48 protein-coding genes (1 of these 48 only partly in view) are annotated in these 51,029 nt (G+C 63.6%); 17 read left to right on the top strand and 31 right to left on the bottom strand.

Translation table 11 applies throughout. The annotated features are described in order from the left end of the window. From bamA to rpsB, 9 genes are all read right to left on the bottom strand, one after another. Nucleotides 1–897, bottom strand: partial view of an outer membrane protein assembly factor BamA gene (gene bamA / locus C7451_RS15425; RefSeq protein ID WP_110299854.1) — the beginning only. Its footprint begins 1,785 nt before the window's first position; the window shows 897 of its 2,682 coding nt (coding positions 1–897); its start codon is at nucleotides 895–897; its stop codon lies beyond the left edge, outside the window. Between the two features lie 116 nt (nucleotides 898–1,013). Next, nucleotides 1,014–2,126, bottom strand: a complete 1,113-nt coding sequence (gene rseP, locus C7451_RS15430) for an RIP metalloprotease RseP (RefSeq protein ID WP_110299855.1) — start codon at nucleotides 2,124–2,126, stop codon at nucleotides 1,014–1,016. A gap of 3 nt (nucleotides 2,127–2,129) precedes the next feature. Then, nucleotides 2,130–3,341 (bottom strand): 1-deoxy-D-xylulose-5-phosphate reductoisomerase, encoded by a 1,212-nt coding sequence (dxr, locus tag C7451_RS15435; RefSeq protein WP_110299856.1) that lies wholly within the window; start codon nucleotides 3,339–3,341, stop codon nucleotides 2,130–2,132. Nucleotides 3,342–3,348: 7 nt separating this feature from the next. Beyond that, entirely contained in the window at nucleotides 3,349–4,155 is an 807-nt protein-coding gene (locus C7451_RS15440; RefSeq protein WP_110299902.1) for a phosphatidate cytidylyltransferase, read from the bottom strand. Further along, entirely contained in the window at nucleotides 4,142–4,810 is a 669-nt protein-coding gene (gene uppS, locus C7451_RS15445; RefSeq protein WP_244181956.1) for a polyprenyl diphosphate synthase, read from the bottom strand. Before uppS ends, C7451_RS15440 begins: the two co-directional genes overlap by 14 nt. A gap of 104 nt (nucleotides 4,811–4,914) precedes the next feature. Continuing rightward, a complete protein-coding gene (frr, locus tag C7451_RS15450) occupies nucleotides 4,915–5,472 on the bottom strand; it encodes a ribosome recycling factor (RefSeq protein ID WP_110299858.1) in 558 nt (185 codons plus the stop codon). A 4-nt stretch (nucleotides 5,473–5,476) separates the two neighbouring features. Beyond that, nucleotides 5,477–6,199 carry a UMP kinase gene (gene pyrH, locus C7451_RS15455; RefSeq protein WP_110299859.1) on the bottom strand — a complete coding sequence of 241 codons (723 nt, stop codon included), beginning with the start codon at nucleotides 6,197–6,199 and terminating at the stop codon, nucleotides 5,477–5,479. Nucleotides 6,200–6,405: 206 nt separating this feature from the next. Then, a complete protein-coding gene (gene tsf / locus C7451_RS15460) occupies nucleotides 6,406–7,329 on the bottom strand; it encodes a translation elongation factor Ts (protein ID WP_110299860.1) in 924 nt (307 codons plus the stop codon). 123 nt (nucleotides 7,330–7,452) lie between these two features. Then, nucleotides 7,453–8,235, bottom strand: a complete 783-nt coding sequence (gene rpsB / locus C7451_RS15465; protein WP_110299861.1) for a 30S ribosomal protein S2 — start codon at nucleotides 8,233–8,235, stop codon at nucleotides 7,453–7,455. A gap of 347 nt (nucleotides 8,236–8,582) precedes the next feature. On the opposite strand from rpsB, the gene C7451_RS15470 reads away from it, so the two are divergent. After that, a complete protein-coding gene (locus C7451_RS15470) occupies nucleotides 8,583–8,858 on the top strand; it encodes a hypothetical protein (protein ID WP_110299862.1) in 276 nt (91 codons plus the stop codon). Here C7451_RS15470 and C7451_RS15475 read toward each other — a convergent pair. Both C7451_RS15475 and C7451_RS15480 read right to left on the bottom strand, forming a co-directional pair. Next, complete coding sequence (locus C7451_RS15475) at nucleotides 8,827–9,648, bottom strand: CDP-alcohol phosphatidyltransferase family protein (protein WP_110299863.1); 822 nt, start codon at nucleotides 9,646–9,648, stop codon at nucleotides 8,827–8,829. The two genes, C7451_RS15470 and C7451_RS15475, sit on opposite strands and share 32 nt — an antisense overlap. Before the next feature lie 49 nt (nucleotides 9,649–9,697). Beyond that, entirely contained in the window at nucleotides 9,698–10,432 is a 735-nt protein-coding gene (locus C7451_RS15480; RefSeq protein ID WP_110299864.1) for a phosphatidylserine decarboxylase, read from the bottom strand. 198 nt (nucleotides 10,433–10,630) lie between these two features. Between C7451_RS15480 and C7451_RS15485 the strand changes: the two genes are divergently transcribed. The 3 genes from C7451_RS15485 (at nucleotide 10,631) to C7451_RS15495 (ending at nucleotide 15,324) form a co-directional block, all read left to right on the top strand. Then, on the top strand, nucleotides 10,631–11,851 hold the full coding sequence (locus tag C7451_RS15485; protein ID WP_110299865.1) for an NADP-dependent isocitrate dehydrogenase: 1,221 nt from the start codon (nucleotides 10,631–10,633) through the stop codon (nucleotides 11,849–11,851). A gap of 7 nt (nucleotides 11,852–11,858) precedes the next feature. Then, entirely contained in the window at nucleotides 11,859–13,490 is a 1,632-nt protein-coding gene (locus C7451_RS15490) for a carbon-nitrogen hydrolase family protein (protein ID WP_110299866.1), read from the top strand. 61 nt (nucleotides 13,491–13,551) lie between these two features. Continuing rightward, entirely contained in the window at nucleotides 13,552–15,324 is a 1,773-nt protein-coding gene (locus C7451_RS15495; RefSeq protein ID WP_110299867.1) for a cation:proton antiporter domain-containing protein, read from the top strand. 50 nt (nucleotides 15,325–15,374) lie between these two features. Here C7451_RS15495 and rlmN read toward each other — a convergent pair whose 3' ends face one another. Beyond that, entirely contained in the window at nucleotides 15,375–16,628 is a 1,254-nt protein-coding gene (gene rlmN, locus C7451_RS15500; protein ID WP_482758281.1) for a 23S rRNA (adenine(2503)-C(2))-methyltransferase RlmN, read from the bottom strand. A gap of 80 nt (nucleotides 16,629–16,708) precedes the next feature. Between rlmN and C7451_RS15505 the strand changes: the two genes are divergently transcribed. Next, on the top strand, nucleotides 16,709–17,119 hold the full coding sequence (locus tag C7451_RS15505; protein ID WP_110299869.1) for a low affinity iron permease family protein: 411 nt from the start codon (nucleotides 16,709–16,711) through the stop codon (nucleotides 17,117–17,119). Here C7451_RS15505 and C7451_RS15510 read toward each other — a convergent pair. After that, the gene (locus C7451_RS15510; RefSeq protein WP_110299870.1) at nucleotides 17,116–17,607 is read right to left on the bottom strand and encodes a hypothetical protein; all 492 of its coding nucleotides are present in this window, start codon (nucleotides 17,605–17,607) and stop codon (nucleotides 17,116–17,118) included. The two genes, C7451_RS15505 and C7451_RS15510, sit on opposite strands and share 4 nt — an antisense overlap. Further along, entirely contained in the window at nucleotides 17,604–18,260 is a 657-nt protein-coding gene (locus tag C7451_RS15515) for a histidine phosphatase family protein (protein ID WP_110299871.1), read from the bottom strand. The genes C7451_RS15510 and C7451_RS15515 overlap by 4 nt, the downstream gene beginning before the upstream one ends. Before the next feature lie 188 nt (nucleotides 18,261–18,448). On the opposite strand from C7451_RS15515, the gene dnaN reads away from it, so the two are divergent. After that, nucleotides 18,449–19,567 (top strand): DNA polymerase III subunit beta, encoded by a 1,119-nt coding sequence (gene dnaN, locus C7451_RS15520; protein ID WP_110299872.1) that lies wholly within the window; start codon nucleotides 18,449–18,451, stop codon nucleotides 19,565–19,567. A gap of 298 nt (nucleotides 19,568–19,865) precedes the next feature. Here dnaN and C7451_RS15525 read toward each other — a convergent pair whose 3' ends face one another. Together C7451_RS15525 and gltX are read right to left on the bottom strand one after the other, a co-directional pair. After that, a complete protein-coding gene (locus C7451_RS15525) occupies nucleotides 19,866–21,149 on the bottom strand; it encodes a citrate synthase (RefSeq protein ID WP_110299873.1) in 1,284 nt (427 codons plus the stop codon). A gap of 72 nt (nucleotides 21,150–21,221) precedes the next feature. Further along, complete coding sequence (gltX, locus tag C7451_RS15530; RefSeq protein ID WP_244181953.1) at nucleotides 21,222–22,682, bottom strand: glutamate--tRNA ligase; 1,461 nt, start codon at nucleotides 22,680–22,682, stop codon at nucleotides 21,222–21,224. A 73-nt stretch (nucleotides 22,683–22,755) separates the two neighbouring features. Here gltX and C7451_RS15535 point away from each other — a divergent pair, with 73 nt between their 5' ends. Continuing rightward, nucleotides 22,756–24,921 (top strand): ComEC/Rec2 family competence protein, encoded by a 2,166-nt coding sequence (locus C7451_RS15535; protein WP_110299874.1) that lies wholly within the window; start codon nucleotides 22,756–22,758, stop codon nucleotides 24,919–24,921. On the opposite strand, the gene C7451_RS15540 is transcribed toward C7451_RS15535, so the two are convergent. After that, nucleotides 24,902–26,284: an L-serine ammonia-lyase gene (locus C7451_RS15540; protein WP_110299875.1), complete on the bottom strand. Its 1,383-nt coding sequence runs from the start codon at nucleotides 26,282–26,284 to the stop codon at nucleotides 24,902–24,904. The two genes, C7451_RS15535 and C7451_RS15540, sit on opposite strands and share 20 nt — an antisense overlap. 27 nt (nucleotides 26,285–26,311) lie before the next feature. Then, on the bottom strand, nucleotides 26,312–28,285 hold the full coding sequence (locus C7451_RS15545; protein WP_110299904.1) for a S9 family peptidase: 1,974 nt from the start codon (nucleotides 28,283–28,285) through the stop codon (nucleotides 26,312–26,314). Between the two features lie 119 nt (nucleotides 28,286–28,404). Here C7451_RS15545 and pabB point away from each other — a divergent pair, with 119 nt between their 5' ends. The 5 genes from pabB to dxs all read left to right on the top strand — a co-directional run bounded on the left by pabB (nucleotide 28,405) and on the right by dxs (nucleotide 33,869). Further along, the gene (gene pabB / locus C7451_RS15550) at nucleotides 28,405–30,237 is read left to right on the top strand and encodes an aminodeoxychorismate synthase component I (protein ID WP_110299876.1); all 1,833 of its coding nucleotides are present in this window, start codon (nucleotides 28,405–28,407) and stop codon (nucleotides 30,235–30,237) included. A gap of 217 nt (nucleotides 30,238–30,454) precedes the next feature. Further along, the gene (locus C7451_RS20020) at nucleotides 30,455–30,598 is read left to right on the top strand and encodes a hypothetical protein (protein ID WP_167398572.1); all 144 of its coding nucleotides are present in this window, start codon (nucleotides 30,455–30,457) and stop codon (nucleotides 30,596–30,598) included. Beyond that, nucleotides 30,595–31,296, top strand: coding sequence for a peptide-methionine (S)-S-oxide reductase MsrA (gene msrA, locus C7451_RS15555; protein WP_110299877.1), 702 nt, complete (start codon nucleotides 30,595–30,597; stop codon nucleotides 31,294–31,296). Before C7451_RS20020 ends, msrA begins: the two co-directional genes overlap by 4 nt. A 50-nt stretch (nucleotides 31,297–31,346) precedes the next feature. Then, nucleotides 31,347–31,820 (top strand): Fur family transcriptional regulator, encoded by a 474-nt coding sequence (locus tag C7451_RS15560; protein WP_110299878.1) that lies wholly within the window; start codon nucleotides 31,347–31,349, stop codon nucleotides 31,818–31,820. A gap of 114 nt (nucleotides 31,821–31,934) precedes the next feature. Continuing rightward, nucleotides 31,935–33,869 (top strand): 1-deoxy-D-xylulose-5-phosphate synthase, encoded by a 1,935-nt coding sequence (dxs, locus tag C7451_RS15565; protein ID WP_110299879.1) that lies wholly within the window; start codon nucleotides 31,935–31,937, stop codon nucleotides 33,867–33,869. A gap of 77 nt (nucleotides 33,870–33,946) precedes the next feature. On the opposite strand, the gene C7451_RS15570 is transcribed toward dxs, so the two are convergent. From C7451_RS15570 to purE, 8 genes are all read right to left on the bottom strand, one after another. After that, nucleotides 33,947–34,375, bottom strand: a complete 429-nt coding sequence (locus C7451_RS15570) for a DUF3035 domain-containing protein (protein WP_110299880.1) — start codon at nucleotides 34,373–34,375, stop codon at nucleotides 33,947–33,949. Nucleotide 34,376: 1 nt separating this feature from the next. After that, nucleotides 34,377–34,940 (bottom strand): signal peptidase II, encoded by a 564-nt coding sequence (gene lspA / locus C7451_RS15575; RefSeq protein WP_110299881.1) that lies wholly within the window; start codon nucleotides 34,938–34,940, stop codon nucleotides 34,377–34,379. Nucleotides 34,941–35,112: 172 nt separating this feature from the next. Further along, a complete protein-coding gene (gene ileS, locus C7451_RS15580; protein ID WP_110299882.1) occupies nucleotides 35,113–38,034 on the bottom strand; it encodes an isoleucine--tRNA ligase in 2,922 nt (973 codons plus the stop codon). A gap of 30 nt (nucleotides 38,035–38,064) precedes the next feature. Further along, nucleotides 38,065–38,988 (bottom strand): bifunctional riboflavin kinase/FAD synthetase, encoded by a 924-nt coding sequence (locus C7451_RS15585; protein WP_110299883.1) that lies wholly within the window; start codon nucleotides 38,986–38,988, stop codon nucleotides 38,065–38,067. A gap of 7 nt (nucleotides 38,989–38,995) precedes the next feature. After that, entirely contained in the window at nucleotides 38,996–40,180 is a 1,185-nt protein-coding gene (locus tag C7451_RS15590) for a dipeptidase (protein ID WP_110299884.1), read from the bottom strand. After that, entirely contained in the window at nucleotides 40,177–40,674 is a 498-nt protein-coding gene (locus C7451_RS15595; protein ID WP_110299885.1) for a dihydrofolate reductase, read from the bottom strand. Before C7451_RS15595 ends, C7451_RS15590 begins: the two co-directional genes overlap by 4 nt. After that, a complete protein-coding gene (locus tag C7451_RS15600; protein WP_110299905.1) occupies nucleotides 40,671–41,756 on the bottom strand; it encodes a 5-(carboxyamino)imidazole ribonucleotide synthase in 1,086 nt (361 codons plus the stop codon). Before C7451_RS15600 ends, C7451_RS15595 begins: the two co-directional genes overlap by 4 nt. 5 nt (nucleotides 41,757–41,761) lie before the next feature. Next, on the bottom strand, nucleotides 41,762–42,217 hold the full coding sequence (gene purE, locus C7451_RS15605; RefSeq protein ID WP_110299906.1) for a 5-(carboxyamino)imidazole ribonucleotide mutase: 456 nt from the start codon (nucleotides 42,215–42,217) through the stop codon (nucleotides 41,762–41,764). Between the two features lie 289 nt (nucleotides 42,218–42,506). Here purE and C7451_RS15610 point away from each other — a divergent pair, with 289 nt between their 5' ends. From C7451_RS15610 to C7451_RS15625, 4 genes are all read left to right on the top strand, one after another. Further along, nucleotides 42,507–43,133 (top strand): GGDEF domain-containing protein, encoded by a 627-nt coding sequence (locus C7451_RS15610; protein WP_110299886.1) that lies wholly within the window; start codon nucleotides 42,507–42,509, stop codon nucleotides 43,131–43,133. Nucleotides 43,134–43,200: 67 nt separating this feature from the next. Next, nucleotides 43,201–43,917 carry a GGDEF domain-containing protein gene (locus C7451_RS15615; protein ID WP_110299887.1) on the top strand — a complete coding sequence of 239 codons (717 nt, stop codon included), beginning with the start codon at nucleotides 43,201–43,203 and terminating at the stop codon, nucleotides 43,915–43,917. Nucleotides 43,918–44,028: 111 nt separating this feature from the next. After that, on the top strand, nucleotides 44,029–44,745 hold the full coding sequence (locus C7451_RS15620) for a GGDEF domain-containing protein (protein WP_110299888.1): 717 nt from the start codon (nucleotides 44,029–44,031) through the stop codon (nucleotides 44,743–44,745). A gap of 95 nt (nucleotides 44,746–44,840) precedes the next feature. Beyond that, nucleotides 44,841–45,950 carry an alpha/beta fold hydrolase gene (locus C7451_RS15625; RefSeq protein WP_110299889.1) on the top strand — a complete coding sequence of 370 codons (1,110 nt, stop codon included), beginning with the start codon at nucleotides 44,841–44,843 and terminating at the stop codon, nucleotides 45,948–45,950. 6 nt (nucleotides 45,951–45,956) lie between these two features. Here C7451_RS15625 and panB read toward each other — a convergent pair whose 3' ends face one another. Next, complete coding sequence (gene panB / locus C7451_RS15630; RefSeq protein WP_110299890.1) at nucleotides 45,957–46,829, bottom strand: 3-methyl-2-oxobutanoate hydroxymethyltransferase; 873 nt, start codon at nucleotides 46,827–46,829, stop codon at nucleotides 45,957–45,959. Between the two features lie 124 nt (nucleotides 46,830–46,953). Here panB and C7451_RS15635 point away from each other — a divergent pair, with 124 nt between their 5' ends. Continuing rightward, nucleotides 46,954–48,048 carry an endonuclease/exonuclease/phosphatase family protein gene (locus C7451_RS15635; RefSeq protein WP_110299891.1) on the top strand — a complete coding sequence of 365 codons (1,095 nt, stop codon included), beginning with the start codon at nucleotides 46,954–46,956 and terminating at the stop codon, nucleotides 48,046–48,048. Here C7451_RS15635 and C7451_RS15640 read toward each other — a convergent pair whose 3' ends face one another. The 4 genes from C7451_RS15640 to C7451_RS15655 all read right to left on the bottom strand — a co-directional run bounded on the left by C7451_RS15640 (nucleotide 48,049) and on the right by C7451_RS15655 (nucleotide 50,863). Continuing rightward, nucleotides 48,049–49,059 carry a glycerophosphodiester phosphodiesterase gene (locus C7451_RS15640; protein WP_110299892.1) on the bottom strand — a complete coding sequence of 337 codons (1,011 nt, stop codon included), beginning with the start codon at nucleotides 49,057–49,059 and terminating at the stop codon, nucleotides 48,049–48,051. Beyond that, nucleotides 49,056–49,340 carry a DUF427 domain-containing protein gene (locus tag C7451_RS15645; protein ID WP_110299893.1) on the bottom strand — a complete coding sequence of 95 codons (285 nt, stop codon included), beginning with the start codon at nucleotides 49,338–49,340 and terminating at the stop codon, nucleotides 49,056–49,058. The genes C7451_RS15640 and C7451_RS15645 overlap by 4 nt, the downstream gene beginning before the upstream one ends. Before the next feature lie 61 nt (nucleotides 49,341–49,401). Beyond that, the gene (locus tag C7451_RS15650) at nucleotides 49,402–49,752 is read right to left on the bottom strand and encodes an ArsC family reductase (RefSeq protein WP_110299894.1); all 351 of its coding nucleotides are present in this window, start codon (nucleotides 49,750–49,752) and stop codon (nucleotides 49,402–49,404) included. Between the two features lie 133 nt (nucleotides 49,753–49,885). Next, entirely contained in the window at nucleotides 49,886–50,863 is a 978-nt protein-coding gene (locus C7451_RS15655; RefSeq protein WP_110299895.1) for a hypothetical protein, read from the bottom strand. Nucleotides 50,864–51,029: the final 166 nt, after the last annotated feature.

Here is a 51,029-nt window from a genome sequence, read left to right on the forward strand (position 1 = left end):
GCCAAACTTGTAGCGCTCGCCTTCCTCGACGACATAGGTGATGATGAAGTCGCGCTTGTCGGGGGTGAGCTCGGCCACCGCAGAGATGACGCGGAAATCCGCATAGCCCTGGGTGAGGTAGAACTGGCGCAGCTTCTGCTGGTCATAGGCCAGCTTGTCGGGGTCGTACGCGTCACCCGAGCTGAAGAAGCGGTAGAAGCGCGACTGCTTGGTCGCCATTTCGCCGCGCAGCTGACCGTCCGAGAATTTCTCGTTGCCCAGGATGTTGATCTGACGGACCTTGGACTTGGGTCCCTCGTTGATCTCGAACACCACATCGACACGGTTCTGGTCCTGCTGGACCATCTTGGGTTCCACCGTGGCGGCGAAACGTCCCTGGCGCTTGTAGAGCTCGATGATGCGCGCAACGTCGGCACGCACCTTGGTGCGGGTAAAGATCTGACGTGGCGACAGGCGGATTTCAGGCAGGATCTTGTCGTTCTTGATCCGCTTGTTGCCCTCGAGGATCACGCGGTTGATAACCGGGTTCTCCTTGACGTCGATCACCACCGCACCGTCATTGTTGCGGATGGCGACGTCGGCGAACAGTTCGGTCTCGAACAGATCGCGAAGCGCCTGGTCGGCGGCGACCTGGGTGTAGATATCACCGACGCGCAGCTGGATGTACGAGCGGACCGTGTCCGCCTCGATCCGCTGCGAGCCGTTGACGGTGATCGAGCGGATCTGCTGGCCGGTGGGAACGGCGGGCGCAGGGGCTGCAGCCTGGGGCGCAGTCGGCGGGGCTGCCGGACCTGTGGCCTGTGCAAAGGCTGCGCTTGCCGTTCCCGCCAGAACGGTCGAACTCAGCAACAGGCCGAGGGCACGCGCGCCAATGGCGATTTTGTTTTCAGATTTCACGGAAAGAAGACCCACCCTAAGCCAAAAAACACCGAACGGTCCCTGCATAGCCGTTCGATAACCCGCCCCGGTGCGCAAACCCCTGCAACATCCGCCGCCATCAATCAACCCGTCTTTCAGCCGAGCAGGCCGAACGACGCCAGATCGTTGACGGTCACGAACACCATCAGGGCCAGCACTGCGGCAAGACCCGAACGGAATGCCCATTCCATGACCTTGGGATTGACCGGTTTGCGTCGGATTCCCTCGATCGCGTAGAACAGCAGATGGCCGCCATCGAGCATCGGAACTGGCAGCAGGTTGATGAACCCCAAATTAATTGAAATCAGCGCGATGAAGAAGATGAAGTCGTCGAGCCCGGCGGAGAGCTGCTCGCCCGATACCTGCGCGATCTTGAGTGGCCCTCCGAGTTCGGAAACCGAGCGGCGACCGGTGATGACCTGGCCAAGGGTTGCGACCATCAGCCGCACGATATCGCCGGTACGCTCGACCGCCACGACGGGCGCCTCGATCAGCGAGACGGGGCGAACCACCGGTTGCGCCGACATGATGCCGAGGCGTCCGATGCGATATTCGTTGCCGAACCGGTCCTTCTGGATATCGACGCCAATCCGGAAATCGAATTCGCGCGTTTCGCCGCCGCGTTCGGCGCGCAGCGTGATGCGCTCGTCAGGACGGTGGGCGATCCGGCGGCCCAGTTCGTCGAACCACTCGATCTTTTCGCCATCGACGGACACGATGCGGTCACCCGGCAACAGGCCAGCTTCGGCCGCAGCGGACCCCGGCAGCACACCCGCCACGACCGGGGGGGTAACGCTCTTGCCATAGGCGAAGGCGAAGCCAGCGAGGATCAGGATTGCAAACAGGAAGTTGATGGCAGGGCCTGCAAAGACGATCAGCGCCCGCTGCCACAGGCTCTTGGACTGGAAGGTGCGGTTGCGTTCCTCGGCGGGGAGCGCGACCCAGTTGGGATCGGCCCGGCTCGACGGATCCATGTCGCCCGCGAACTGGACATAGCCCCCCAGGGGCAGCATTCCAAGCTTCCAGCGGGTGCCGCGCTTGTCGGTCCAGCCGGCAATCTCCCGCCCGAAGCCGATGGAGAAGGACTCCGCCTTTACCCCGAACCAGCGTCCGACCAGATAATGACCCATCTCATGCACGAAGACCAGGGGGCCGAGCACCAGCAGAAAGGCGATGACGGTCAGCAGAAAGCCGGGATTTTCGTTCAAGTGTCAGTTCCTGGTTCGAACGGCGGCGGCAGCATGCACGCGCGCATCTTTGTCAATCGCCAGCACGTCCTGCAGGCATTGCGGTTCTGCCGGGGTATAGCCTGCCAGCACAGTGGATACAATCGCGGCGATGTCGAGGAATCCGATCTCCTCCCGGAGAAACGCGGCGACCGCAATCTCGTTTGCAGCATTGAGAATGGCTGGCGCTGCGCCGCCGGCTGCGATCGCCTGGCGGCAGATGCCGGGGCCGGGAAAGCGCTTATCGTCCAGGGGCTCAAAGGTCAGCTGACCGATCGTGGCCAGATCCAGCGGAGCGCAGTTGGTCGCGATCCGGTCTGGCCAGGCCAGGGCAGAGGCGATCGGGATACGCATGTCCGGCGCGCCCAACTGGGCCAGCGTGGAACGGTCGCGATATTCGACCATCGAATGGATCACCGATTGCGGGTGCACCAGAATGCGGATCGCATCGAGACCGACGGGAAACAGGTGATAGGCCTCGATCAGTTCGAGCCCCTTGTTGAACATGGTTGCGCTGTCGACCGAGATCTTGGCGCCCATCGACCAGTTGGGATGCGCGACCGCCTGGGCGGGCCCCGCAGCGCGCATCTGATCGAGCGTCCAGGTGCGGAACGGACCACCGCTGGCTGTCAGCGTGATGCTTTGCACCTGATCATAACTAGCGCCGGCAAGGCACTGGAATATAGCATTATGCTCGGAATCAACAGGCAGCAGCGTGGCGCCACTGCTGCGCGCAGCCTCGATCATCAGCGCGCCCGACGAGACCAGCGCCTCTTTGTTGGCGAGCGCGACGCTGCGTCCGCGCAACAGGCTGCGCATGATCGGAGCAAGCCCTGCGCATCCGACGATCGCGGCCATGGTCCAGTCGGCGTCGAGATCGGCCGCATCGAGCAGCGCCTGCGGGCCGGACCAGGCTTGCGTAGCGCAGCCTTCGAGCGCATCGGCAAGCGTCTGATGCTGGGCGGGGTCGCCAATCACTGCAACCTGAGCACCGAATTCACGCGCCAGCCTCGCGAGCCCGGCGGCATCGCTATGGGCTGTCAGCGCAACGATCCGATAATGCGAAGGGTTCAGCCGGATGAGATCGAGCGTGGAGGTGCCGACCGAACCGGTGGCACCGAAGATGCTGATCGTACGCGGGTGCGCGACCGGGGGCGGCACGATAAGGCCGGGAGAGAGCGTTTCTGCGCGCGACATCGAGTTCCTATCCTAGCGCCCAAAATGCATTGGCTGCAACCAGCGTTGCGACGACTGGCGCAACCGGCACCAGCCCGTCGACACGATCGAGTATGCCGCCATGGCCGGGAATGAGCGCTCCTGAATCCTTGACCCCCGCCTGGCGCTTCATCCAGCTCTCCAGAAAATCGCCGATCTGCGCCACGATTGCGAGCGGCGCGCTGGCCAGCACGAGAATATAGGGAAGATCGAGATATTCGCGTAGAGCGATCGCAAACACCAGCGCCGCCGTCATGCCGCCCGCCAGCCCGGCCCAGGTCTTGCTGGGGCTGATCGAGGGCGCGATCTTGGGGCCGCCAATGCCGCGCCCGGCGAAATAGGCACCGATGTCCGTGGCCCACACCGTCGCCATCGTCCAGAAGGCGAGCAGCAGTCCGTTGTCCTGCTGGCGCAGATAGAGCAGGGCCATGACCGGCACGGCGCAATAGAGCACGCCCCAGGCCAGGCGGAAGCTGCGATCCACGGTGGCGATGAAAAAGGCGCCGCCGATGATGAATCCGAGCGAGAGAAAGCCCGGGCCATCGGCAAGCGGGGAAAGCATCGACAAGGGCGCCATCAGCGCCAGCATCGACAGGCGGCGGCGTTCCATGCGGCCGACCAGCCCGGCCCATTCATGCTGCATCGCCAGCGCGCCGGCCATCAGCAGCAGCCAGAACGCGATCCCCCCCAGCCACAAGGCCGTGCCCGCAATGGCGACCAGCACCACGCCCGAGCCCGTGCGAACCGCCAGATCCTGGCCGAACAGCGAACGCCGGACGGGTTCAGCGGCCACCAAAGCGCCTTTCGCGCGCGGCATAGGCGGTAAACGCCTCTGCCAGGCTGTCGCCGTTGAAATCGGGCCAGAGCGTGTCGGTGAAGTACAGTTCGGCATAGGCCGCCTGCCACAGGAGGAAGTTGCTCAACCTCAGTTCTCCCGAGGTGCGGATTAGCAGGTCGAGCGGCGGCAGGTCACCGGTATCGAGCGCAGCTTCGATATGCGCATCCTCGATCGCATCGGGGTTGATCTCGCCGCGAGCCGCCGCATGTGCCAGCGCGCGGGCCACGCGGACCAGTTCGTCCTGCGCACCATAGTTGAGCGCGATGGCAAGCGTCGTCCCGCTGTTGTGCGCCGTGCGGTGAACGACGTCGTCGATCATGTCGACGAGATCGGGCGCGAGTGCGCGATAATTGCCGATGATCTTCAGCCGCACATTGTTGGCAATGAACTCGTCGACATCGGCGCGGATGAAATGGCGCAGCAGCCCCATCAGATCCGACACCTCATCCTCGGGCCGTTTCCAGTTTTCCGAGGAGAAGGCGTAGAGCGTCAGGGCCTCAAGCCCCATGTCGCGCGCGGCACGCACCGTGGTACGTACCGCCTCGACACCCTGTTTGTGTCCGACAAAGCGCGGCAGGTTCCGTCTGGCGGCCCAGCGCCCATTGCCATCCATGATGATGGCGGCATGACGGACGCCAACGGCTGTTGCCAGTCCCGCATGGGGCAGGGCAGCGCTGTGCGCCTCTGCCTTGGGCAATTTCGGGGCCGGACGGAAGATCACTGTCCGAGGATTTCTTTTTCTTTCTGCGTCGCCGCGGCATCCGCCTGCGCGATCATGTCGTCAGTCAGCTTCTGCACCTCGGTTTCGAAGCGCTTGCGCTCGTCCTCGCTGATCTCGCCCTTCTTCTCGTCGGTCTTCAGCGAATCCATGCCGTCACGCCGGACGTTGCGGATCGCGACGCGTGCCTTTTCTGCATATTGACCGGCCAGCTTGGCCAGTTCCTTGCGACGCTCCTCGGTGAGATCCGGGATCGGGAGGCGCAGCGTCTGGCCATCGACGATCGGGTTGAGGCCGAGTCCCGCCGAGCGGATCGCCTTGTCGGCGGGGCCGACATTCGACTTGTCCCACACCTGGACCGACAGCATGCGCGGCTCGGGTGCAGATACGGTCGCGATCTGCGTCAGCGGCATGTGTGCGCCATAGACTTCGACCGTCACCGGATCGAGCAGCGTGGTGTTGGCGCGTCCGGTGCGCAGGCCGGAAAGGTCGCTCTTGAGCGATTCGACCGCGCCATTCATCCGGCGTTCCAGATCCTTCTTGTCAAACTGTGCCACAGGTTCAGTCCTTCTGATGTACGGTTGTCGCAGTGCCTTCGCCGCTCAGAACGCGGGCGAGATTGCCCTGTTCGCGGATCGAGAACACCACGATGGGGATGGAGTTGTCGCGGCACAGCGCGACCGCGCTGGCGTCCATGACCTTGAGATTATCCTGCAAGACCCGGTCGTAACTCAATGTTTCATATCGCACGGCATTGGGGTCGAGCTTGGGATCGGCATTGTACACGCCATCGACGCTGGTGCCTTTCAGCAGCGCATCGCACTTCATCTCGGCAGCGCGCAGCGCCGCGCCGGAATCGGTGGTGAAATAGGGTGCGCCGACGCCAGCGGCGAAAATCACCACGCGACCCTTTTCGAGGTGGCGCTGGGCGCGCCTGCGGATCACCGGCTCGCACACCTTGTCCATCTCGATCGCGGACTGGACGCGGGTGGGAACGCCAAGCTGCTCCAGCGCGCTCTGCATCGCCAGCGCGTTCATGACGGTGGCGAGCATGCCCATATAGTCGGCCTGGGCGCGATCCATGCCCTTTGCAGCGCCAGCCATGCCGCGAAAGATATTGCCGCCGCCGATGACCAGGCAGATTTCAAGCCCGGTATCCTTGGCGGCCTTCACTTCTGCAGCCATGCGCGAAACGGTGGCCGGATCGATGCCGTATTGACCGTCGCCCATCAGGGCTTCCCCCGACAGCTTCAGGAGGATGCGGCGGTAGGAAGCGATGGTCATGAAATATCCGGTATCTGGGATGAGGTACGGCCCTGGGGCCGGGTGGCGGGCACCATAGTCAGTGCATCCGGCACTGCCAAGCACGTTCCTTCACATCTTTGCGGGAACTGGGCCGGCCGGTGAAGCCCTTGTGTCAGGACTGCCGACACAAAAGCGGCGGGCGGCCCGGAAGCCACCCGCCGTTTCGTGTGTGTCAGCGCTGGAGCTTAGAGACCAGCAGCTGCCGCGACTTCGGCCGCGAAGTCGGTTTCTTCCTTCTCGATGCCTTCGCCGAGCTGGAAGCGGACATAGTCCTTGAGAGTGATCTTGCCGCCCGCATCCTTGGCAGCCTTGGCCACCACGTCGGCGATCGGGGTCTTGTTGTCGATCACGAACAGCTGGCTGAGCAGCGCGTTTTCCTTGGCGAACTTGGCAATCGCACCGTCGACCATCTTGGCCTGCACTTCGGCGGGCTTGCCGCTTTCGGCAGCCTTTTCCTCGGCGATCTTGCGTTCGCGCGCGATCAGCTCGGCGTCGAGGCCATCAGCATTGAGTGCCAGCGGGAAGGCAGCGGCAATGTGCATGCCGATCTGCTTGCCCAGCGGCTCGAGCACGTCGGCAGCAACATCGCCTTCGAGCGCGACCAGCACGCCGATCTTGCCGAGGTTCGGTGCGACGGCATTGTGCATGTAAGAGACGACCACGCCCTGATCGACCGAGACGGTCTTGATGCGGCGGATCGACTGGTTCTCGCCGATGGTGGCGATCGAACTGGTCAGCTTGTCGCCGACGCTGCCGCCATCGGGATATTCAGCCGACTTGAGCGCTTCGACATCGTCACCCGTGGTCAGCGCGACCGAGGTCACCTTGCGGACGAAATCCTGGAACTGGTCGTTCTTGGCGACGAAGTCGGTTTCGCTGTTCACTTCAACGGCGACACCCTTGAGGCCAGCGACTTCGATGCCCACCAGACCTTCGGCAGCGGTGCGGCTCGACTTCTTCTGCGCGGTGGCGAGGCCCTTGGCGCGCAGTGCGTCGACAGCGGCTTCGATATCGCCATTGGCTTCGGTCAGCGCCTTCTTGGCGTCCATCATGCCGGCGCCGGTGCGCTCGCGCAGTTCCTTGACAGTAGCAGCGGTTACAACAGCCATGTTCGTGTTCCTTGTTTTGAATATGGACGCAGGGGCCACAGGTGCGGGCCATTGCCCGGCCCGTAGCCCCTGCATGTGTCAGTTTTGTGCCAGCGGGGCAGGGCGAAGCCCCGCCCGGCCAGATTATGCAGCGTCGCCGGTCTCGGCAGCGGCTTCTGCCAGCGCCGCTTCTGCCGGCGGCTCGGCCATTTCACCGACGTCCGCACCCGAGGCGACCGCAGCACCGGTGCGGCCCTTGGTGGCAGCAGCGGCAACCGCGTCGCAATAGAGGCGAACGGCGCGAGCGGCGTCGTCATTGGCGGGAACCGGGAAGGCGATGCCCTGCGGATCGACGTTCGAGTCGAGGATCGCGATCACCGGGATGCCCAGAACATTGGCTTCCTTGATGGCGAGGTCTTCCTTGTTCGCGTCGATCACGAACATCACGTCGGGAATGCCGCCCATGTCGCGAATGCCGCCGAGCGAAAGTTCCAGCTTGTCGCGCTCGCGGGTCAGCTGCAGAACTTCCTTCTTGGTGAAACCCGAGGTGTCGCCGGCGAGCTGCTCTTCGAGCATCTTCAGGCGCTTGATCGAACCCGAGATTGTCTTCCAGTTGGTAAGCATGCCGCCCAGCCAGCGGTGGTTGACGAAATGCTGGCCGCTGGCGCGGGCGGCCTCGGCGATCGGGGCCTGAGCCTGGCGCTTGGTGCCGACGAACAGAACCTTGCCGCCGGCCTGAACGGTGGCGGAGACGAACTCGAGGGCGCGCGCGAACAGCGGCACGGTCTGCGACAGGTCGAGGATGTGGATGCCGTTGCGGGCGCCGAAAATGTACGGCTTCATGCGCGGGTTCCAGCGGTGGGTCTGGTGGCCGAAATGCGCGCCGGCTTCGATCAATTGCTGCATGGTGACGACAGGTGCCGCCATAGGGATTTCCTTTCCGGTTGTGCCTCTGGAAGACGGGAACCTTGTGGGCCTGACCCTCAAAGGGTGGCCGGGGCACCGGTATGTGTGTCTTCCATGTGGATTGACCGTGACCCATTGCCACGGACGAGCGCGCCCTTACGGGCATTGCGCCCGGAAATCCAGCACGAAATGTTGTGCCTTGAACTTTTTGCGCTTGACGGAACGGAACAGGAGTGGAACAAAGGGTATACAGAACAGGTTAAGTGTTCAGGATCGTCCCGGATTGGAACCAATATCTGTCCACCGAGTTATCCACAATGCGTCGATGCGCTGTGTCGCACATCGGACGCGAGCCAGGATGTAGCGCCATGTTTGCTGTTGCCATTGCCCTTTTCTTCGCCGCTGCCGCTGTCGGAGCGGTGCTGGTGATTGCCCAGTCCTTTGCGGGATCTGCCGAGCGCTTCGACGCGCTGTTCACGGCCTATCGGCTGGCAGGGCAGGGGCGTGTGGCTGAGGGTCAGATGCGGCAGCCGGCGCGGTACGTCCCGGCCCAGGCCCCGGATTACGCCCCGCGGATCGTCGTGCAGATGCCCGTCCGCGCGCCTAGCCGCGTCAATTCGCTGGATTGGCGCGCTGCTGCCTGACCTTGGCATAGGATCGTATGCCGAACGGAATGAGCGTCAGATAGATCAGGCAGATCGCCGTCAGGGTAATGAATGGAACGGTCAGCAGCGACGCTGCGGTGATCGCAAAGACCGCCAGCGCCTCTAGCCGGATGTTCTTGCGGAGATTCAGCGATGACCAGCTGAACGTGGCAACGTTCGAAATCATCAGAAACGCAATCAGCAGGACCCATGGACCGATTACGCTATAGTGACGGAACATCTCCTCACCGGTCTCGATCCAGAGATAGAGGGGCAACATGGCCAGGCCGGCTCCGGCAGGTGCGGGAATGCCTGTGAGATATCCTGCGGACTTGTGCGGCTGATCTTCCAGATCAATTTGCGCATTGAACCTTGCCAGACGCAGCGCGCAGCAGACAGCGAGCGCAAGGGCGATCAGCCAGCCGAAGCGCGGCAGTTCGTTCAGCGACCACAAAAACAGCACCATTGCCGGGGAGACGCCGAAGGCGATCGAATCAGCGAGGGAGTCGAGCTCGGCGCCGAAGCGGCTCTGCGCCTTCAGCATCCGTGCGACGCGGCCGTCAATGCCATCGAGCACGCCCGCCAGCACGATCGCACCGGCGGCAAGCGGCCATTGTTCCTGCAAGGCGAAACGAATCCCTGTGAGACCGCAGCACATGGCGCTCGCCGTGATCGCGTTGGGCACCATGGCGCGCAGCGTAAGCCCTTCGCGCAGGCGAAAGCGCCGTCCCGCCAGATATCGTATGGGTCCGCGACGACCCCGTCGGTCCAGCGGGTCAGGTGCAGTCATGCAGGGATCCTCCAGGGCAGCAGGTCAAGCGGGAGGGCCGGGGCAAGCATCAGTGCGCAATGCCCTCGCGCATCGGTGCATCGTTGACGATGCCGAGCACGGTTTCCCCGGCAACAATGCGCTGGCCCTTGACCACGGCCGGCGCAGTTCCGCCGGGCAGATAGACGTCCACCCGGCTACCGAAGCGGATCAGCCCGACGCGCTGGCCCACCGCCACGAAATCGCCTTCCTTCACGAAGGGCACGATCCGCCGTGCGACGAGCCCGGCGATCTGGGTGAAGCCGATGCGCAGACCGTCACTGCGTTCGATCATGACATGCTGGCGCTCGTTCTCGTCGCTTGCCTTGTCGAGATCGGCATTGAGGAACTTGCCCGATATATAGACGATGCGGCGGATCGTGCCGCCAATCGGTGCCCGGTTGATATGGACATCGAAAACACTCATGAAAATCGATATGCGCCACAACGGTGCCGATCCCAGGCCCTCCGGATCGGAAAGCTCAGCAGGCGGTGCAACTTCCTGGATGAGGGTTACCAGCCCATCGGCAGGCGCAATGATGAAGCGTTCGTCCAGTGGTGTGACGCGGGCAGGGTCCCGGAAGAAGGCGAGCACCCACAGCGTTATTCCGCCCATCGGCCAGGCCAGCGTTTCCCATGCCATCAGCGCGAAGATGAGCGTGATGCCCGCTGCGATAACGGCGAATTTGCGACCTTCGGGATGGACCGGCGGCAGGCTCCAGTTTGCCAGGCCCTTGCCCCGGTTATCCAGTAATTCTTGCGACATGCAGGCCCTCTTAGGGACAGGATGCGGGTGTGACAACGCCCTAGCCCCAAGCCTGCGACGAAATGCTCCGCTGCGACATCGAGCTGCGATTGATCCGCACTAGCGACAACGGCGCGACAAGGTTGAAACCTCGCCCGACTTTGCTAAGAGCGACGCAGTTTTTCCGATTCCTCCCTAGCAAGAAGGCGCAAATCCCGCATGGCAAAGATCAAGGTGGCCAAGCCCGTCGTCGAAATCGACGGCGATGAAATGACCCGCATCATCTGGGAGTGGATCCGCGAACGCCTGATCCTGCCCTATCTGGACATCGACCTGAAATATTACGACCTGTCGATCCAGAAGCGCGACGAGACCAACGACAAGATCACCGTCGACGCGTCGAACGCGATCCGCGAGCATGGCGTCGGCGTCAAGTGCGCCACCATCACGCCCGACGAGGCGCGCGTCGAGGAATTCAACCTCAAGAAGATGTGGAAGTCGCCCAACGGCACCATCCGCAATATCCTGGGCGGCGTTGTATTCCGCGAGCCGATCGTGATCTCGAACATCCCGCGGCTGGTGCCCGGCTGGACCGACCCGATCGTGGTCGGCCGTCATGCGTTCGGTGACCAGTACAAGGCGACCGATTTCCGCGTGCCCGGTCCCGGCAAGCTGCGTCTGGTGTTCGAGGGCGAGGACGGCACCACGATCGACGAGGAAGTGTTCCAGTTCCCCTCGTCGGGCGTCGCCATGGCGATGTACAATCTCGATGATTCGATCGCCGACTTTGCGCGCGCGTCAATGAACTATGGTCTCGATCGCGGCTGGCCGACCTATCTATCGACCAAGAACACGATCCTCAAGGCCTATGACGGCCGCTTCAAGGACATCTTCGAAGAGGTGTACGAGAAGGAATTCAAGGCGCAGTTCGAAGCTGCGGGTATCACCTATCAGCACCGCCTGATCGACGACATGGTGGCCTCGGCGCTGAAATGGTCGGGCAAGTTCGTCTGGGCGTGCAAGAACTATGACGGCGACGTGCAGTCGGACACCGTGGCACAGGGCTTCGGTTCGCTCGGCCTGATGACGTCGGTGCTGATGACCCCCGATGGCAAGACGGTCGAGGCGGAAGCCGCGCACGGTACCGTCACCCGCCACTATCGCATGCATGAACAGGGCAAGGCGACCTCGACCAACCCGATCGCTTCGATCTTCGCCTGGACGCGCGGTCTGATCTATCGCGGCCGCTTCGACGAAACGCCCGAAGTGGTGCGCTTTGCCGAAACGCTCGAGCGTGTCTGCATCGAGACCGTCGAACAGGGTTCGATGACCAAGGATCTTGCGATCCTGATCGGCCCCGATCAGGCCTGGATGACCACCGAGCAGTTCTTCGAGGCAATCCGGGTTAACCTCGAAACCGAAATGGGTACCTGGGCGTAAAGCGTTGATGGCACAGCGCAGCAAGGCTCGACTTGAAGTAAGGCAGGCCCGAAGGGGCGACATTCCCGGGATATCCGCGCTCGTCGAGCGCGCTTATCCCGGTCTGCCCCCTTACAAGTTCGGCGAGTTGCGCGGCCAGCTCAACAATTTTCCGCAGGGCCAGTTCGTCGCCATTCTGGATGGCGAGATCGTAGGCTATTGCGCCTCTTCCCGGGTCACCGAAGCCATGGCCTTCGCCCCGCACGACTGGGAGGAGATCAGCGGCAACGGCTTCGGCACGCGCCATGTTCCGACCGGCGAATGGCTTTACGGTTATGAAATGTGCGTCGACCCCGCCCAGCGCGGGGTCCGCATCGGCAAGCGGCTATACGAGGCGCGGCGCGCGCTGGCCGAACAGCTCGATCTCAACGGCATCGTCTTTGCCGGACGGATTCCGGGATATGATCGTGCCAAGCGCACCAAAAAGGCTGAAAGTCCCGAAGATTATCTGGCCAAGGTCGTCGACGGCAAGCTGCGCGATCCTGTGATCGGGTTCCAGATTGCGAACGGCTTTGCGCCGGTCGGCATCCTCAAGCGCTATCTTCCCGAAGACAGGCAATCCCGAGGCCACGCTGTGCACATGGTGTGGCGCAACCCCTATGTGAATCCTGACGAGCCGCCCAAGCACCGCGTCCCGCGCGGCGTCGAAAGCGTGCGCCTCGCCACCGTCCAGTTCCAGGCGCGCGCGGTCGCGAATTTCGAGGAGTTCGTCCGCAACGTCGAGTATTTCGTCGATGTGGCAGCGGATTACCGGGCAGACTTCGTACTGTTTCCCGAGATGTTCACCATGTCGTTGCTCTCCTTCGCCAAGAAGAAGATGGGGCCGCAGGAGGCGATCGAGGCGCTCAGCGAATTCACCCCGCGCATCCGCGACGAACTCACGCGGATGGCCATGGAGTACAACATCAACATCATCGGGGGATCGCACCCCACCCGTGCCGATGATGGCGACATCCAGAATATCGCGCTGGTGGCTTTGCGCGATGGCTCGATCCATTCGCAGGAAAAGATCCATCCGACCCCCAACGAGCGCTACTGGTGGAAGATCAAGGGCGGCGACACGATCGATGCGATCCAGACCGATTGTGGTCCGATCGGCGTGCTCATCTGTTATGACAGCGAGTTTCCGGAGCTGGCACGCCGCCTGGCCGACGAGGGGGCGCGGATCATCTTCGTGCCCTTCTGCACCGACAGCCGCGAGGCCTATATGCGCGTCCGGTACTGCTGCCAGGCGCGAGCAATCGAGAACCAGTGCTATGTCGTCATGTCGGGCAATGTCGGCAATCTGCCCGATGTCGAGAACATGGACATCCAATATGCCCAAAGCTGCATCCTGACGCCCTGCGACCTGCCGTTCGCGCGTGATGGCATCGCGGCGGAAGCGAGCGAGAATGTCGAGACGCTGACGATCAGCGACGTGAATCTCGATGACCTGAGCTGGGCCCGGCACGAAGGCACTGTGCGCAATCTGGGTGATCGTCGATACGACCTGTACCATATCGAATGGGACCGCGCCGTCGGCCGCGGCCATGCCGCTGCCAAGCGCGATCGGGCCCGCCAGACCGCGCCAGCGGGGCCTCAGGGCGGAGGCGGAGGCTGATCGCTTCCATTTCCGAGATTTATGGCTGACATGCTGTCCCTTATCCGCCATGAATTGATTCATGCACAATCCACTCGACAATCCCGTTTTCAGTGACGCTCTCGTCATTCTCGGGGCAGCAGGGATCGTCATCCCGGCCTTTGCCCGGTTCCGGATCACGCCGATCATCGGGTTTCTGCTGATCGGTATCCTGGTTGGCCCGTCGGGGCTCGGTTCGCTGGTCGACGAATATCCCTGGCTCTACCACGTCACAATCACCGATGCGGAGTCGATCGAGCCCTATGCGGAGTTCGGCATCATCCTGTTGCTGTTCACCATCGGGCTTGAGCTTTCGTTCAAGCGGCTTTGGTCCTTGCGAAAGCTGGTCTTCGGAGTGGGCGCCGCCGAGTTGCTGCTGTCCGCGCTCATCATCGGCACGGCGCTGAATGCGGTCGGGCAGAACTGGGGCGGTGCCATCGGACTCGGGCTGGCGCTCGCACTTTCCTCGACCGCTCTGGTGCTTCCGATGGCTGGAACGACATCGCCGGTCGGCCGGGCAGCGCTTGCCATGCTTCTGTTCGAGGATGTCGCGATCGTTCCGATCATCTTCCTGCTCGGTGCGCTGGCCCCGACTGCGGGCATGACGGGCCCCAGCAACCTGGGCCTGACGCTGCTGCTTGGTGTAGCCACCGTGCTCGCGATGCTGGTCCTCGGTCGCATGATCCTGCCGCGCATGTTCGCCCAGGCCGCGCGGACGAAAAGCCCGGAACTGTTTCTTGCCGCCAGTCTTCTCGTCGTCATCACCGCCAGCCTGGCGACCGCTTCGGTCGGGCTGTCTCCGATTGTCGGGGCGTTGCTTGCGGGTCTGATCATCGCGGAGACCGAATATCACGGCGAGGTCGAGATCCTGATCGAGCCTTTCAAGGGACTGGCGCTGGGCGTGTTCCTGATCACGGTCGGCATGTCTATCGACCTAAGGGTGATCATGGCCAACTGGCAGGCACTTGCCGTTGCGGTGATCGGTGTCGTGGTGGTCAAGGCGGTGGTGACGGGACTGTTGCTCCGCGTCGCAGGGGCCCGGCGCGGGACGGCGGCCGAAGCCGGCGTGCTGATGGCCAGTCCATCCGAAACGACCCTGATCGTTCTGGCTGCTGCTGTGCAGGCGCAGTTGATCCAGTCCTCGACCGCGCAATTCTGGCAGATTGTCACTGCCATCGGCCTCACGATCACGCCGCTCCTCGCCAAGCTGGGGCACAGCATGGCGCGGCATCTGGAAATGCGCGCCAGCGATGCGGCGCCGATCGATCAATCAGACATTGCCAATGATCGCACGGTCATCTTCGGCTATGGCCGTGTCGGCGAGATCATCGCCGATATGCTCAAGGAGCATGGCCAGCCGTTCGTTGCCGTCGAGTCAAACGTCGATGTCGTGCTGGCCGCGCGGCGTGCCGGCGTTCCGATCGTCTTCGGCGATGTCGCCCGGCCCGAACTGCTCGACCGGTTGCGGCTCGGTCACGCCCGCGCGCTGATCCTGACCATGGACGACCCGGTACTGGCGGTGCAGATCGTTCGCCGGGTGCACGGCTGGGTACCCGATCTCACGATCATTGCCCGCGCGCGCGATACCGACCATGCGAGCGAACTCTACCGCGCCGGCGCAACCCTGGCAGTGCCCGAAGCGCTCGAAAGCTCGCTGCAGCTGTCCGAAGCGCTGCTGGTCGATCTGGGTATCGCCATGGGCCATGTCATCGCCTCGATCCACGGCAAGCGCGACGAACTGCGCCGCCGGATCATGGAGGAGGGCGGGTTGGACCAGAAACCTGCGCTGCGTTCGGGCGAGGCGCCTGCGGGATAGAGCTCCGCCAAAAATCCTCCCCCAGCAGGCTGTGGGAGGTTTGCTTCGCCCTAGCCCAAAGCCGCCTGCTTTTCTTCCGCGAGCCGGTCGAGCTCGGCGCGGCTCTTCTTTTCGGACGCCGATTTCAGCTGGCCGCACGCCGCCATGATGTCGCGGCCGCGCGGGGTGCGCACGGGGGCGCTGATGCCGCCTTCGAACACGATGTCCGAAAAGCGCTTGATGCGATCGGGATCCGAGCACTCGTACGCCGCGCCGGGCCAGGGGTTGAACGGGATCAGGTTCACCTTCGCGGGCAGGCCATAGCCCTTGAGCAGCCGCACCAGCTCGCGCGCATCGTCGTCGCTGTCGTTCTTGTCCTTGAGCATCACATATTCAAAGGTGATGCGCCGCGCATTGCTCGCGCCGGGATAGTCCGCGCAGGCCTGGAGCAGCTGTTCGAGCCCGTATTTGCGGTTCAGGGGCACGATCTCGTCGCGCACCTCCTTGGTTACCGCGTGCAGCGAGACCGCGAGATTGACGCCGATTTCCTCGCCGCAGCGCGCCATCATCGGCACGACGCCGCTGGTCGACAGCGTGATGCGCCGCTTGGATAGCGCCAGGCCGTCGCCGTGCATCACGACCTTCATCGCGTCGCGGACATGATCGAAATTGTACAAGGGCTCGCCCATGCCCATCAGCACGATATTGGTGAGCAGGCGCCCATCGGCAGTATAGGCGGCGGCGTCTTCGTCCTCGTCGAGCCGGTCCATCGCGCCCTTCGGCCATTCGCCCAGCGCATCGCGCGCCAGCATGACCTGGCCGACAATCTCCCCCGGCGTCAGGTTGCGCACCAGCCGCATCGTGCCGGTATGGCAGAAGCGGCAGTTGAGCGTGCAGCCGACCTGGCTTGAGATGCACAGCGTGCCGCGGTCCGCATCGGGGATGAAGACCATCTCGTAATCCTGGCCGTCATCGGTGCGCAGCAGCCACTTGCGCGTGCCATCGCTCGAGACCTGCGCCTCGACGATCTCGGGACGGCCGATCACGAAGCGTTCGGCGAGCCAGGGGCGCATCGGCTTGGCGATATCGGTCATCGCGTCGAAATCGGTGACGCCGCGATGGTAGATCCAGTGGAACAGCTGCTTGGAGCGCAGCTTGGCCTGCTTGCGGTCGAGCCCGGCGGCTTCGAGCAGCGCGGCGATATCCTCGCGCGCCAGGCCCATCAGGTCGCTGCGGCCATCGGCGCGCGGCGTGATCGCCCGCGGCACGGGCACGGGGTCGATATGGCCCGGAATGGGCATGGAGATCGGAGTTTCGGCGTTCATGGCGGCGCACATAGTCAAATTCGGTCGCAATTGCTAGCTGTGCTGCTGGCCGAGCGCCGCGCAACCCGTCAGGAGCCCCCATGGATCGTTTCTTCACCGTGATTGCCACTCGTGTCGCCTGGCTGGTCGGCAGACCGTTTGCCTTTTTCGCCGCGACCTTGATCATCGTGATCTGGGGGGTGACCGGACCGGTGTTCGGCTATTCGGATACCTGGCAGCTGGTGATCAACACCGGCACCACGATCATCACCTTCCTGATGGTCTTCGTCATCCAGAACAGCCAGAACCGCGATGCGGCGGCGATGCAGGCCAAGCTCGACGAACTGATCCGCGCGCAGCAGGACGCGCGCAATGCGTTCATTGGCATCGAGCATCTGACAGATGTGCAGATCGATGCGATCCGCGCGGCGCTGGAAGAGGAGGGGCACGCCAGAGCCGACCATCACAAGGCGGCCCATGCCAGTGTCGAGCGGCTGCTCGAGCGGATCTAGCTCCGGCGCGCGCAGCCCAGAGCGGCGGCGTCCATCGCGGTCGCGGCGCCTTTGAGCAGATAAAGATCGCGGATCGCATTGCCGCGTCCATCCTCGCTGCTGGCGCTCATTTCACGGGCGGAGCGCATTGCGGCGATGATGGCAGCGTCCATCGTCTTGTCCCTGGCCCAGGCATCGCCACCGCCGCCGGTCAGGCGAAAGCGGCGGATGCCAATGGTCAGCGTGACGCTCTGCCCCTTGGCCATGGCGCGGCTGAGACGCAGATGGAACTGGCCGCGCACGCCGCGTTTCGGCCAATAGCCGATGCTAGCAAAGGGGCGATACTGGCGGGTGCCGCGCACCGCGTCAGGCTGGGCGATCGCATAGCAGCGCGGCACCTGCGGATCGCGGAATGCGCCCCAGGCGTCGAACACGCCCAGGCTGTCGCGCGCCTGCGCTGCCGGAACGAGCGCCGTGATCAGTGCAAGCGCGGCGAGGCATCGCCTCACGCATGGCCTCCGCCGGTGCCGGTGACGACGACATCTTCGGTGCCGTTCTCGATCATCACCACCGATCCCTGGGGCAGGCCGGGCGCGATCGGTGCACCGAATTGCGGATGTATCGGCAGACCCAGCAGCACACCGCGCAGAACGCGGCTGGAAATGCCATGCATGATGACCAGCCGGTCGCCCGGTTCGCCGGCATGATCGGCCAGCCAGCCGATGACGCGCTCAGCGATCTGCGGATAGGTCTCGCCATCGGGGGCAGGGGTGAGCAGCATGTCTGCGCTCACGATGGGGCCGACTTCGCCCACCACCTCGGCATAATAGCGCCCGCCCCAGCAGCCCATGCCGATCTCGGCGAGGCGCATGTCGCGCTCGGCATCGTGCCAGTCGAGCCCGAGATGTTCTGTAATCACGGCGAGTGTCTGCAACGCCCGCCCGGTATCCGAGGCCCACAGCTTCAGATCGGGCCGATGGCCGAGCACGCCTGCCAGCGCCGCGCCCATCGCATCGGCCTGCGCAAAGCCTGCGCGGGTCAGCGGCGTGTGCAGATGGTCGCCCTGCAGCCTTTTCGCGGCATTGAACACGGTCTCGCCATGGCGCGCGATGAACAGGCGACCGGGCACGGGAGGGCTGGCAAAGCGGGAATTCTGCGTCATATCGGACCCGTTTCGGCAATGGGTTGCCAATAGGCAAGTCTATCCCGTCATTTTCCACAGTTTTGGCGCGTTTGCCCGGCTATCGGCTTGCCCCTAAAGCCAATCTTGTTAATGAAGTGGGTCCGGAATCTGCCTGCACGGCAGATATGTCATTTGCTGGTGAGGCCACAGTGCCTCGGGGGATTTTCATGAAAGCGACAATCGAACGCGCGACGCTCCTCAAGAGCCTCAGCCATGTTCAGTCGGTGGTGGAACGCCGCAACACGATCCCCATCCTGTCCAACGTGCTGATCGAGGCGTCGAGCGATGGCGCGCTCCGCTTCATGGCGACCGACCTCGATTTGCAGATCGTCGAGACGATGAGCGCCTATTCGGTCGAGACCCCCGGTTCGATCACCGTATCGGCGCACACGCTGTTCGAGATCGCTCGCAAGCTGCCCGATGGCAGCCAGGTGATGCTCGATGCGGCGGATGGCAAGATGCTGGTCCGCGCGGGCCGCAGCCGGTTCACACTGCCGACGCTGCCGCGCGACGATTTCCCGGTGATTGCCGAGGGCGACCTGCCGACCAGCTTCGAACTGGCCGCAGCAGAGCTGGTGCAGATCATCGACAAGACGCGCTTTGCCATCTCGACCGAAGAGACGCGCTATTATCTGAACGGCATCTTCCTGCACGTCGCCGATGACGACCGGCCGGTACTCAAGGCTGCGGCCACTGACGGTCATCGCCTCGCGCGCGTGACGCTCGACCGGCCCGATGGCGCCGATGGCATGCCCGACGTGATCGTGCCTCGCAAATGCATCGCCGAACTGCGCAAGCTGCTCGACGAGCGTGGCGACTCGCGGGTGCAGGTGGACCTGTCCGCCAGCAAGATTCGCTTCACCCTGGGCAGCGCGATCCTGACCTCGAAGCTGATCGACGGAACCTTCCCCGATTACAGCCGCGTCATCCCGACCGCGAACGACAAGCTGCTCAAGATCGATCCACGCGCCTTCGAGCAGGGCGTCGACCGTGTCGCCACCATCGCCACCGAAAAGACCCGTGCGGTCAAGATGGCACTGGAAAAGGACAAGATCACGTTGTCGGTCACCAGCCCGGAAAACGGCACGGCGGCTGAAGAAGTAGAGGGCCAGTATGGCTCCGACGGCTTCGAGATCGGCTTCAATGCGCGCTACCTGCTCGACATCCTCGGCGAGATCGACGGCGATGTGGTGGAACTGCACCTCGCCGACAGCAGCGCGCCGACCCTGATCCGCGAAAACGACAAGGCCACCGCGCTTTACGTGCTGATGCCGATGCGCGTCTGACGCGCGCGTTCTGCTTTCAGTAAACCAGCCTCGTCATTCCCGCGGACGCGGGAATCCCGCTTCTGCGCCTACGTCCCTCGACTTCGCTCGGGACAAACGGAAGGGGGGCGCCAAGGTATTGGCCAGCTCTGTTGGCGCGGTTAGCGTCTCGAGAGCCCCTGGCCACCTCCCGCGTTCCCGAGCGAAGTCGAGGGACGTTGTGGGACGGCCTGCGATTTGTATGCCGACCCCCCATAGCAAAACGCCCTCCCGGTGAGGGGAGGGCGTTTCGTCTGTCTGGCGATGTCCGCCGGTCAGATCAGCGGTCGCCGATCTTCACATAGGGGCGCTGCGTCGGGCCGGTATAGAGCTGACGCGGGCGGCCGATCTTCTGGCCGGGGTCGGAGATCATCTCGTTCCACTGCGCGACCCAGCCGACGGTGCGCGCGAGAGCGAACAAGGCGGTGAACATAGTGGTCGGGAAGCCGATCGCCGAGAGGATCACGCCCGAATAGAAGTCGACATTGGGGAACAGCTTCTTCTCGATGAAATAGGGATCGTTGAGCGCCATTTCCTCGAGCTGCAGCGCGACTTCGAACACCGGATCGCTGACCTTGAGCGCGTCGAACACCTCGCGCACGGTCTTCTGCATGACAGTCGCGCGCGGGTCGTAGTTCTTGTAGACGCGGTGACCGAAGCCCATCAGACGGAACGGATCGTTCTTGTCCTTGGCGCGCTCGATATAGTGCGGAATCTTGTCGGGCGTGCCAATTTCGCGCAGCATGTTGAGCGCAGCTTCGTTGGCGCCGCCATGCGCCGGACCCCAGAGACAGGCGATACCGGCGGCGATGCAGGCAAACGGGTTGGCGCCCGACGAGCCGGCCAGACGCACGGTCGAGGTCGACGCGTTCTGCTCGTGGTCGGCATGCAGGATGAAGATGCGATCGAGCGCGCGCTCGACCACCGGATTGACCTCATAGGGCTCAGCCGGGACGCCGAAGGTCATCTTGAGGAAATTGCCGGTATAGGACAGCGAGTTGTCCGGATAGACGAAGGGCTGGCCGACCGAATATTTGTACGCGGCAGCCGCAATGGTCGGCATCTTTGCGATCAACCGGTGGCTCGAGATGCGACGGTGATCGGGATCGGCGATATCGGTAGAGTCGTGATAGAAGGCCGAAAGCGCGCCGACCACGCCGCACATGATCGCCATCGGGTGGGCGTCGCGACGGAAGCCGCGATAGAACTGCATCAGCTGTTCGTGCAGCATGGTGTGGCGCGAGATGGTGTAGGTGAAGCTGTCGAGCTCGTCCTTGCTCGGCAGTTCGCCGTTGAGCAGCAGGTACGAGACTTCCATGAAGCTCGAATCCTCGGCCAGTTCGCCGATCGGATAGCCGCGGTGGAGCAGGACGCCCTCGTCACCGTCGATATAGGTCAGCGCGGAATCGCAGCTGGCAGTCGAGGTAAAGCCGGGATCATAGGTGAAGCAGCCGGTTTCGGCATAGAGCTTGCGGATGTCGATGACGTCCGGGCCGATCGAGCCGGAGCGGATCGGATAACCGCTTTCCTTGTCGCCGATCTTCAATGATGCGCTGTCTGACACGGTACGTTCTCCTCCAAGCGTTTCTGCGGCAAGGCTGGCCTTGCCAAGCCGTGTAGTGTTGCGCGCAGCCGCTCAGGCGGCGACGCGCGTAACGTCATTGATCCGGGCGAGCGATTCCCCGCGGCCCAGCAGTTCGAGCACATCGAAAATACCCGGTGAGCGCGCCTGTCCGGTCAGGGCGGCGCGCAGCGGCTGGGCATAAGTGCCAAGGCCGTGCCCCTGTGCCTCGGCAAATTGGGTAAGCTTTTCCTCCAGCGCGGCAGCCGTCCATGACGGTGCTTCGGCCAGAACCGGCAATACTGTCTGCAAGACCGCGATCCCGGTTTCGTCTAGCAGGGATTTCGCTTTCTCGTCCATGCTTAACGGGCGATTCTTGAAGAGAAACTGTGCTCCTTCGGCGAGTTCGTTGAGGTCGCGTGCGCGCAGTTTCATCACCGGCATGGCGCGGCCCAACAGATCGATGCCGCCGGTGGGATCGAATTCGGGCATCAATGCCGCCACGCGCGGTGCGACCAGTGCGGCAAGCGCGGTATCGTCCATCTCGCGCAGATACTGGCCATTGAGGTTGATCAGCTTCTTGGCATCGAAGCGCGAGGGCGACTTGCCGACATTGGCGAGCGAAAACAGCTCGACCGCCTCAGTGCGCGAAATCTTCTCGCGGTCGCCATAGCCCCAGCCGAGACGCAGCAGATAGTTGAACATCGCATCGGAGACGACGCCCATGTCGTCGCGATAGGCCTCCACCCCCAGTGCGCCGTGGCGCTTGGAAAGCTTGGCGCCGTCATTGCCGTGGATCAGCGGGATATGCGCATAGACCGGCTCGGGCCAGTTCATCGCCTGGATAAGCGCGAGCTGGCGGAAGGCGTTGTTGAGATGGTCGTCGCCGCGGATGATGTGCGTCACCCCCATGTCGTGATCGTCCACGACCACCGCGAGCATATAGGTGGGGGTGCCATCGGAGCGCAGCAGGACATAATCGTCGAGTTCGCGCGTATCGACCGTGACGTTACCCTGAACCTGGTCGGCAATCGTCATCTTGCCCGATTGCGGAGCCTTGAGCCGAACGACATAGGGTGCGTCCTCGGGGGCTTCGGACGGATCACGGTCGCGCCAGCGGCCGTCGTAGCGCATCGGCAGTTTCTTCTCGCGCTGCTCGGCGCGCATCGCCTCCAGCTCTTCGGCGGTGGCGAAGCATTTGTACGCCTTGCCCGCCTCAAGCAGCTGGTGCGCGACCTCGGCATGGCGCGCGGCACGCTCGGACTGGAAAACCGGCGTGTCGTCCCAGTCGAGGCCCAGCCAGTCCAGCCCGGCAAAGATCGCATCGATCGCTTCGGGGGTGGAGCGCGCCTTGTCGGTATCCTCGATCCGCAGCAGCGCCTTGCCGCCATGGTGGCGCGCGAACAGCCAGTTGAACATTGCGGTACGCGCGCCGCCGATATGCAGGAATCCGGTCGGCGAGGGGGCAAAGCGCGTTACGACCTGTCCGCTGGACGCGCCCGCCGGAAGGACCGAATTTTCGCCGCTTGCACTCACTTGCGCTTTCCTTTCAAACTCGCCGCCGATGGCAATTTCGATCGCCTCTAGCACGGCTTTCTGGCAGCGACAAATGGCCAGTTTGCAGCGTTTTTCATGCCGCACGCCTGCCGTCGCGGCCATCGGGCGCTGGTTGCTGCAGGAGCGGGACCAGCTGCCCGTCTGGATCGTCGTCAGCTTTGGTGCAGGCATCGCTTCTTGGTTCCTGCTCCCCAGCCAGGACGTCCAGTTTGCGTTGATCGCGCTCTCGCTGGCGGGGGCCATGGGCACGCTGGCGGTGTTCCGTTCCTGGGCAAGGATGGAACTGGGCGCGCGCTGCCTGTTCCTGGGCCTTTTGATGCTGGCTGCGGGATGCGCACACATGGCCTGGCGCGCCGAGCGGGTCGGCGCCGATCCGCTCGCTGCCCCGTGGTTCGGGCCGCTGACCGGGCGGGTTGTCGAACGCGAGAGCCTGCCCGCCCGCAACATGGTGCGCCTGGTGATCGAACCTGTACCCGCGCTCGGGCTGCCACACACGGTGCGGGTCAATCTGGGCACTATGCTCGACCATCCCGCCGTGCAGCCCGGCGCGATCGTTACTGGCCGGGCACGGCTCATGCCGCCGGCACAGGCGGCGCTTCCCGGCGGGTACAGCTTCGCCCAGCGTGCGTGGTTCGAAGGGCTAGGCGCAACCGGCAGCATGCTTGACCGTCCGCGCATTCTCAGGCCTGGAACCAACGGCAGCGCGCTCGACTCGCTCCGCGCTCGGCTCTCGGCGCATATCCAGGCCTCCGTACCCGGCAGGGCAGGCGGGATCGCGGCCACGCTGGCGACCGGCGATCGCGGCGCGATCAGCGAGCAGGATGCCGAGGCTATGCGGTCGAGCGGTCTTGCGCATCTGCTCTCCATCAGCGGACTGCATGTCACTGCGCTGATCGGCGCTGTCTGGCTGCTGACGCTCCGCCTGCTGGCCCTGTTTCCACCGCTGGCGCGCGCCTGGCGCCTGCCATTGGTGGCGGCCGGGGCAGGAGCGCTGGCCGGCATTGCCTATACCTTGCTCACCGGCGCAGAGGTGCCGACGATCCGGTCCTGCGCAGCCGCCTTGCTCGTTCTGCTCGCGCTGGCGCTCGGGCGTGATCCGGTTTCGCCGCGGCTGATTGCCGCGGGCGCCATGCTGGTCCTGCTGATCTGGCCCGAAACCCTGATGGGGCCGAGCTTTCAGCTCAGCTTTGCAGCCGTCACGGCGATCGTCGCGCTGCACGATCATCCGGTCATGCGTCGTTGGGCAGGCGCGGATCTGTCGTGGCCCGGAAGGGCCGCGCGCTTCCTGGCGATGACGTTCCTGACCGGGCTGCTGATCGAATTCACCCTGATGCCGATCGCGCTGCATCATTTCGGCAAGGCGGGGCTGTACGGCGCGCTGGCGAACATGATCGCCATTCCGCTGACCACATTCATCATCATGCCGCTGGAGGCCATGGCCCTGCTACTGGATCCCTTGCATCTGAGCGCGCCGTTCTGGTGGCTGGCCGGAACGGCCATCCGGGCGCTGATCGACCTGGCGCACGCCGTCGCCGATACCCCCGGCGCAGTGGCGCTGTTCCCGCGGACAGGCGGGCATGTGTTCGCGCTGTTCGTCGTTGGCGGGTTATGGCTGGCCTTGTGGCGGACGCGCTGGCGCTGGCTGGGTCTGGTGCCGGCAGCGCTTGCGAGCTTTCTGGTCGCCGTGCAGCCGGTCCCCGATCTGCTGGTAACCGGCGATGGTCAGCACGTTGCGATCAATGCCGCCGATGGGCCGATGGTGCTGCTTCGGCGCGGGACGGGTGAATATGCATTGCAGAGCCTCAGCGAGGGTGCGGCATTCCAGGGGCAAGCGATCGCTATCGAGGATTGGCCGGGAGCACGGTGCAATGCGGATTTCTGCAGCCTTGCACTGGCGTCACATGCCGGGAATGTTGCGGTGCTGATCGGTCGCAGCCGCGAACGCGTGCCCGAACGGGCACTCGCCGCTGCCTGCCGCAGGGCGGATATCGTCATCGCCGGTCGATGGTTGCCCAAAAGCTGCCGCCCGCGCTGGCTGAAAGCCGATCGCGCAATGCTGGGTCGCACCGGTGGTCTTGCCATCTATCTTGGCAATCGCACGGTCCGCACTGTCGCCCGCGATCATGCCGGCCATCCCTGGTGGGACCGCGCCATGACGCTGCGCGAGGAGCATCGGGCGAAGGCTCTGGCAGAACGGCTCAGCACTCGACCACGTTGACCGCGAGGCCGCCCTGCGAGGTTTCCTTGTAGCGTTCGTTCATGTCGAGCCCGGTGCGGCGCATCGTCTCGATGACCTCGTCCAGGCTGACCCGGTGCGTGCCATCGCCCATCATCGCGAGACGCGCTGCCTCGATCGCCTTGACTGCGCCGACCGCGTTGCGTTCGATGCACGGCACCTGGACCAGCCCGGCCACCGGATCGCAGGTAAGACCCAGATTGTGTTCCATCCCGATCTCGGCAGCATTCTCGACCTGCATCGGCGATCCGCCCCAGGCCGCGACCAGCCCTGCGGCAGCCATCGAACAGGCAACGCCGACCTCGCCCTGGCAGCCGACCTCCGCACCCGAGATCGAGGCGTTTTCCTTGAACAGCGATCCGATGGCAGCGGCTGTCAGCAGGAAGCGTTCGACCCCGGCCTGGTTCGCACCCGGCGCAAAGCGATCATAGAAGCGCAGCACCGAAGGGATGATGCCCGCCGCGCCATTGGTCGGGGCGGTCACCACCTTGCCGCCGGCCGCGTTCTCCTCGTTCACCGCAAGCGCCCACAGGTTGACCCAGTCGATCACGGTCAGCGGGTCGGACAGCATGCGTTCCTGCCGCTCCATCAGATGTGCCATCACCAGCGGCGCGCGGCGCTTGACCTTGAGACCCCCGGGCAGAATGCCGCCGGTGCGAATGCCGCGGTCGATGCAGGCCGACATGGCTGAGGCGATCTCGGCAAGGCCTGCGGACAATTCATCCGGGTTGCGCGCGGCCAATTCGTTGGCGCGCATGATCTCTGCGATCGAGAGACCGGTTTCCGCAGCAATCGACAGCAGGTCCGCACCCGAACGGAAGACATGAGGCACGTCCCACAGCCCGCCGCCAGCCGGGGCATTGGCGCCCGTCTCGTTCTCGTCGACGATCGCGCCGCCACCCACCGAATAATACGCGCGGCGATCCAGCTCGGCACCAGCGGCATCGAAAGCGGTGAACGCCATGGCGTTGGAATGATAATCCAGCCTTTCACGCTGCAGGAACAGCAGGTCCGCCTCTTCGTCGAAGGCGATGCGGTGCTTGCCTGCAAGCTGAATGGCGCGATCGCCCCGGATCTGCGAGACCAGCAGATCGGCGGCATCGGGATCGCAACTGACCGGCTCCTCGCCCGCCAGACCCAGCAGGATGGCGCGGTCGCTGGCATGGCCCTTGCCGGTCAGCGCCAGCGAGCCATACAGACGCGTCTCGATCCGCGCGACGGCGTCCAGCAGGCCTGCATCGGCGAGGCGCTCGACGAAGCGTCCTGCAGCGACCATCGGCCCCATCGTGTGCGAACTCGAAGGACCGATGCCGATCTTGAACAGATCGAAGACGGAAGCGACCATGCGTTATCCTTGTGATCGGCGGATGTTTCAGTCGGCAGCGCCGGGCTGCGCCTCCAGCAGATGCTTCTGCCAGAAGGCGAGGGTGGCCCAGAACAGATAATCGGCATTTTCCTTGCGGCGGAAACCATGACCTTCGTTGCGGGCGAGCAGATGCCAGGCAGAGCCACCGCGCGAGCGGACCGCATCGATGATCTGGTCCGCCTCGCTTGCCGGAACACGAGGATCATTGGCGCCGGTGACGACGAACAGGGGCAGTTTCAACCGATCGACCTGAGTGAGCGGGCTGATTTCCTCAAGCTTTGCCCGCAGCGCGGGAACGCGTTCGTCACCATATTCGATGCGCCTCAGGTCTCTGCGATATTCCTCTGTATTCTCAAGGAAAGTCACGAAGTTAGAAATTGCCACGATGCAGTTTGCAGCGTTGAAGCGCCGACCATAGCGGATGGCGCTGGCATAGCACATATAGCCGCCATAGCTGCCGCCGGTAATGCCGAAATGCCTGGGGTCGAGAGTTGGAAACCTGCCCAGGCGATCGAGAAACGCGCCAATGTCCCTTACCGCATCCTCGCGGCGGAAGGGGCCGTTGTCCAGGCTCACGAACCGCTTGCCAAAGCCCGTCGAGCCTCGGACGTTGGGAAAGAACATGGCAATGCCAAGCTCGTTGATGAGATAGTTGGTGCGGCCCAGAAACCCGGCCGTTGCCTGGCCTTCGGGTCCGCCGTGGATCGACATGATCAGCGGGCGCTTGCCGGGGTGGCGCCCGGGATCGGGCCTGTAGAGCAAGCCGGAGATCGGTTCGCCGTCGAAGCTCCTGATCTCGACCAGCTCGGGGTTCACGTTGAGAGCAGGATCGAGGCCGCCCGTTTCGCTCTCGGTCCAGCGCGTGACCTTGAGCGTCGCAGGGTCAAGGCTGTAGGCGTCGCCGGGCGACTGGTTGGAATAGGCCGTGAAGCCCAGATCGCCCCAGCGGGCGAACTTGATGCCCGATCCGATCTCTCCGACCGGAAGGCCGGTGACCTGCCGGCTGGTGCCGGTGGCGATGTCATGGAGATAAAGCTGGGAAAAGCCTGCTTCATTAACCACATAGGCGATGGTCTTGCCATCTCTTGAGATATCGAAGTCGCTGATGTCCCAGCGGCCACCATCGATCACAGGGGTAAACACGCCCGTTTCGGTATCGAGCACGCCGAGACGCTGGACATCGGAGTCCTTGTCGCTCGATACCCATAGCCGCCCGTCCGGCGCGAACAGCAGCTTGCCATAAGCCACAGGGGTTGCGTCGCGCGTGACCTGCGTGATGGCACCCGTCTCGACGTTGATGATGTGCAGCTGGCTATCGGTCGCAGATATGTAATTGAACACCAGCAGGTCGCGGCCATTGGGCGCAAAGTCGATCGCCGCCCAGCCGCCGCTGTCGGTCGAAAGCACCATGCGCGCAGAACCGGGGTCGCGCGGGTCCATGACATAGATGTCGTTATAGACCCCGGTCCGCATGTTGCTGCCATAGGCGACGAAATGGCCGTCATCCGACCATGGGCCGAGCACATGGCGGCTCTTGCCATTGGTCAGCAGCATCAGCCGCCCCGAATCGAGGGCATATATCTGCGCCACCTCGTTGCCGCCCGAGTCCTTCTCGATCAGCAGCGTCGAACCGTCGGGCGACCAGCTCCCCTTGAAAATCGGCTCTTCCTCGAAGGTGACCTGCCTGCGGGCGGCGCCGGGCATGGCCACGCGGTGGAGCTGCGCGACATTGCCGAAGCGCGTCGCGACCAGCATCGACCGGTCAACGGGATGCCAGCCGACAAAGGCGGCGGTGCGATATTCCAGATAGGGCCGTGTGTCGGCCACCAGTGACTGCGCGATCGGCGGCAAGCCATCTGCGACAATGGCGGCAGGCGGCGGGACGACCGGATCGACAGCGGCCTTGTCCTGCGCTGACGCGGGCATGGCCGTGCCTGCCACCAGCGCGGTCAGCGCCAGATTCCAACCGCGCCAAAACATCCTGCGTCCCTTCTGCATCTTCTGGGTCGCCGATGTATGCGGCGCGTCCCGGCTTGGCAACTGCGCGCACAAAACTGGCCCCTATGCACAAGCCCGGCCACAGCCTAGAAGCGCGAGCCATGGACCCCAGGCCCAATCGCGATTTCCAGCCCTTCGTTCTGCTCGACGATGCCCGCAAGCAAGTTGCGAGCCCGGCGCGGTTGTACCGCGACCCGGTCCGCAGCCTGTCTGCAACGACGGCGCAGGAGCTCGATCAGCTGCTCGACGATCTGCGCCTCGCGGGGCACGAAGGGCTGCATGCGGCGGGGTATCTGACTTATGAGGCCGGCTATGCGCTGGAACCCCGGCTGAGGCCGCTGCTTGATGCTATGCCACCGCAGACCCTGGCCTGGTTCGGACTCTTCGAGCGTGACGAGCTTTTGCCACCACAGACGGTACCGGCCTGGCTGGCGGGACAGGGCGGCAGCGCGGATGCCAGTCTGGGCGCGGTGCGGCCCGCCATGACGGAAGAGGACTATCGCGCGCGTTTTGCCGAAGTGCATCGGGCGATCGCCAGCGGCGACATCTACCAGGCCAATCTGACCTTCCAGAACGAGGCGGCCGTATCGGGTCATCCGCTCGCGCTCTACCGGAGGCTGCGCGAACGCTCGGCAGCCGGCTATGGCGGGGTGGTGTTCGATGGCCGCGACTGGCTGCTCAGCCTGTCGCCCGAAATGTTCTTCTCGCTGCGCGACGGCGAGATGACCGCACGGCCGATGAAGGGCACGCGTCCGCGCGAGGCCGATCCCTTGCGCGATGCCAAGGCCGCCGAACATCTGCGTTCGTCGGAAAAGGACCGCGCCGAAAATCTGATGATCGTCGATCTGCTGCGCAACGATCTGTCGCGGGTGGCCTTGGCCGGCAGCGTTCGGGTGACCGATCTTTTCCGGATCGAGAGCTATCCCAGCGTCCACCAGATGACGTCGACCGTCCGCGCCGCGCTGGCCCCGGGCCATGATGCAATCGACATCATTCGCGCCATCTATCCGTGCGGATCGATAACCGGTGCGCCGAAGATCCGGGCGATGGAATTGCTGCGCGCCATCGAGGCAGGACCGCGCGGCATTTATTGCGGTTCGATCGGAAGGATCGATCCCTCTCGCGGCGGCAGGCCAGGGGATGCGGCGTTCAATGTTGCAATTCGCACCTTGCATCTGCCAGCCGAAGCGCAAAAGGTCAGTCTCGGGCTCGGTTCGGGCGTCGTTGCGGATTCATCGGCGGCAGACGAATGGCGCGAGTGTCTGATCAAGGGGGCGTTCTTGAAGGCGGCGACAGGCTCGGCAGCGCAGGCAGGCAGGTTCGATCTCATCGAGACCATGGGTTTCGATCCGAACCAGGGGATCATCCGCCTGGAACTGCATCTGGAACGGATGAAGGCGAGCGCTGCGGCTCTGGGCTTTTCCTTTGATCGCCATGCCGTGCGCAATGCGTTGAATCATGCGTGTTTCTTCCTCGAGGCGCCGACACGGATCCGCCTGCTGCTGGCGGCGAGCGGCGATACCGCGATCGAGATGCGGCCGATGCCTGAAGCGCTGGTCGAGCCGCTTGCAGTCGCCTTGCGGCCCATGGCCCTGGCGAGCGACGACGTTCGCCTTGCTCACAAGACGACGGATCGGGCGTGTTATGACGCACCGCGCGTCGATGCCCGGGCGCAACAGGGCGCCGATGAAGTGGTGTTCACCGACGCGACCGGCGCGCTGACCGAGGGCAGCTTCACCAGCCTGTTCGTCGAGCGCGACGGCATGCTGCTTACACCGCCGCTGGAACAGGGGCTGTTGGCGGGTGTGCTGCGGCGCGATCTTATCGAGCAGGGCAGGGCGGTCGAGGCGCGGCTGATGCCTGAAGACCTGGCCAATGGCTTCTGGCTGGGCAATTCGCTGCGCGGCCTGATGCGCGCACGGCTGATCCGCTGATCGATCAACCCTGATGTTCGCAGAAAAACCTGAACATCCGCCTGTGCCGTGGTTCACAGCGCATACAGCCGCATCAGGCACATTGGGCAGGCCCAAGCAGAACTATCCCCGGTGCTGCTTGATTCGCCCATCGGCGGCACCAGATGGATCGCCGATGTAACCCCGCAGGCGTTTTCCCCGAAACATCGGCCTGCGGATACGAGATACGAGACGAGCCATGACGCAATTGTTCAAATCGGACCTGTTCCGCAATTTCCTGGGTGGATTCCTGATCGGTGCCATCGGCATGTTCGTGCTGCTGCCCGAAGATGGCCAGGCCATCTCGGCCGCCGCCTCGACCGAAAGTTTTGCACAGCGATGAACCTGAAAGCCCGCTTCCTTCCCGCTCTGGCAGGTCTTGGCCTGCTGGGCGTCGGCGTCGCGCTCCTCGACACCGGCAGCGCTGCGCTTGCGGCCGAGGAAGCCAGGATCATTCCTGCACCGCGGCTCAAGGCGGTCGAAAGCGGGAAGCAGCGCGTGGCCATCTTTGCCGGCGGGTGCTTCTGGGGCGTCGAGGGCGTGTTCAGCCATGTGAAGGGCGTGAAGAGCGCCGTGTCCGGCTATCATGGCGACACGAAGGCCAGCGCGACCTATGACGCGGTGTCAGGGGGAGCAACCCGCCATGCCGAGGCCGTTCGCGTGGTCTATGATCCGGCACAGGTAAGTTATGGCCAGCTGCTCCAGATCTTCTTCTCTGTGGTCGCAGACCCTACCACCCTGAATCGCCAGGGCCCGGACCGGGGAACGCAATATCGCACAGCGCTGATTCCCGCCGACAAGAGCCAGGCCCAGGTCGCAAAGGCCTATATTGCCGAACTCGACAAGTCGGGCGTCTGGCAGAAGCGGATCGTCACCGCAATCGAGCCCTACAAGACCTTCTATCCCGCCGAAACCTATCATCAGGATTTCATGTTCAAGAATCCCGATCACCCCTACATCCTGCGATGGGATGCGGTGAAAGTCAGCAATTTCAAGCGGACCTTTCCTGCGCTCTACAACGCAAGGGCGGTTCGGGGTTGATCGCGCCTGCGCCCATTGCAACCTGCAATCGGGATGCGTAGATAGGCGGCATGTCCACCGTCACCGACCATGGCCACAAGCACCGCGAGCATGAGGGCGAAGACCTTGCCGTCGCGGCGCGCCGCTCGCTCGAAGCTGCTGGCGAGCAGTGGACCGAGATGCGCGAGTCGATTTTTGCTGCACTTGCGGAAATCGAGAAGCCCGCCTCGGCTTATGATATTGCCGATTCCGTCAGTCGCAAGCGCGGCAAGCGCGTGGCGCCCAACTCGGTCTATCGCATTCTCGACCTTTTCGTGCGGACCAATCTTGCGCGGCGGGTCGAGAGTATCAACGCCTATATCGCCAACTCCCATCCCGGTTGCGTGCACGACTGCATCTTTCTGGTGTGCGATTCCTGCGGAAATGCGACCCATATCGATGACGACGGACTGTCTCGCAGCGTCCGCCAGACGGCGGAGGCGGCGGGCTATGCCGATATCCGTCCGGTCATAGAGGTGCGCGGTCGCTGCGCAGCATGTGACTGAAATTCCGCATTTGCGGATCTGTCCAAAAAACTTTACACTCAAGACCGTCATCCAGGTCGATTATTCGACAGAACCCAAAAATGGGTCTAGGATTCGCGGTTGAAAGGGAATTCAATGACCAATCTGCCCGAAACGCCATTGCTGGACACTGTCACCACTCCGGCAGATCTGCGCAGGCTCAAGCCAACCCAGCTTCGCCAGTTGGCCGACGAGTTACGTCAGGAAGTCATTTCGGCGGTCTCGGTTACCGGCGGGCATCTCGGTGCCGGGCTTGGCGTGGTCGAACTGACGACTGCGATCCATTATGTGTTCGATACGCCGCGCGACCGTCTGGTCTGGGATGTCGGCCATCAGTGCTATCCGCACAAGATCCTGACAGGCAGGCGCGATCGCATCCGCACGCTGCGCACCGGTGGCGGCCTGTCGGGCTTCACCAAGCGTAGCGAAAGCGAGTATGACCCGTTCGGCGCAGCGCACAGTTCCACCTCGATCTCGGCCGCGCTGGGATTTGCCACCGCCAATCAGCTGAGCGGCGCGCCGGGCAAGGCGATTGCGGTGATCGGCGACGGTGCAATGAGCGCGGGCATGGCCTATGAGGCGATGAACAATGCCGAGCGCGCGGGCAACCGCCTGATCGTCATTCTCAACGACAACGATATGTCGATAGCGCCGCCGGTGGGCGGTCTGTCCGGCTATCTCGCCCGGATCGTATCGAGCCGCGAGTTTCTCGGCGTGCGCGAAGCGCTCAAGCGCCTGGCGCGCAAGCTGCCGCGCAGCCTGCACCAGGCCGCGCGGAAGACCGACGAATATGCCCGCGGCATGGCCATGGGCGGTACGTTGTTCGAGGAACTGGGCTTCTATTATGTCGGCCCGATCGATGGCCATAACATGGACCAGCTGGTCGCGGTTCTCGAAAATGTCCGCGACGCTGCGGAAGGGCCGTGCCTGATCCATGTGGTTACGCAGAAGGGCAAGGGCTATGCCCCTGCCGAAGCGGCCGCCGACAAATATCATGGCGTCGCCAAGTTCGATGTGGTCACCGGCAAGCAGGACAAGGGCGCAGCGGGGCCGCCAGCCTATCAGAACGTGTTCGGGGAAACGCTGGCCAAGCTGGCCGATACCGATCCCACGATCTGCGCCATTACCGCCGCAATGCCGTCGGGCACCGGCGTCGACAAGTTCGCCCAGGCGCATCCCGACCGCAGTTTCGATGTCGGCATTGCCGAACAGCATGCGGTGACGTTCGCTGCCGGTCTGGCAGCGCAGGGCATGCGGCCTTTCTGCGCGATCTATTCGACCTTCCTGCAGCGCGCCTATGACCAGGTGGTGCATGATGTCGCGATCCAGAATCTGCCCGTCCGCTTCGCGATCGACCGCGCCGGTCTGGTTGGTGCGGATGGTTCGACCCATGCCGGATCGTTCGACATCACCTATCTGGCGACCCTGCCCAACATGGTCGTGATGGCCGCCGCCGACGAGGCGGAACTGGTGCACATGACCTATACCGCCGCTTGCCACGACAGCGGCCCTATCGCCTTCCGCTATCCGCGTGGCAACGGCGTCGGCGTGGCATTGCCGGACGTTCCCGAACGGCTGGAGATCGGCAAGGGCCGCATCGTGCGCGAAGGCAAGAAGGTCGCGATCCTCTCGCTCGGTACGCGTCTGGCAGAAGCGCAGAAGGCAGCGGATGTGCTCGATGCCAAGGGCCTGTCGACCACGGTCGCCGACCTGCGCTTTGCCAAGCCGCTCGACGAGGAAATGATCCGCAAGCTGCTAGCCACGCACGAAGTGTGCGTGACGGTGGAAGAGGGCGCGATCGGCGGCCTGGGTGCGCATGTGCTGACCATGGCCTCCGACGAGGGGCTGATCGATGCCGGGCTCAAGCTGCGTACGCTGCGCCTGCCGGACGTGTTTCAGGAGCATGACAAGCCCGAAAAGCAATATGCCGAGGCCGGGCTCGATGCCGATGGTATCGTCGAGACCGTGCTCAAGGCGCTGCGCCACAACAGCGCAGGCGTCGCCGTGGTCGCGGATGGCGCGCGCGCCTGACCGCACCAGCTTCAAGCCAAAAAAAATTCCGGCGAATCAGACGATTCGCCGGGCTTTTTAATAACTTGTCTGCTCGCTTATTGCGGCGGTACGGCGGCCTTGGCGTCCTGTCCGTCACCTTCGGGCGCGGCGACGATGTCGCGCGTCGTGGCCCCCTTGTCGGTGGTCTGGGTCTTGGGATCGCCGACCTGCGAGCGGATCGCGGCATCGGGCGTGCCGGCGCGGTTGAGCGCGGCGCCTTCGACACCGCTGCGCGGCTGCGGACCGCCGAACAGCGCATCGAGCGCCTGCTGGCTGGCCGAGACATTCTGCGGACGCGCCGCGCCCGGAGTCGGCGGGGTCAGCGCGAAATCGGGCGGGATCACCAGCGGCGCCTGACGCGAGACGGCGAATTCGTCGGGCCGGTCGCGGTTGAAAACACCGCCGCCCGAGCCGCATGCCGAAAGCGTCGCTGCAGCGAGGGAAACACCGGCGATCAGGGCCAGTTTGCGCCCGTGGTTAAGCATCTCAATTCTCCGTCTTGGCGGCTGTTGCGTCACCGCTATGCCCGCCATCCTGAACCCCCGATGTAGGGCCTTCAGATTTCGCGGCTTTGTCGCCGATTATCAAAACGCGGGCAAGCAATAACAGCACCCCGATGGTGATCGCGGCATCCGCAATATTGAAGATCATGAACGGCCGGAAGGCGCCGAAATGCAGGTCTGCATAATCGACGACATAGCCCAGCCGCGCGCGATCGATGATGTTGCCAAGCGCCCCGCCCAGGATCATACCCAGCGCCAGAATGTCGCCGCGTGCGCGCTCCTTGAACATCCACAGCAGCACGATGGTGGCAATGATGCCGGTCAGCACGACGAGCATCCAGCGCGCGACATCGGTTTCGGCAGTGAGAAAGCCCATCGAGACGCCGCGATTTTCCGCCCAGGTCAGGTTGAAGAACGACGTGATCTCGATCTGCAGCCGGCTGCTCAGAGCGAGCGGCCCTGCGACGATGAACTTGGCGATCTGATCGACGACGAGAATGGCGAGCGCGAGTGCGACCCCCTCAATGCGGAAGCGGGTGAGGGTCATGCCGCGCACTCCAGGCCTACGCCAAATCCGTCACCCTGAACTCGTTTCAGGGTCCATCGGGCACCAAGCGCCTTCGCCCTGTCGGCACCCAGACGGTCGATGGATGCTGAAACAAGCCTGTCCTGAGCGCAGTCGAAGGGTTCAGCATGACGGGAAAGGATCGTCAGCGCGCTCACGCCAGCATCTCCGAACAGCGCCCGCACAGCGCGCCGTCTTCGGTCACCTCGGGAAGGTGACGCCAGCAGCGGCCGCATTTGTGGTGTTCGGTGCGGGTGACTTCAATCTGGCGGGTTTCTGCGACGTCGTCGTCGGTAAAGCCTGCAACGGACGCGGCCGATACGATCAGCAGTTCTTCAAGCTCGGCTGTGCCCAGATTGATCGCGGAATCAGCGGCAAGCGCATCTTTGAGCCGGATGGTCACCTCGGCCTCCAGGCTCGAGTGGATCACCTTGTCGCGGCGGAAGGGTTCGATCGCGCCGGTCACGCTGTCCTTCAGGTCGCGAAAGCGAGCCCAGCGCTGGATCAGTTCGTTGCCATCGCCCAGTGGGGGCAGTTCCGGCCACTCCAGCAAATGCACGCTGCCCGCATCGGGATAGCGCGTGCTCCACACCTCTTCCGCCGTGAACACCAGCACCGGTGCGGCATAGCGGACGAGCGCCTCGAACAGCACGTGCAGCACGGTGCGATAGGCGCGGCGTTTGTCCGTGCCCTGCGGCGCGGCGGGGCCGATATCGCAATAGAGGCAATCCTTGCGGATATCGAAGAAGAAGGCCGACAGGTCGTTATTGGCGAAATCGGCGAGGGTGCGAACATAGGTGTTGTAGTCGAAGTCCTCGACCGCCTGTTTCAGCTTTGCGTCCATGTCCGCCAGCAGGTGCAGCACATAGCGTTCCAGCTCGGGCATGTCCTCGACGCGCACACCTTCGTCCTTCTCACTGAACCCGGCAAGCGCGCCGAGCAGATAGCGGAAGGTGTTGCGCAGCTTGCGATACTGGTCCGACACGCCGGCGAGGATTTCCTTGCCGATGCGGTGGTCCTCGGTGAAATCGACCGACAGCGCCCAGAGCCGCAGGATGTCCGCGCCCGAATCCTTGATCAGCGTCAGCGGGTCGATGGTGTTGCCCAGCGACTTGGACATTTTCATGCCCTTGGCGTCCATGGTGAACCCGTGGGTCAGCACCGCCTTGTAGGGCGCATGGCCGCGCGTGCCGCAGCTTTCCATCAGCGAGGACTGGAACCAGCCGCGATGCTGGTCCGACCCTTCCAGATACAGGTCCGCCTTGGGGCCGACATAGCCTTCGGGGCGCAGCAGGTCGGGCCATTTGCCGCTTTCCAGCACGAACGCATGGGTGCAGCCGCTGTCGAACCAGACATCGAGAATGTCGGTGACGCGCTCATAATCCGCCGGATCGTAATCCGGGCCGAGCAGGGCAGGGACGGCGGCCTCGTTCCAGCCATCGACCCCGCTCTCGCGGATCGCCGCGACGATGCGGGCGTTGACCGCGGGGTCGCGCAGATACTGGCCGGTCTTGCGGTTGACGAACAAGGTGATCGGCACGCCCCAGGCGCGCTGGCGGCTGATCACCCAGTCGGGGCGACCTTCGACCATCGACCGGATGCGGTTCTCGCCCTTGGCGGGGACCCAGCGGGTGTCCGAGATAGCCTGCATGGCGGTGCTGCGCAGCGTTTTGCCGGTGGTGAGCGGCGCATCCATCGGGATGAACCATTGCGGGGTGCAGCGGAAGATAACGCGCGCCTTGGAGCGCCAGCTGTGCGGATAGCTGTGCTGGAAGGCGCCTGCGGAGAGCAACGCTCCTGCCGCGCGCAGATCTTCGCAGATCGGGCCATCTGGCGCATTGAACTTGGGATTGATCACCGACATCCGCCGCTCGTCCGCGCCGCCGAGCCAGGCCCAGTCGTCACGATAGCGCCCGTCGCCCTCGACCGCGAACACCGGCTCGATGCCATGCGCCTTGCACAGATCGAAATCGTCCTCGCCATGGTCGGGCGACATATGGACGAGGCCCGTACCCGCATCGGTGGTGACGAAATCGCCGGGCAGGAAGGGGCGGGGCTTGGCGAAGAATCCGCCGAGTGCGTGCATCGGGTGCCGGGCGGTGGCTCCGGCGAGGGCCGTACCCAGTATTTCGTTGTCCCCAATATTTCGGACGTTGGCAGCTACACTATGTGAGGCTTCGCCACTCAGCACTCGCAGTTCCAAGCCAGTCCGGCTCCGAAATTGCTCGATCAAATCGAAAGCTACTAGATAGCGATTACCATCCTCATCGCGCAGCAAATGGTAATAAACATCCGGCCCATAAGCGAGCGCCTGGTTCACGGGGATCGTCCACGGCGTGGTCGTCCAGATGACCGCATAGGCACCGACCAGTTCGGGCGCATTCGGCGCATCGACAATCTCGAACGCCACATCGATCTGGGTGCTCGTGACGTCCTGATACTCAACCTCGGCCTCGGCGAGCGCGGTCTTTTCGACCGGGGACCACATCACCGGCTTGGCACCGCGATAGAGCTGGCCGCTTTCGGCAAATTTCATCAGCTCCTGCACGATGGTTGCCTCGGCGGCGAAGTCCATCGTCAGGTACGGATTGTCCCAGTCGCCCAGGATGCCGAGGCGCTTGAGCTGCTCGCGCTGGGTATCGACCCAGTGCTGCGCATAGGCGCGGCATTCGGCGCGGAAGGCGACCGGATCGACCTCGTCCTTGTTGAGCTTCTTCTTGCGATACTGCTCCTCGATCTTCCACTCGATCGGCAGGCCATGGCAGTCCCAGCCGGGAACATATGGCGCGTCCTTGCCGAGCAGCGACTGGGTGCGGCAGACCATGTCCTTGAGGATATGGTTGAGCGCATGGCCGATGTGCATGTCGCCGTTGGCGTACGGCGGGCCATCGTGCAGAATGAACTTTTCGCGGCCCTTGCGGGCGTCCCGCAGCTGGCGGTAGAGGTCCGCATCCTGCCAGCGCGCCAGAATCGCCGGTTCCTTCTGGGCGAGGCCCGCCTTCATCGGGAAGTCGGTCTGCGGCAGAAAGACGGTGTCTTTATAGTCGGCGGCGGCGCTTGGCGATTGCTCAGTCATAGTGGCTGGCGCTTACGGCGCGGCGGCGTTTCAGGCAAGCAATTCCCGCGCGCGCACGCAGTCGGCATCGATCTGGCGCTTCAATTCGTCCCAGCCTTCGAACTTCGCCTCGGGCCGGATGAAATGGCGAAGCGCCACCTCGATCGTCTGGCCATACAGGTCCTCGTCGAAATCGAAGAAATGCGGTTCGAGCAATTCCTTGGGCGGATCGAACTGCGGACGGATGCCGAGGTTCGCGGCACCTTTCAGCACGCGGCCATCGGCGAGATGCCCGGTGACGGCATAGATCCCGTACTTCGGGCGCAGATAGCTGCCCATGTCGAGATTGGCGGTGGGAAAGCCCAGCAGCCGCCCGTTCTTGTCGCCATGCTGGACCACGCCCTGCACCGCAAAGGGCCGGGTCATCAGCCGCTCGGCCTCGTCCGGGTGGCCCTCGATCAGGCATTGCCGGATGCGGCTCGACGAAATCACCTCGCCCTCGGTGGTCACAGGGCCGACCGCCTCGCTGCGCAGCCCGAGCAACGCGCCGAGATCGCGCAGCACCTCGATATTGCCGCCGCGGCCCTTGCCGAAGGTGAAATCCTCGCCCGTCACCACGCCGACCGCGCCGAAGCGCTCGATCAGCAGATCGGCGATGAAGCTTTCCGCTCGCGTGCTGGCGAGCGTCTGGTCGAAGGCGAAGACCAGCATCGCGTCCGCGCCCGCTTGCCCGAACAGCCGCTGGCGCTGGTCCAGGCTGGTCAGGCGGAAGGGCGGGGTGTCGGGCTTGAAATAGCGCACCGGGTGCGGATCGAACGTGGCGATGATCGCGGGGCGGCCCTCGGACTTCGCCCAGCTTATGGCGTGCCCGGCCACGGCCTGATGACCGGCATGAAAGCCGTCAAAATTGCCCAGCGCGATGATGCCCCCGCGCAATCTGTCCGGCAGCCGCTCGCTGCCCTCCACCCTCAACATGAGCGCCCTATAGGCCCTTGCCGGGCAGGGGTTCAATGCCCTGTTTGAGGAGCCGCAGCGTATTGCCGCCCATCACCGCGCGGATTTCCGCCTCGGTAAAGCCGATGTCGAGCAGCGCCTGCGTCACCTGCACGACCTGGCTGGTGTCGAACCGCGTGGTGACCGCGCCGTCGAAGTCGCTGCCCAGCGCGACATGCCGGATGCCGACGAGATCGCGGACATGGGCAATCGACTTGGCAATCATCTTGGGGTCGGTCGAGCAGATCGCGCCATCCCAATAGCCGATGCCGATGATGCCGCCGGTCGCCGCAACGGCGCGGATTTCGGTGTCGGACAGGTTGCGGTTGACCCCGCACACCGCCTGGACGCCGCCATGGCTGGAGACGACCGGACGGCGCGCCATCGCCAGAATCTCGGCGACCGACTTGTGGCTCGAATGCGCGATGTCGACGATGATGCCCCTGGCCTCCATCGCGCGGATCATCCTGCGCCCGAACGGGGTCAGTCCGCCCTTGCGCTCGCCGTGCATGGAGCCTGCAAGCTCGTTGTCGAAGAAATGCACCAGCCCCGCCATGCGCATGCCGACGCCATAGAGCCGGTCCAGATTCTCGGCCTTGCCTTCGAGATTCTGCAGGCCCTCGACCGAATAGAGCGCGCCGGTGACCTGCTTGCCTGCCGCACGCGCGGCGAGAAGTTTGTCGATGTCGGCGGGCTTGCGGATCAGCATCAGCCGCCCGTTCGAATCTCTTGCCGCCGCCTCGAGCCGCTGGCCGTGCCACATCGAGCGTTCGTGCACCGAGAACCAGGTCCGCACCGGCTGCAGCTGCGCCATAGCAAGCAGCGTGATGTTGTCGGTGTCGGCCGAGTTGCTGTCGTAATTCTGGCCCTTGGGCGTCTTCGACACCGAAGAGAAGACCTGCAGCGCGACATTGCCTGCCTCCAACCGCGGCAGGTCGATCTGGCCACGGCTCGCCCCGTCGCGCAGGTCGCGCTTCCATAGCAAGGTATCGCCGTGCAAATCGGCAATCTGCAGTGTCTGGTGCAGCGCTGTCGCATCGGCGCGGATCGGCGGCAGCGGCTCGTCGGTGACGACATTCGTCTGCTTCTCGAACAGGCCGGGAAGGACGGTAACGGTGAACACCAGCCCCGCCACGATAAGCAGGACCAGCCCCACCAGAATCTTGCGGATCACCGCCGCACCAAAGTCACGAAGCTGAATGCAGGCCGGTCGCGATGCTCGGGATCGGCGGGATGATCGGTGCGCGCGCTTTCCTGCCAGACTTCCGGATCGAAGGGGGGCATGTGCGTGTCGCCGGGCACGTCTGCGTGAACTTCGGTCAGTTCGATCCGGTCGGCATGCGGCAGGAACAGGGTGAAGATTTCAGCGCCGCCGATCACTGCCACATGCGGCGCGTTGGCGGTGGCGATCGCCTCTTCCATGCTCCGCACGACCTCGGCGCCATCCTCTGCCCAGTCCTCGTTGCGCGTCAGCACGATATGCCGCCTGCCGGGCAGCAGACCGGGCAGGCTGTCAAAGGTCTTGCGGCCCATGATCATCGGGCGCCCCTGGGTGAGCGCCTTGAAGTGGCGCAGGTCCTGCGGCAGGTGCCAGGGAAGCGTCCCATTGGCACCGATCACGCCGTTGGTGGCGCGCGCCAGCACCATGAAGATCTCGGGGTGATTCATGATTGTACCCCCTGAGGTTCCAGCGTGATGCGGGTGACATGCCCCATCTTGCGCCCCGGCAGCGCGCGGTGCTTGCCATAAAGGTGCAGATGGTTGGCGGGATTGCCGAGCAGTTCCGGCCAGCCATGCGCTGCCTCGCCGATCAGGTTGCGCATCTCGGCGGCGTGACAGGCGAGCGCTGTCTCGCCCAGCGGCAGGCCGCAGATCGCGCGGATATGGTTTTCGAACTGGCTGGTGAACGCGCCCTCGATCGTCCAGTGGCCGCTATTGTGGACGCGCGGGGCCATCTCGTTGAATACCGGGCCTTCAGCGGTCGCGAAGAACTCCAGCGTCAGCACGCCGACATAATCGAGCTTTTCTGCGACCTTTGCGGCCAGCGCACGGGCAGCGGGAACCTGTGTCTCGATGGCAGCGCTCGCGGGAACGGTCGATACGTCCAGAATGCCGCCGACATGCACGTTCTCCGCGCTGTCCCAGAAGCGGATTTCGCCCTGGGGCGAGCGTGCGAGGATCACCGAGAATTCCGCCTCGAAGGTCACGAAGCCCTCAATGATTGCGGGAACCCCGCCTGCCTCGTGCCAGCGCGCGACCGGGTCATCGCCTGGCATCACCCGCGCCTGGCCCTTGCCGTCATAGCCCATGCGATTCGACTTGATGATCGCGGGGCAACCCGCCACCGCCATGGCTGCTGCGACCTCTGCCTCGGTCTCGGCGAAGCCGAACGGCGCGGTGCGTCCGCCGAGCTCTGTGACGAAGCGCTTCTCGTCGATCCGGCTCTGGGCTACCTCCAGTGCACGGGGAGAGGGGCGCAAGGGGACGATGCCTGCAATGCAGTCGAGCGGCGCGACGGGAACATTTTCCCACTCATAGGTCACGACATCGCAAGCCTTGGCGAAGGCGGCGAGGGCAGCGCTATCGGAATAATCGGCGCAGGTCGTCTCAGCCGAGACTTCGCCCGCCGGGCTGGTCGCCTCGGGTGCAAGGACATGACAGCGATAGCCGAGCTGCGCGGCGGCGAGGCTGAGCATCCGCCCGAGCTGCCCTCCGCCCATGATGCCGATGGTACTGCCGGGAGGGATCATGGCGCTCATGCCGGGCGTTCACCCACCGAATCGCTCTGTGCCGCGCGCCAGGCGTCCAGCCGCTCAGCCAATGCGGGATCGTTCAGCGCGAGGATCGACGCGGCCAGCAAGCCGGCATTCTTTGCCCCCGCCGACCCGATCGCCAGCGTGCCGACCGGGATGCCGCCGGGCATCTGGACGATCGACAACAGGCTGTCGAGCCCGCTCAGCGCCTTGCTCTGCACCGGCACGCCCAGCACTGGCAGACGGGTCATGCTGGCGACCATTCCGGGCAGATGTGCCGCGCCGCCGGCACCGGCGATGATCACCTGGAAACCGGCATCGACCGCGCCCTTCGCGAACTCGACAAGGCGGTCCGGGGTGCGATGGGCGGAAACGATGCGGCAGTCATGGGCTATGCCCAGATCGTCGAGGGCCTGCGCCGCGCCCGACATGGTGTCCCAGTCCGACTGGCTGCCCATGATGATGGCGACCGGGATGCGTTCCGGGGCTTGGCGGTCGGGCTTCGGCAATGGCTCGGCCACGCAGTAATCTCCGCATAATTGCTGATGCGATCAGGGTCTTAGAGGCAAAGACTGGCACCCGCAATCACCCTGGACATGAAAAGCAACATCGCGGGGGTCCGGGGGCAACTGTCCCGCTTGTGAACAGATTATACAGGGTTAACGGCATTTTGATCATGCCTGGGGCCGCAAGCCTTGCTATCAGGAAATCTCAAGGGACCGCGCCGGGGAATTCGCAGGCACTAAGATGAAAATGACCGATGTTCAGGGCGGCCCTGGTGGATTGCCACCTCAGGCGGATGTGGTGTTGAGCCACGAGCAGCTCGCCCTGCTCTGCACCGATCTGAAAGAACAGAACGCTCTGCTCAGCGCGCGCATCCGGCAGCTCGAAGACGAAATCTGCCGGGATACGCTGACCCCGCTGTTCAATCGCCGGTATTTCGAACAGGCCGTTTCCAGCTCGATTGCGCATTGTCAGAGGTATCAGAGCCGGGCCGCCCTGCTCTTCGTCGATGTGGATGATCTCAAGGTGATCAACGACACGTTCGGCCACGCGGCTGGCGACGAGGCGCTGCGCACCGTGGCACAGGTCCTGCTGGCCAATGTCCGCTCCACCGATGTCGTCGCACGGATCGGTGGCGACGAGTTTGCGCTGATCCTGGGCGCCATCAGCGAGGCCGATGTCGAGCAGAAGGTCGCCCAGCTGACCGCAGGCATTGCATCCTGCCGCATCGGTTCGGGCGATGCGGCGACGAGCCTGTCAGCGACGTTCGGCCACGCCTTCATTCATCCGAACGATGAAGCCGACAAGGTGCTGGCACGCGCCGACAATCATATGTACCGGCTCAAGCGTTCGCGCGCCGCCGCGCGCTGAGCCTTTGGGAACGCCGGCGCCAAGGGCGTTTGCCGGGTTTTAAGCCTTTTCCCTTACGCCATCAGGCATGAAGCCGTGGCACAGGGTCCTGATCGCCGTTTTCGTCAGCGTCGTTGCCACGCTCGTGGCAATGGAAGCGCTCGTCCTTGTTACGGGAGAACCAATCGAGCCGGTTTACTGGGCCTTTTCCGCCGCCTGCCCGATATTGATCGGAGCACCGGTGAGCTTTGTGCTGGTTCGCCAGGCAGAGGCGAACATGCGCCTCAATACGCAGCTGCTGATCGTCCAGCGGGAATTGCTGGCACAGGCCGATCGTGACCATCTGACCGGGGTGCTCAATCGCGCTGCCTTCTACCGCAAGGCTGCCGCCTATCGTGCGGACGGCCCAGCCAGCGTGATGCTGATCGATATCGATCATTTCAAGGCGATCAATGACGGATATGGCCATGCTGCTGGCGATTGTGCGCTGCGACGGGTGGCATCCACGCTCCAGGCGGCGCTGCGGCCGGATGATCTGCTTGGCCGGGTCGGCGGCGAGGAATTCGCGATACTGCTCGCCGAAATGCCCTTGCCGCTGGCCATGGCGATTGCCGAGCGAGCCCGAGGAGCTATCGCCGGCCTGAGCAAGCGGACAGCGGACGGGTCTTTGATCACCTTGTCCATTTCCGTCGGCGTCGCGCAGTTTGCGGCGGGGGCTTCGCTTGATGAGGCTTTGGACCGTGCCGATGCCGCGATGTATTCGGCAAAGAGATCGGGCCGCAACCGGGTCATGGTCGCCGAGTGATTTCGAGCCGGGACGCGGCTCTCTCGGTGGATAGGATCAGGTTTCGTTGCACAGTATCTCGCCATTTGCTCATTCGGCGACTTTTAAACTTTTCGATCTAGCTCGAATTGCATGAATCCGGTTCAAACCATTCTGGCCTGTGTGGCCTTTGGCATCATCATGACCCTGCTTGGGCTTGAAGTGATGACGCATGCGCTGCACGAGGACGTCAAATGGCCGTTCTGGGCCTTTGCAGTCATCTGCCCCGCAGGGATCACCGCAGCGATCAGCATCGTGCTGGTCGGTCAGGTCGAAACCAATCGCCAGATGGCGCGCCAGTTGCTGGAAACCCAGTCGGAGCTGATCGAACTGGCAAATCATGATCATCTGACAGGTGTGTTGAACCGGGCGGCCTTTTATCGCGAGGCGGCAGGCTATGGTGACGAGGCACCGGCCTGCGTGCTGCTGGCCGATATAGACCATTTCAAGGCCATCAATGACGAGCATGGCCATGCAGCCGGCGATTCGGCACTGCGGCTGGTAGCATCGACCCTGAGTGCGGCGCTGCGCCCGGACGACCTGCTGGGCCGGGTGGGTGGTGAAGAATTTGCGATCCTGCTCACGGGTCTGCCCTTTGGCCTGGGCATGTCGATTGCCGAGCGGGCTCGCGGCGCCATCGATGCGCTCGACTTCAAATCGCCCGACGGTGATCCGATCGCGCTGTCGATCTCGGTCGGCGTTGCGCCCTACCGTGCGGGCTGGTCGCTCGACAATGCGCTGGCGCAGGCCGACGCCGCGATGTACGGCGCCAAGCGCAGTGGGCGCAACCGGGTCCAGGCGGCGGGATAGATCTGACGGACCCGGGCTCGAGCCAGGCCCTTGCCAGCAGCGCTGGCAGGCTGCAATGTTCAACCTCATCAAGAACATAGGTTGAGGGGGTTGCAATGAAATTGACCATCCTGAGTGCGGCGCTGGCCTGTGCTGCGTTGACCGTACCAGCCACAGCACAGCCGGGACCGCCGCAAGCGGCGCCGGAAGTCGACTACGCCGCTCAGCTGCGGCAGGGCGACGTCATCCTCAACGATTTCCGGTTCGGCACAGGCGAGATGCTACCCGAATTGCGGATGCATTACGCGACTTTGGGAACGCCGACGCGCGATGCCAGTGGCCGGGTGACCAATGCAGTGATGGTGCTGCACGGCACCGGCGGCACCGGCCTGCAGTTTCTCCAGCCGCAATTCGCGCAGGCGCTGTTCGGGCCCGGCCAGCCGCTCGACATCCGCAAATATTACATCATCCTGCCGGACAATATCGGACACGGAAAATCGTCCAAGCCGTCGGACGGGCTGAAGATGCGGTTTCCCGCCTATGACTATACCGACATGGTCAAGGCGCAGCGGCAGATGCTCGTCGAGGGGCTGAAGGTCGATCGGCTGCGGCTGATCATGGGCACCTCGATGGGGTGCATGCACGGCTTTGTCTGGGGGCAGGTCGATCCCGGCTTTGTCCAGGCGATGATGCCGATGGCGTGCCTGCCGATGCCGATCGCCGGGCACAACCGCATGTGGCGCAAGGCCGCAATCGAGGGAATCAAGGCCGATCCGGCCTGGCAGGGCGGCAATTACACCAGCCCACCGGTGATGGGTCTGCGCGTTGCGGCCAGCCTGTTACAGGTCGCCGGTTTCGCGCCCCTTTATCTCCAAAAGGCCTATGGCACGCGCGATGCGGCCGATGCCTATATCACCCAGCGGATCGAGGCTTCGATGAAGGGCATCGATGCCAATGACATCATCTACCAGATCGAATCGTCACGCCATTATGATCCGTCGAAGACCGTCGAGCAGATGACCATGCCGGTCACCTGGATCAACTCGTCCGACGATTTCATCAACCCCTGGGATTACGGCGTGGCAGAAGATTTCGGCAAACGCCTGCCCGATGGCAAATATGTGCTGATCAAGGCAACGGACGACACACGGGGGCACAGCACGCACACCTGGGCCAAGTTCTGGAAGGATGAACTTGTCGAATTGCTTGCCCGCAGTGAGAAATAGCCGCGCTCAGTCTTTCGGGGCGTAGGTCTGGTCGGCGCTGGGGAAGCTGCGCTCGCGCACTTCTCCGGCGTAGCTCTTCACCGCATTCTCGATGACCTCGGCCAGATTCTCGTAGCGCTTGACGAAGCGCGCGGTGCGCTCGAACAGGCCGAGCATGTCCTCTGTCACCAGCACCTGGCCGTCGCAGCGCGCCGATGCGCCGATGCCGATGACGACGGCGGACACCGCTTCGGTCACCGCGATCGCGATCGGTTCGACCACGCCTTCGACCACGATGGCGAAGGCGCCAGCCTCGTCGAGCGCCCTGGCGTCACTGACGATCTTGTCCGCCTCGCTGTCCGATCGGCCGCGCGCGGCATAGCTGCCCAAAATGTTGATCGCCTGCGGGGTCAGCCCGACATGGCCGACCACGGGAATGCCGCGTTCGGTGAGGAACCTGACCGTGGGCGCCATAGCCGCGCCGCCTTCGAGCTTCACTGCGGCAGCCCCTGTTTCCTTGAGCAGCCGGGCGGCGCTGGCAAAGGCGGCTTCGGGCGAGGCTTCGTAGCTGCCAAAGGGCATGTCGATGACGACGATGCTGTGATAGCTGCCGCGCACCACCGCCGCGCCATGTGCCGCCATCATCTCCAGCGTTACCGGCACGGTGCTGGGAAGGCCGTAGATGACCTGGCCAAGCGAATCGCCCACCAGCAGCATGTCGCAATGCGGATCGAGCAGCTGCGCCATGCGCGCGGTATAGGCGGTCAGCATCACCACCGGCTGCTCCGTGACGCCGGCCTGCTTGCGCCGCTGGATGGCAGGCACGGTCAGGCGCTTCATCGGCGCGGGGGTGGGGTTGGCGCGGCTGGTCGAGGTATCGAGCGTGTAGGTCGTGGACATGCGCGCTGGTGTAGCGAGGGCAGGGCGGGGGTGCAAACCCAACCTATGTGCAACCCTTGCTTGCCTTGTGCGTCCGACAGGGCGACAAGGCGTCTCGTTTCCTCCGTTCGGGTGATTTTCAAGGATGCTGCGAATCCTGGTTTTCGCGCTGGCGGCGCTTGCTGCAACGGGCACGTTGCTGAGCCTGATCCCCAGCTATCGCTGGTATATCCGCATGTGGGATTTTCCGCGTGTCGGGTTGATACTGATCGCGCTGCTTGCCTTGGCCCTGGCCATTCCCGTCCTGTCGGGATGGGTTCGCACCCTGCTGGTTGCGGTGATGCTGATGGTGATCGGCTGGCAGGGCTTTCGCATCTATCCCTATACACCTCTTGCGAAGACCGAAGTCGCCAAGGCGGTGATCAACAAGGAGAACTGCATCTCCGCCTTTTCGTTCAACGTGCTGCAGACCAATCGCGACTATCAGCGTACGATCGACCTGATCGATCGCGAGGATCCGGACATCGTCTTGCTGCTGGAGACGGACGAAGGCTGGGAGGCTGCGCTCAAGCCGGTGATTGATCGCTATCCCCACCGCCAGTCCGCCCCGCTGCCGAACCTTTATGGTCTGATCTTCCTCACCCGCCTGCCGGTGGAGGATTCGGAGATCACCTGGCTGATCGACACCGAGACGCCCTCGGTCTTCGCGACCATCTCGACGGGGGCTGGGGCCAAATTCCGCTATATCGGGCTGCATCCGCGTCCTCCGCAGCCGGGCGAGAATACCGAAAAGCGCGATGCCGAAATCGCGATCGCGGCGCGCCATGCCAAGCTGACAGACCTGCCGGTGCTGGCCATGGGCGATTTCAACGATGTCGCCTGGTCGCGCACGTCGCAGATGTTCAAGCGGATCGGCGGCTATCTCGACCCGCGCGTCGGGCGCGGGCTCTATGCGACCTTCCCGGCCAACCTGCCGGGTCTGCGCTGGCCGCTCGATCATCTGTTCATGTCGCCCGACTTCACGCTCGTGAAGATGAGCGTGCTGGAAAATGTGGGGTCGGACCATCTACCGGTGGCGGCGACCGTGTGCATCGCCCCGCGCGCCGCCAAGATACTGAACGACGAGCCCGAAGCGCCCGATGCTGCCGATCGCAAGGACATGGTGATGTCGATCCGCGACGGGAAGAAGGCGGCAGTTGAAGAGGGGACCGCCTCGGGCGGCAAGGCGCCCCAGCCCTGACTATCGCGCGGCCGCGACTGCCTCTGCGACATTGTCGGAGAACAGGCCGTCAATGCCGGTGGCGACGAACGCCCTGATCTCCGCGCCGACATCGCCTGTGGCCACGGGACTTGCCCCGGCCTTGAAATCGGCGGGCAGGAAATAGTTCTCGCGCCGGAAAGTCCAGACATGAACCTTGAGCCCGGCGGCGTGCGCATCGGTGACGATACGGGTCGGCGCGGCCAGCTTTCCATCGGCGCTGCGCGGGACGACCATCGCCTTTTCCAGACCCACGCCATCGGCATAGTGCGCGATTGCGCCCAGGCCCTCGGCTGTGCTCATCGCCGCGTAGGTGACGCCCGGCTGGTCGGGCGGGCCATAGGCGCTCGCCATCAGCTGGATCAGCGGCAGCTCGGTCATGCCATTCAGCCGCTTCAGGTTGTCGACCTCGAAGCTCTGGATAAACACCGGATCCTCTGCTCCATCGTACCCGGCCCTGGCGAGGGTCGCGACCAGCGTCTCTTCGAGCGGCAGGCCGAGCGCGCGGAAATAGCTCGGATGCTTGGTTTCGGGATAGAGGCCGATTCGCCGCCCGGTCTCCTGCTCGCGCCGCTTCACCAGCGCGATCACTTCGTCCAGCGTCGGTATGTCCCACTGGCCGTCATAGGTGGTGTTGGCGGGACGCAGCTGCGGCAGGCGCTCCTTCGCGCGCAGCGTCTTGAGTTCTGCTAGCGTGAAATCCTCGGTGAACCAGCCGGTCAGGCTCTGCCCGTCGATGGTCTTCGTGCGCTTGCGATCGGCGAATTCGGGATGGCTTGCGACATCGGTGGTTTCGGAAATTTCGTTTTCGTGCCGCGCGACCAGCACGCCGTCCTTCGTGCTCACCAGATCGGGCTCGATAAAGTCCGCCCCCTGATCAATGGCCAGCGCATAGGCGCCGATCGTGTGCTCCGGCCGCTCACCGCTCGCGCCGCGATGCGCGATGATGAGCGGACCGTTGGCAGCCATGGCCAGCGCCACCACAAAAATCATCCGACCACCTCGACGCCCTTCCAGAAGGCGAGCCGGTCACGGATTTCCTTCGCCGCATCCTTGGGCTCGGGATAATACCAGACCGCATCCTTGTTGGTCTTGCCGTCGACCTGGAGCGAATAATAGCTCGCAACGCCCTTCCACGGGCAGAAACTGGTCGTGTCGCTCGGCGTCAGCAGTTCGGCGCGCACGCTTTCGCGGGGAAAATAATGGTTGCGCTCGACGACGACGGTATCGTCGCTCTCGGCGATGACGGTGCCGTTCCAGATGGCCTTGGGCATGTTCGTTCTCCTGTCAGTGCTTCGCCTTATATGGGCATGCTGACAGGCTTGTGACAGTGGGTCAGCCCAGCGCCGCAGCATAGGCGTCGGGCTTGAACCCGACCAGCACGCCGCCTGAATGTTCCAGCACCGGGCGCTTGATCAGCGAAGGCTGCTCCACCATCAGCGCGATGGCCCTGGATCGGTCGATCCCCGCCTTGTCGCTATCGGGCAGTTTGCGGAACGTGGTCCCAGCCTTGTTGAGCAGCACTTCCCACCCCACCGCATCGGCCCAGGCGCTCAGCTTCTCGGCGCTGATCCCGGCCTTCTTGTAGTCGTGAAATTCATACGCCACGCCCTGACCTTCCAGCCAGGTCCGCGCCTTTTTCATCGTGTCGCAGTTTGCAATCCCATGAATGACAATCCTAGTCATCGATCTACCTTGATATCTTGCAAGTGGGTGGTGCGACATCGTTGCGCATGCCGTCGATGACCTGGATGACAGCTTTTCACGCCATCGTCAAAAAAGCTGCAGTTTGGCAAACGACCCCTTTGTTGACACTAGACTAAGGCGCTGGATCAGCCACCAAGGTCGGCTTACCGGCCATCACTGGGACGCACTGATCAGGGTAGTTTGCGCGCGACGACGAATTCAGCCCTTCCTCGGTATTCGACAGTGCTTTGACCAGCACGAAGGGATAAGACAAGCTTTCTACTATGGCACAGTGTTCGCCAACAACGCCTACGCGAACTTCGATTGAATGTCCGTCGAATTCTTTGTTTTGACCGAACCCAGTCACAAACAAATTCTCGCTCGCATTGGACATTTCTCCGACAGCGTAAACGCCTAGAATCTCGGTTTCGAAGTTTACACGCCCCAATAATCGGGACAGCTCTTCCTCGGTCAACGCATTTGCAACCCACGATTGCCGCACGTCGGTCGCGGACCGAAGCAGCAATGTATCGCCCTGCACTGGACCATTGAAGCCGCGATGCAACACGGTGAACGGTGCTCCCGGCCCCGGCTCGTAAACTTTGCGCCAAGGCACCGCGGTCGCCGTCGGTGGGTCGCCTAGAACGGTCATGCGGGCCCGCATGATCTCGGCCACTTCGCCGAAGCGCTCAGGCAATTGTGCTCCGTCCTCCCCAATGCTGGCGAGCATCGCAACTCTCTCTAGGTATGCGGCATAATAAGCATCGTCCCGCACCAAATTCGCGATGTAGCTCTCCAGTGCCAGCCTGTCCGTCCGCAAACCATCGATCACTTCGGCGTAGAGTTCGCGTTTATTGTTATCGGCGACAACCCAGCCGGGATCGTAGGCGACAGGAATAGATAAGTCCGCCTGCCGGACCCTTTGCAAGAGCGCTGCAAAACGCTCAGTGTTGCGTGCAAGCTCTTCGTCGACATATTCGTTATGGCCTGCAAACACCGTTCTGAAATCTTCGCGCTTCGCAAGCTCAAGCATATCTTCCGGCGGCAGCAACATGATGTCGGCGTTGGCACGAATGCGGGCGAGCACGTTGAGAAAGGCCGCATCTTCCACACGGCCCTCTTCATCGCAGGCCTTCGAACCTGAGCCTAGTTCAAGGGTGTTGCCCCCTTTTTGGTTCGTGATGACGTGGCCCCCAGCTTTCCTCCAGCGGGGATTAGAGCCGGGCGGTTATTTCGCGCATCAGCGCGGTTGAAGCAATGGGCTGCGTAGCGGAGCC

Source organism: Blastomonas natatoria (assembly GCF_003201955.1).
Classification (GTDB): domain Bacteria; phylum Pseudomonadota; class Alphaproteobacteria; order Sphingomonadales; family Sphingomonadaceae; genus Blastomonas; species Blastomonas natatoria.

What these genes read in the sequence shown, in the direction of transcription:
- C7451_RS15595 (WP_110299885.1), bottom strand. Translation starts at nt 40,674, where the DNA reads ATGAATCACCCCGAGATCTTCATGGTGCTGGCGCGCGCCACCAACGGC.
- C7451_RS15635 (WP_110299891.1), top strand. Translation starts at nt 46,954, where the DNA reads ATGCTGCGAATCCTGGTTTTCGCGCTGGCGGCGCTTGCTGCAACGGGC.
- C7451_RS15545 (WP_110299904.1), bottom strand. Translation starts at nt 28,285, where the DNA reads ATGTTTTGGCGCGGTTGGAATCTGGCGCTGACCGCGCTGGTGGCAGGC.
- C7451_RS15650 (WP_110299894.1), bottom strand. Translation starts at nt 49,752, where the DNA reads ATGACTAGGATTGTCATTCATGGGATTGCAAACTGCGACACGATGAAA.
- C7451_RS15640 (WP_110299892.1), bottom strand. Translation starts at nt 49,059, where the DNA reads ATGATTTTTGTGGTGGCGCTGGCCATGGCTGCCAACGGTCCGCTCATC.
- rlmN (WP_482758281.1), bottom strand. Translation starts at nt 16,628, where the DNA reads ATGAACGCCGAAACTCCGATCTCCATGCCCATTCCGGGCCATATCGAC.
- C7451_RS15645 (WP_110299893.1), bottom strand. Translation starts at nt 49,340, where the DNA reads ATGCCCAAGGCCATCTGGAACGGCACCGTCATCGCCGAGAGCGACGAT.
- C7451_RS20020 (WP_167398572.1), top strand. Translation starts at nt 30,455, where the DNA reads ATGACGCAATTGTTCAAATCGGACCTGTTCCGCAATTTCCTGGGTGGA.
- panB (WP_110299890.1), bottom strand. Translation starts at nt 46,829, where the DNA reads ATGTCCACGACCTACACGCTCGATACCTCGACCAGCCGCGCCAACCCC.
- dnaN (WP_110299872.1), top strand. Translation starts at nt 18,449, where the DNA reads ATGAAAGCGACAATCGAACGCGCGACGCTCCTCAAGAGCCTCAGCCAT.
- C7451_RS15570 (WP_110299880.1), bottom strand. Translation starts at nt 34,375, where the DNA reads ATGCTTAACCACGGGCGCAAACTGGCCCTGATCGCCGGTGTTTCCCTC.
- C7451_RS15475 (WP_110299863.1), bottom strand. Translation starts at nt 9,648, where the DNA reads ATGACTGCACCTGACCCGCTGGACCGACGGGGTCGTCGCGGACCCATA.
- C7451_RS15620 (WP_110299888.1), top strand. Translation starts at nt 44,029, where the DNA reads ATGAATCCGGTTCAAACCATTCTGGCCTGTGTGGCCTTTGGCATCATC.
- C7451_RS15495 (WP_110299867.1), top strand. Translation starts at nt 13,552, where the DNA reads ATGCACAATCCACTCGACAATCCCGTTTTCAGTGACGCTCTCGTCATT.
- C7451_RS15470 (WP_110299862.1), top strand. Translation starts at nt 8,583, where the DNA reads ATGTTTGCTGTTGCCATTGCCCTTTTCTTCGCCGCTGCCGCTGTCGGA.
- dxr (WP_110299856.1), bottom strand. Translation starts at nt 3,341, where the DNA reads ATGTCGCGCGCAGAAACGCTCTCTCCCGGCCTTATCGTGCCGCCCCCG.
- C7451_RS15505 (WP_110299869.1), top strand. Translation starts at nt 16,709, where the DNA reads ATGGATCGTTTCTTCACCGTGATTGCCACTCGTGTCGCCTGGCTGGTC.
- rpsB (WP_110299861.1), bottom strand. Translation starts at nt 8,235, where the DNA reads ATGGCGGCACCTGTCGTCACCATGCAGCAATTGATCGAAGCCGGCGCG.
- C7451_RS15560 (WP_110299878.1), top strand. Translation starts at nt 31,347, where the DNA reads ATGTCCACCGTCACCGACCATGGCCACAAGCACCGCGAGCATGAGGGC.
- C7451_RS15480 (WP_110299864.1), bottom strand. Translation starts at nt 10,432, where the DNA reads ATGTCGCAAGAATTACTGGATAACCGGGGCAAGGGCCTGGCAAACTGG.
- msrA (WP_110299877.1), top strand. Translation starts at nt 30,595, where the DNA reads ATGAACCTGAAAGCCCGCTTCCTTCCCGCTCTGGCAGGTCTTGGCCTG.
- C7451_RS15515 (WP_110299871.1), bottom strand. Translation starts at nt 18,260, where the DNA reads ATGACGCAGAATTCCCGCTTTGCCAGCCCTCCCGTGCCCGGTCGCCTG.
- C7451_RS15535 (WP_110299874.1), top strand. Translation starts at nt 22,756, where the DNA reads ATGGCCAGTTTGCAGCGTTTTTCATGCCGCACGCCTGCCGTCGCGGCC.
- C7451_RS15615 (WP_110299887.1), top strand. Translation starts at nt 43,201, where the DNA reads ATGAAGCCGTGGCACAGGGTCCTGATCGCCGTTTTCGTCAGCGTCGTT.
- uppS (WP_244181956.1), bottom strand. Translation starts at nt 4,810, where the DNA reads ATGGATGGCAATGGGCGCTGGGCCGCCAGACGGAACCTGCCGCGCTTT.
- C7451_RS15625 (WP_110299889.1), top strand. Translation starts at nt 44,841, where the DNA reads ATGAAATTGACCATCCTGAGTGCGGCGCTGGCCTGTGCTGCGTTGACC.
- dxs (WP_110299879.1), top strand. Translation starts at nt 31,935, where the DNA reads ATGACCAATCTGCCCGAAACGCCATTGCTGGACACTGTCACCACTCCG.
- C7451_RS15585 (WP_110299883.1), bottom strand. Translation starts at nt 38,988, where the DNA reads ATGTTGAGGGTGGAGGGCAGCGAGCGGCTGCCGGACAGATTGCGCGGG.
- C7451_RS15600 (WP_110299905.1), bottom strand. Translation starts at nt 41,756, where the DNA reads ATGATCCCTCCCGGCAGTACCATCGGCATCATGGGCGGAGGGCAGCTC.
- pabB (WP_110299876.1), top strand. Translation starts at nt 28,405, where the DNA reads ATGGACCCCAGGCCCAATCGCGATTTCCAGCCCTTCGTTCTGCTCGAC.
- pyrH (WP_110299859.1), bottom strand. Translation starts at nt 6,199, where the DNA reads ATGACCATCGCTTCCTACCGCCGCATCCTCCTGAAGCTGTCGGGGGAA.
- C7451_RS15610 (WP_110299886.1), top strand. Translation starts at nt 42,507, where the DNA reads ATGAAAATGACCGATGTTCAGGGCGGCCCTGGTGGATTGCCACCTCAG.
- C7451_RS15490 (WP_110299866.1), top strand. Translation starts at nt 11,859, where the DNA reads ATGGCACAGCGCAGCAAGGCTCGACTTGAAGTAAGGCAGGCCCGAAGG.
- C7451_RS15540 (WP_110299875.1), bottom strand. Translation starts at nt 26,284, where the DNA reads ATGGTCGCTTCCGTCTTCGATCTGTTCAAGATCGGCATCGGTCCTTCG.
- purE (WP_110299906.1), bottom strand. Translation starts at nt 42,217, where the DNA reads ATGGGCAGCCAGTCGGACTGGGACACCATGTCGGGCGCGGCGCAGGCC.
- ileS (WP_110299882.1), bottom strand. Translation starts at nt 38,034, where the DNA reads ATGACTGAGCAATCGCCAAGCGCCGCCGCCGACTATAAAGACACCGTC.
- lspA (WP_110299881.1), bottom strand. Translation starts at nt 34,940, where the DNA reads ATGACCCTCACCCGCTTCCGCATTGAGGGGGTCGCACTCGCGCTCGCC.
- C7451_RS15485 (WP_110299865.1), top strand. Translation starts at nt 10,631, where the DNA reads ATGGCAAAGATCAAGGTGGCCAAGCCCGTCGTCGAAATCGACGGCGAT.
- tsf (WP_110299860.1), bottom strand. Translation starts at nt 7,329, where the DNA reads ATGGCTGTTGTAACCGCTGCTACTGTCAAGGAACTGCGCGAGCGCACC.